The 48,788-nt window shown below is 65.0% G+C and carries 40 protein-coding genes and 2 pseudogenes; 17 read left to right on the forward strand and 25 right to left on the reverse strand.

Annotation, left to right across the window (positions count from 1 at the left end; genetic code table 11):
- From ggt to A6723_RS24830, 6 genes are all read right to left on the reverse strand, one after another.
- Nucleotides 1–1,420 (reverse strand): gamma-glutamyltransferase (ggt, locus tag A6723_RS31490; RefSeq protein ID WP_139093054.1); only part of this gene is annotated, 1,420 nt, incomplete at its 3' end.
- Nucleotides 1,421–1,503: 83 nt separating this feature from the next.
- Nucleotides 1,504–2,238 (reverse strand): amino acid ABC transporter ATP-binding protein, encoded by a 735-nt coding sequence (locus A6723_RS24810; protein WP_054908369.1) that lies wholly within the window; start codon nucleotides 2,236–2,238, stop codon nucleotides 1,504–1,506.
- Nucleotides 2,235–2,903, reverse strand: a complete 669-nt coding sequence (locus A6723_RS24815) for an amino acid ABC transporter permease (RefSeq protein WP_139093055.1) — start codon at nucleotides 2,901–2,903, stop codon at nucleotides 2,235–2,237. Before A6723_RS24815 ends, A6723_RS24810 begins: the two co-directional genes overlap by 4 nt.
- A complete protein-coding gene (locus A6723_RS24820) occupies nucleotides 2,900–3,646 on the reverse strand; it encodes an amino acid ABC transporter permease (RefSeq protein WP_054908370.1) in 747 nt (248 codons plus the stop codon). Before A6723_RS24820 ends, A6723_RS24815 begins: the two co-directional genes overlap by 4 nt.
- A 194-nt stretch (nucleotides 3,647–3,840) precedes the next feature.
- Nucleotides 3,841–4,749: a glutamate/aspartate ABC transporter substrate-binding protein gene (locus A6723_RS24825; protein WP_054908371.1), complete on the reverse strand. Its 909-nt coding sequence runs from the start codon at nucleotides 4,747–4,749 to the stop codon at nucleotides 3,841–3,843.
- A gap of 238 nt (nucleotides 4,750–4,987) precedes the next feature.
- Nucleotides 4,988–5,602 carry a phosphatase PAP2 family protein gene (locus A6723_RS24830; RefSeq protein WP_054908372.1) on the reverse strand — a complete coding sequence of 205 codons (615 nt, stop codon included), beginning with the start codon at nucleotides 5,600–5,602 and terminating at the stop codon, nucleotides 4,988–4,990.
- Between the two features lie 159 nt (nucleotides 5,603–5,761).
- Here A6723_RS24830 and A6723_RS24835 point away from each other — a divergent pair, with 159 nt between their 5' ends.
- A complete protein-coding gene (locus A6723_RS24835; RefSeq protein ID WP_175405585.1) occupies nucleotides 5,762–6,355 on the forward strand; it encodes a hypothetical protein in 594 nt (197 codons plus the stop codon).
- Here the strand turns inward: A6723_RS24835 and ada are convergent.
- Nucleotides 6,299–7,387 (reverse strand): bifunctional DNA-binding transcriptional regulator/O6-methylguanine-DNA methyltransferase Ada, encoded by a 1,089-nt coding sequence (gene ada / locus A6723_RS24840; RefSeq protein WP_054908373.1) that lies wholly within the window; start codon nucleotides 7,385–7,387, stop codon nucleotides 6,299–6,301. The two genes, A6723_RS24835 and ada, sit on opposite strands and share 57 nt — an antisense overlap.
- A 131-nt stretch (nucleotides 7,388–7,518) precedes the next feature.
- On the opposite strand from ada, the gene A6723_RS24845 reads away from it, so the two are divergent.
- From A6723_RS24845 to A6723_RS24865, 5 genes and pseudogenes are all read left to right on the forward strand, one after another.
- Complete coding sequence (locus tag A6723_RS24845; RefSeq protein ID WP_064979879.1) at nucleotides 7,519–9,870, forward strand: ATP-binding protein; 2,352 nt, start codon at nucleotides 7,519–7,521, stop codon at nucleotides 9,868–9,870.
- 98 nt (nucleotides 9,871–9,968) lie between these two features.
- Nucleotides 9,969–11,150 (forward strand): two-component system response regulator, encoded by a 1,182-nt coding sequence (locus A6723_RS24850; protein WP_054908378.1) that lies wholly within the window; start codon nucleotides 9,969–9,971, stop codon nucleotides 11,148–11,150.
- Nucleotides 11,151–11,222: 72 nt separating this feature from the next.
- Complete coding sequence (locus A6723_RS24855) at nucleotides 11,223–12,119, forward strand: PA4780 family RIO1-like protein kinase (protein WP_054908379.1); 897 nt, start codon at nucleotides 11,223–11,225, stop codon at nucleotides 12,117–12,119.
- Nucleotides 12,119–12,676, forward strand: a complete 558-nt coding sequence (locus A6723_RS24860) for a nucleotidyltransferase family protein (protein ID WP_054908380.1) — start codon at nucleotides 12,119–12,121, stop codon at nucleotides 12,674–12,676. Before A6723_RS24855 ends, A6723_RS24860 begins: the two co-directional genes overlap by 1 nt.
- 170 nt (nucleotides 12,677–12,846) lie before the next feature.
- Nucleotides 12,847–13,738 (forward strand): annotated as a pseudogene (locus tag A6723_RS24865) (EamA family transporter); the annotation flags it as partial.
- Here A6723_RS24865 and A6723_RS24870 read toward each other — a convergent pair.
- The 5 genes from A6723_RS24870 to A6723_RS24890 all read right to left on the reverse strand — a co-directional run bounded on the left by A6723_RS24870 (nucleotide 13,739) and on the right by A6723_RS24890 (nucleotide 17,846).
- A complete protein-coding gene (locus A6723_RS24870; protein ID WP_054908382.1) occupies nucleotides 13,739–14,065 on the reverse strand; it encodes a type II toxin-antitoxin system HicB family antitoxin in 327 nt (108 codons plus the stop codon).
- Nucleotides 14,062–14,316 carry a type II toxin-antitoxin system HicA family toxin gene (locus A6723_RS24875; RefSeq protein ID WP_054908383.1) on the reverse strand — a complete coding sequence of 85 codons (255 nt, stop codon included), beginning with the start codon at nucleotides 14,314–14,316 and terminating at the stop codon, nucleotides 14,062–14,064. The genes A6723_RS24870 and A6723_RS24875 overlap by 4 nt, the downstream gene beginning before the upstream one ends.
- A gap of 92 nt (nucleotides 14,317–14,408) precedes the next feature.
- A complete protein-coding gene (cueR, locus tag A6723_RS24880; protein WP_054908384.1) occupies nucleotides 14,409–14,810 on the reverse strand; it encodes a Cu(I)-responsive transcriptional regulator in 402 nt (133 codons plus the stop codon).
- A 51-nt stretch (nucleotides 14,811–14,861) separates the two neighbouring features.
- Nucleotides 14,862–17,267: a heavy metal translocating P-type ATPase gene (locus tag A6723_RS24885; RefSeq protein ID WP_054908385.1), complete on the reverse strand. Its 2,406-nt coding sequence runs from the start codon at nucleotides 17,265–17,267 to the stop codon at nucleotides 14,862–14,864.
- Between the two features lie 120 nt (nucleotides 17,268–17,387).
- A complete protein-coding gene (locus tag A6723_RS24890) occupies nucleotides 17,388–17,846 on the reverse strand; it encodes a hypothetical protein (RefSeq protein ID WP_054908386.1) in 459 nt (152 codons plus the stop codon).
- Between the two features lie 154 nt (nucleotides 17,847–18,000).
- Between A6723_RS24890 and A6723_RS24895 the strand changes: the two genes are divergently transcribed.
- Nucleotides 18,001–18,198 (forward strand): heavy-metal-associated domain-containing protein, encoded by a 198-nt coding sequence (locus tag A6723_RS24895; protein WP_054908387.1) that lies wholly within the window; start codon nucleotides 18,001–18,003, stop codon nucleotides 18,196–18,198.
- 36 nt (nucleotides 18,199–18,234) lie between these two features.
- Here A6723_RS24895 and A6723_RS24900 read toward each other — a convergent pair whose 3' ends face one another.
- Nucleotides 18,235–18,867 (reverse strand): TetR family transcriptional regulator, encoded by a 633-nt coding sequence (locus tag A6723_RS24900; RefSeq protein ID WP_054908388.1) that lies wholly within the window; start codon nucleotides 18,865–18,867, stop codon nucleotides 18,235–18,237.
- A gap of 155 nt (nucleotides 18,868–19,022) precedes the next feature.
- On the opposite strand from A6723_RS24900, the gene A6723_RS24905 reads away from it, so the two are divergent.
- From A6723_RS24905 to A6723_RS24915, 3 genes are all read left to right on the forward strand, one after another.
- The gene (locus A6723_RS24905) at nucleotides 19,023–20,207 is read left to right on the forward strand and encodes an efflux RND transporter periplasmic adaptor subunit (protein ID WP_054908389.1); all 1,185 of its coding nucleotides are present in this window, start codon (nucleotides 19,023–19,025) and stop codon (nucleotides 20,205–20,207) included.
- 12 nt (nucleotides 20,208–20,219) lie between these two features.
- Entirely contained in the window at nucleotides 20,220–23,372 is a 3,153-nt protein-coding gene (locus A6723_RS24910) for an efflux RND transporter permease subunit (RefSeq protein WP_054908390.1), read from the forward strand.
- A gap of 199 nt (nucleotides 23,373–23,571) precedes the next feature.
- Complete coding sequence (locus A6723_RS24915; RefSeq protein WP_054908391.1) at nucleotides 23,572–24,747, forward strand: multidrug effflux MFS transporter; 1,176 nt, start codon at nucleotides 23,572–23,574, stop codon at nucleotides 24,745–24,747.
- Here A6723_RS24915 and A6723_RS32215 read toward each other — a convergent pair whose 3' ends face one another.
- Nucleotides 24,748–24,924, reverse strand: coding sequence for a hypothetical protein (locus A6723_RS32215; protein ID WP_089285816.1), 177 nt, complete (start codon nucleotides 24,922–24,924; stop codon nucleotides 24,748–24,750).
- 302 nt (nucleotides 24,925–25,226) lie between these two features.
- Between A6723_RS32215 and A6723_RS24920 the strand changes: the two genes are divergently transcribed.
- Together A6723_RS24920 and A6723_RS24925 are read left to right on the forward strand one after the other, a co-directional pair.
- Nucleotides 25,227–27,122, forward strand: a complete 1,896-nt coding sequence (locus A6723_RS24920; protein ID WP_054908392.1) for a propionyl-CoA synthetase — start codon at nucleotides 25,227–25,229, stop codon at nucleotides 27,120–27,122.
- 170 nt (nucleotides 27,123–27,292) lie between these two features.
- Nucleotides 27,293–27,733: a response regulator gene (locus tag A6723_RS24925; RefSeq protein WP_054908393.1), complete on the forward strand. Its 441-nt coding sequence runs from the start codon at nucleotides 27,293–27,295 to the stop codon at nucleotides 27,731–27,733.
- Between the two features lie 62 nt (nucleotides 27,734–27,795).
- Here A6723_RS24925 and A6723_RS24930 read toward each other — a convergent pair whose 3' ends face one another.
- From A6723_RS24930 to A6723_RS24950, 5 genes are all read right to left on the reverse strand, one after another.
- A complete protein-coding gene (locus tag A6723_RS24930) occupies nucleotides 27,796–28,698 on the reverse strand; it encodes a neutral zinc metallopeptidase (RefSeq protein ID WP_054908394.1) in 903 nt (300 codons plus the stop codon).
- 189 nt (nucleotides 28,699–28,887) lie between these two features.
- Nucleotides 28,888–30,111: a cation:proton antiporter gene (locus A6723_RS24935; protein ID WP_054908395.1), complete on the reverse strand. Its 1,224-nt coding sequence runs from the start codon at nucleotides 30,109–30,111 to the stop codon at nucleotides 28,888–28,890.
- 128 nt (nucleotides 30,112–30,239) lie between these two features.
- On the reverse strand, nucleotides 30,240–31,757 hold the full coding sequence (locus A6723_RS24940) for a tryptophan halogenase family protein (RefSeq protein ID WP_064979881.1): 1,518 nt from the start codon (nucleotides 31,755–31,757) through the stop codon (nucleotides 30,240–30,242).
- A gap of 628 nt (nucleotides 31,758–32,385) precedes the next feature.
- Entirely contained in the window at nucleotides 32,386–33,912 is a 1,527-nt protein-coding gene (locus A6723_RS24945) for a tryptophan halogenase family protein (protein WP_054908397.1), read from the reverse strand.
- A gap of 174 nt (nucleotides 33,913–34,086) precedes the next feature.
- On the reverse strand, nucleotides 34,087–34,947 hold the full coding sequence (locus tag A6723_RS24950; protein WP_054908398.1) for a PhzF family phenazine biosynthesis protein: 861 nt from the start codon (nucleotides 34,945–34,947) through the stop codon (nucleotides 34,087–34,089).
- Between the two features lie 172 nt (nucleotides 34,948–35,119).
- Between A6723_RS24950 and alaC the strand changes: the two genes are divergently transcribed.
- Entirely contained in the window at nucleotides 35,120–36,337 is a 1,218-nt protein-coding gene (gene alaC / locus A6723_RS24955; RefSeq protein WP_054908399.1) for an alanine transaminase, read from the forward strand.
- A gap of 169 nt (nucleotides 36,338–36,506) precedes the next feature.
- Here the strand turns inward: alaC and A6723_RS24960 are convergent.
- Nucleotides 36,507–36,958 (reverse strand): annotated as a pseudogene (locus tag A6723_RS24960) (DUF411 domain-containing protein).
- Between the two features lie 183 nt (nucleotides 36,959–37,141).
- Here A6723_RS24960 and A6723_RS24965 point away from each other — a divergent pair.
- A complete protein-coding gene (locus tag A6723_RS24965) occupies nucleotides 37,142–37,600 on the forward strand; it encodes a DUF4345 family protein (protein WP_054908401.1) in 459 nt (152 codons plus the stop codon).
- Nucleotides 37,601–37,698: 98 nt separating this feature from the next.
- Entirely contained in the window at nucleotides 37,699–38,001 is a 303-nt protein-coding gene (locus tag A6723_RS24970) for a DUF1883 domain-containing protein (RefSeq protein ID WP_024763056.1), read from the forward strand.
- Nucleotides 38,002–38,004: 3 nt separating this feature from the next.
- On the opposite strand, the gene A6723_RS24975 is transcribed toward A6723_RS24970, so the two are convergent.
- The 3 genes from A6723_RS24975 to A6723_RS24985 all read right to left on the reverse strand — a co-directional run bounded on the left by A6723_RS24975 (nucleotide 38,005) and on the right by A6723_RS24985 (nucleotide 41,101).
- A complete protein-coding gene (locus tag A6723_RS24975; protein WP_054908402.1) occupies nucleotides 38,005–38,502 on the reverse strand; it encodes a DUF4136 domain-containing protein in 498 nt (165 codons plus the stop codon).
- Between the two features lie 95 nt (nucleotides 38,503–38,597).
- Nucleotides 38,598–39,683, reverse strand: a complete 1,086-nt coding sequence (trmA, locus tag A6723_RS24980; RefSeq protein WP_054908403.1) for a tRNA (uridine(54)-C5)-methyltransferase TrmA — start codon at nucleotides 39,681–39,683, stop codon at nucleotides 38,598–38,600.
- Between the two features lie 122 nt (nucleotides 39,684–39,805).
- On the reverse strand, nucleotides 39,806–41,101 hold the full coding sequence (locus A6723_RS24985) for an NCS2 family permease (protein WP_054908404.1): 1,296 nt from the start codon (nucleotides 41,099–41,101) through the stop codon (nucleotides 39,806–39,808).
- Nucleotides 41,102–41,379: 278 nt separating this feature from the next.
- Between A6723_RS24985 and A6723_RS24990 the strand changes: the two genes are divergently transcribed.
- Nucleotides 41,380–41,871, forward strand: a complete 492-nt coding sequence (locus A6723_RS24990) for a hypothetical protein (protein WP_054908405.1) — start codon at nucleotides 41,380–41,382, stop codon at nucleotides 41,869–41,871.
- A gap of 288 nt (nucleotides 41,872–42,159) precedes the next feature.
- Here A6723_RS24990 and glyA read toward each other — a convergent pair whose 3' ends face one another.
- Both glyA and A6723_RS25000 read right to left on the reverse strand, forming a co-directional pair.
- Nucleotides 42,160–43,413, reverse strand: coding sequence for a serine hydroxymethyltransferase (gene glyA, locus A6723_RS24995; protein WP_024763060.1), 1,254 nt, complete (start codon nucleotides 43,411–43,413; stop codon nucleotides 42,160–42,162).
- Nucleotides 43,414–43,706: 293 nt separating this feature from the next.
- The gene (locus A6723_RS25000; protein ID WP_175405586.1) at nucleotides 43,707–47,870 is read right to left on the reverse strand and encodes a GGDEF and EAL domain-containing protein; all 4,164 of its coding nucleotides are present in this window, start codon (nucleotides 47,868–47,870) and stop codon (nucleotides 43,707–43,709) included.
- Nucleotides 47,871–48,290: 420 nt separating this feature from the next.
- On the opposite strand from A6723_RS25000, the gene A6723_RS25005 reads away from it, so the two are divergent.
- On the forward strand, nucleotides 48,291–48,788 hold a 498-nt coding region (locus A6723_RS25005), incomplete at its 3' end, for an ATP-binding cassette domain-containing protein (RefSeq protein WP_139093057.1).

Here is a 48,788-nt window from a genome sequence, read left to right on the forward strand (position 1 = left end):
CKTCGTAGACGTTGTTCAGCACCTGGAAGATCGAGGTGAAGATCCGCGAACCGCCGGGCGTGCCCAGCACCAGGCTGACGTGGCCGTCGCGGGTGACGATGCTCGGGCTCATGGAGGAGAGCATGCGCTTGCCCGGCTCGATGGCGTTGGCGTCGCTGCCTACTACGCCGAAGGCGTTGGCCACGCCCGGCTTGGAGCTGAAGTCATCCATCTCGTCGTTGAGCAGGAAGCCGGCGCCCTTGACCACCACGCCGCTGCCGAAGTCCCAGTTGAGGGTGTAGGTGTTGCTGACGGCGTTGCCGTCCTTGTCGACGATGGAGAAGTGCGTGGTCTGGTGCGGCTCCAGGCCCGGGCGGACTTTCTCGGTTGCCGAGATGGCGTCCGGGTTTACTTCCCCGGCGCGCTTGGCGATGTATTTCGGGTCGGTCAGCTGGGCTACCGGCACCTTGGAGAACTGCGGGTCACCGAGGTAGTCGGCGCGGTCGGCGAATACGCGCTTCTCGATCTCCGAGAGCAGATGGATGTACTTCGCAGAGTTCAGTTCCACGCCCTTGAAGTCAGCGGCGCGCTGTTCCTTGATGCCGATCAGCTGGGCCAGGGCGATGCCGCCGGAACTGGGCAGCGGCGCGGTGTAGAGGGTGTTGCCCTGCCAGTCGATGCGCATCGGCTCGCGCCACTTGGCCTTGTAGTCGACCAGGTCGTCGGAAGTGATCAGGCCGCCATCCTGCTTCATCTGCGCGATGAGCAGCTTGGCTGTCTCGCCCTTGTAGAAATCGTCCGGGCCCTTGTCGGCGATGCGCTCCAGGGTCTTGGCCAATTCCGGCTGCTTGAACACTTCGCCCGGTTTCATGGTACCGAAGTAGTCGCCGAAGTTGGTCTTGCCGTTGAACAGCGCGATAGCGTCCTGGCGGTACTGGTACTGCTGGTCGGCGACCTTGAAGCCCGTCTGCGCGTAGCCGATGGCCGGGGTCAGCAGCTCGCTCCACTTCAGCTTGCCGAAGCGCTTGTGCGCTTCCCACAGGCCCATCACGGTACCCGGCACGCCGGCGGCCTTGGCGCCGACCAGGCTGAGGTTCTCGATCACCTCGCCTTTCTCGTTCAGGTACATGGTCTTGGTCGCGGCCTTCGGCGCGATCTCGCGGTAGTCGAGGAAGTACGGCTTGCCCTCGACGTACAGGGTCATGAAGCCACCGCCGCCGATGTTGCCGGCTTCGGGGTAGGTGACTGCGAGGGTGAAGGCGGTGGCGACCGCGGCGTCGACGGCGTTGCCGCCCTTCTTGAGGATCTCGGCGGCGACTTTCGCGCCGTACTGATCGGGCGCTGCAACCGCGCCGCCGTCGAGGGTGACGGCGAAGACCGACGAACTCGCCGCGAGGATCGCGACGCCCAGGGTCAGCTTGCTGAAGTGGAACACGCGCATGGGACTTCCTTATTTATTCTTGTGCTTGCGGTGAGGTTGAGTGCCCCGGCGAACCGGGGCACTCGGGTAGAACAACAGCGGGATCAGTGCGGCAGGATCTTGGCGAGGAACTGCTGGGTGCGCTCGGCGCGGTTCTGCAGGTCACCGAAGAATTCCTCCTTGGGGCAGTCCTCGACGATCTGTCCGCGGTCCATGAAGATCACCCGGTCGGCGACCTTGCGGGCGAAACCCATTTCGTGGGTCACGCACATCATGGTCATGCCTTCGTGGGCGAGCTGGACCATCACGTCGAGCACCTCGTTGACCATCTCCGGGTCGAGTGCCGAGGTCGGTTCGTCGAACAGCATGACGATCGGGTCCATGGCCAGTGCGCGGGCGATCGCCACGCGCTGCTGCTGGCCGCCGGAGAGCTGGCCGGGGTGCTTGTGCGCATGGGCCTTGAGGCCGACGCGGTCGAGCAGCTTCATGCCCTTGTCCATCGCCTCTTCCTTGCTCCGCCCGAGCACCTTGCGCTGGGCGATGGTGAGGTTTTCGGTGATGGTCAGGTGCGGGAACAGCTCGAAGTGCTGGAACACCATGCCGACCCGCGAGCGCAGCTTGGGCAGGTCGGTCTTGGGGTTGGCGATGGAGGTGCCGTCGACGGTGACATCGCCCTTCTGGAAGGGCTCCAGCGCGTTGACGCACTTGATCAGGGTCGACTTGCCCGAGCCGGACGGCCCGCAGACCACCACCACTTCACCCTTGGCGACCTTGGTGGTGCAGTCGGTGAGAACCTGGAAGTCGCCGTACCACTTGCTGACGTTATCGATGGAGATCATACGGTTAACCTTTTCTGCAGGCGCTTCACGCAGAGGGACGCGGCGAAGCTGATGACGAAGTAGACGAGACCGGCGAAGATCAGGAATTCATGGGGCTGGCCGATGATGTCGCCACGCGAGCGGGCGGCGTTGAGGAAGTCCATCAGGCCGACCGAGTACACCAGCGAGGTGTCCTGGAACAGGATGATGCTCTGCTGCAGCAGCAGCGGGGTCATCTTGCGGAACGCCTGCGGGAGGATGATCAGGCGCATGGACTGGCCGTAGGTCATGCCCAGCGCATACGACGCGCCGATCTGCCCTTTCGGGATGGCCTGGATGCCGGCGCGGACGATCTCGCAGTAGTACGCCGCCTCGAACATCATGAAGGCCACAAGGCACGAGGTGAACGCGCCCACGGGGGTGTCCTGGCCGGTGATCCAGCGCAGGATGAACGGCACCGCGAAGTAGAACCAGGTGATCACCAGCAGCAGCGGGATCGAGCGGAAGTAGTTCACGTAGAAGCCGGCGATATTCGACAGCAGCTTGCTGCTGGACAGGCGCATCAGCGCGAGGATGGTGCCCAGCACCACGCCGCCCAGCACACCCAGCGCCATCAGCTGCAGGGTGGTGATCATGCCTTCCCAGAGGCCGGGGAGGGCGGGGACGATCTGGCTGAAGTCCATCATTTACCTCCCACGGAGATCAGGCCCGGCACGGCGACTTTCTTCTCGACCATGCGCATGATCAGCATCAGGCTCATGTTCAGGGTGAAGTAGATCGCGGTGGCGAGGGTGAAGGCCTCGAACAGGTTGGCGCTGAATTCGGCGGTCTGCTTGGTCTGCGCCAGCAGCTCCATGAGGCCGATCAGGGAGGCCACCGAGGAGTTCTTGAAGACGTTGAGGAATTCCGAGGTCAGCGGCGGAATGATGATCCGGAAGGCTTGTGGCAGCAGCACGTGGCGATAGACCGCCGGCAGGCGGAAACCCACGGCGCTGGCGGCGGCGAGCTGGCCCTTGGGTAGCGCCTGGATGCCGGTGCGCACCTGCTCGCAGACCCGCGCGGCGGTAAACAGGCCCAGGCACACGACGACGCTGATGAAGGCCGAGGTTTCCGGGGCGATGCCCAGTTTGAACCAGTCCTGGATCGGCTGCGGCAGGTAGTCCGGCACCAGGAAGTACCAGATGAACAGCTGCACCAGCAGCGGCACGTTGCGGAACAGCTCCACGTAGGCGGTGGCGATGCCCGACAGCCAGCGGTTGGGCAGGGTGCGCATCACGCCCAGCAGCGAGCCGAGCGCCAGGGCGACGACCCAGGCCGCGAGCGACACGGCGATGGTCCAGCCCAGGCCGGTGATGTACCAGTCCAGGTAGCGTTCGTCGCCGATCCCGGTGGACTTGAAGAACACGCCCCAGTCCCAGTTGTAATCCATGACGGGTTTCCCCTCGATTGCTTTGCACGGTGGCTTTGTACGGTACGGGGCCGGATGCGGGCGCAAGGCCGCCCGCCACCCGCGGGTAGCGGGTGTTCCGGCATCGTCAGATTGGAAGTTGGGCCGGGAGCGCATGGCTTGCGCTCCCGATCCCCCGCGTGGCTACGCCTTGTGGGCGCAGCCGCGCGCGACCGTTACATCTGCTCGGCAGACTTGTCGGTCGGATTGGCGATCAGCTTCTTGAGCTCATCACTCATCGGGAAATTGAGGTTCAGGTTCTTCGGCGGGATTGGCTGCATGAACCACTTGTCGTAGATCTTGTTGACCTCACCCGAGGCGAAGGTGTCGGAGATGGCCTTGTCGACCACCTTCTTGAACGGCGCGTCGCCCTTGCGAACCATGCACGCGTAGATCTCGTAGGACTGCGGCTTGCCGACCACATGCCAGTCGTCCGGCTTCTTGGCCTTGGCCATTTCGCCGTAGAGCAGCGCGTCGTCCATCATGAACGCCACGGCGCGGCCGGACTCGAGCATCAGGAAGGATTCGCCGTGGTCCTTGGCCGAGATGATGTTCATGCCCATCTTCTGATCGGCGTTCATCTGCTTGAGCAGGCGCTCGGAGGTGGTGCCGGCGGTGGTCACCACGTTCTTGCCCTTCAGGTCCGGGAAGTCGTTGATGCCCGAGCTGGTCTTGGTCAGCAGGCGGGTGCCGACCTCGAAGATGCCGACGGAGAAGTCGACCTGCTTCTGGCGCTCGAGGTTGTTGGTGGTGGAGCCGCACTCGATGTCCACGGTGCCGTTCTGCACCAGCGGGATACGGGTCTGGGAAGTGACCAGGTTGTAGCGGACTTTCAGCTCGGGGAGGTTCAGCTCTTTCTTCAGGGCTTCGACGACCTTGATCTGCAGGTCGTGGGAATAACCTTCCGGCTGGCGCGGGTCGCTGCCGAGGTAGGAGAAGGGGATGGAGGCGTCACGGTGGCCGAGGACGATGGTGCCGGAGTCCTTGATCTTCTTCAGGGTACCGGTCAGTTCTTCGGCGACGACGGGAGTGGCGAGCAGGGCCGCGACAATGGCGACGCCCAACGCACGGGGTGCGAAACGCATGGAGACTACCTCGACTGGTTGTGTTTGTTATTCAGTCCTGCGCCGACGAGGCTCACTCCAGGCCGGTCGCATGTTCGAGGTGGAGCAGAGCAGGCTCCGTGCCAAGGCTGTCTTTTTTATTCAACCATTTGAATTTAAACGATTATTTATCTTGCTATGGTGATCGATAAGCCATCTGTCATTCGGATATCCGGATTTTTCAGGATTCCTCGTTCGGAAAACCGAACGACAAACAGGGTCAGACGTCCGGCTGGCCGCCCCATTGGCCGCGCTGGAACGGCTGGTCGCGATCGGCCAGGTGCGCGGCGATGCGCTCGAGCAATTGGTGCGTCGGAGCGCGCACGCCAGTGACGGTCTGCCCGAGAGCCAGCGCGAGGATCAGCAGCAGGGCGGCGGGATGGAAGGCCGGTAACTGCGCACGGGTGGCGGCGAGGAAGGCCGCGCTGGTGCCCAGGCCCAATGTCAGGCCGGCGTAGACCTCGGAGGGCGAGTGAACGTTGATCGCCAGACGCGAGAGACCGACCAGTACGGCGATCACTGCCGCCAGCGCGGCGGCGGCCAGGCCGGCGCGGCGCGTGGTGAAGAGCTGCGCGGCCAGCGTCGGCAGCACGGCACCGGCCAGCATGCTGTGCCCGGAGAAGCCGGTGAAGTTCAGGTTCGGAATTCCGATTCCCCAGCCCATGAACGCCAGCTTCGAACCGACCACCAGCGCGGTCGAGAATCCGAACAGCAGCAGCCACAGCCCGGCCTTCGCGGTCTCGCGGCGATACAGCAGCCAGCAGAAGACGAGCACGGCGGCCGGCGCCAGCAGGGAGCTGTCGCCGAGGCGGGTAATCATTGGCCAGAAGGACATGGGCATGGGACGGCGGGGCTGAGGCGGGCAACGTTAGCACAGCCCGGTGCCGTCCCCGAGAGCCGTGCGACGGGATGCGACCCTGTGCGCATGCGCCAGCTTGGCCCCGGCGCCAGCGCTGGCCCACAATGGCGTCTTCAGTACAAAGGAATGTTCGCCATGGAAATGGAAAATCCCTACCGCGCCCCCGAAGCCCCATTGGTCGAGGCGCATGCTGGCGCCGAACAGGCCAGCCGGTTCTTCGTCATCTCCATCACCAAGATGGTCGTGCTGTATGTGGCGACGCTGGGGCTGTTCAACCTCTACTGGATGTACAAGCACTGGTCGATCCAGAAGCCGTACATGCCGCGCAAGATCAACCCGCCACTGCGCAGCCTGTTCATGATCTTCTATATCCACTCCCTCGCCCGACGCGTGCACGAAGCGCTGCCGGAGGAACGACGCAGGGCCTGGCGCTATGGCAGCGACGCCACCTGGGCGGTGGTGCTGCTGATCCTCTCCAATGTCGCCGACAAGCTCACCAGCCGAATTCCCGAACTCAGCCACTACAGCCTGCCGTTCCTCATCCTCGGTCTGGTGCCACTCATTCCGCTGACGAACATCCAGCGCCGCGCCAACGAGGCCAGCGGCGATCCGCTGGGCCGGGGCAACGCCTCGCTGACTCGCTATAACGTGCCGTTCCTGATCCTCGGCGGCCTACTCTGGGTGCTGATCCTGATCGGCTCGGTGGCGGAGTTCGCCGGCGTCGCTTGAGCCACCCTCGCGCCGCAGCAGTTCGCGCTTGCGCGGCAGGCCCCAGCGATAGCCACCTTCGCCGGTACCGCCGACCACGCGGTGACACGGCACCAGCAGGCCGACGTTGTTGCTGGCGCAGGCGCGGGCAATGGCGCGCGGGTGGGTGCCCAGTTGCTCCGCCAGTTCGCCGTAGCGTCGCGTCTCGCCGCTGGGAATGCGCGTGAGGGCGCGCCAGACGCGCAACTGGAAGGCGCTGCCGTGCAGGTCCAGCGGCAGGTGGGCGGCCTGTTCGGGCTCTTCCAGCTGGATGATCACCTCGCGCAGCCAGTCGCCCAGCCCCGTGTCGTCGCGGGTTCGCTCGGCGGCGGCGAAGCGTTCGGCCAACTGGCGTTCCAGCTCGCTGGCGTTGTCGGCGAAGAGCAGGGCGCAGACGCCCTTGTCGGTGGCCGCCAGCAGCACCAGCCCGAGCGGGCAGGGCGCGATGGCATAGCGCAGTCGTTCACCCGCGCCTTTCTGCCGGCGTTGTGCCGGGCTCAGCGGCGTGGCGCTTTCGTACAGGGCTCGGGTGCCGGAGTAGCCGGCCTCCAGCGCGGCGTCGAGTACCGAGCGCGATTGCGGCAGCGCGGCGGCCAGGCGCTGCTCGCGGCGGGATTCCGCCCAGGCTCGGGGCGTGAGGCCGGTACGGGCCTTGAAGGCACGGGCCAGGTGCGAGGCGGAGAGACCGATGCGGCTGGCCAGTTCGTCCAGGGTCAGGGGCTTCTCGGCCTTGTCGAGCAGCTCGCAGGCCGCAGCAACCAGCGCATCGAGTTGCTCGCGCGGGCTCGGGCCACGCGGCGAGCAGCGCTTGCAGGGGCGGAAACCGGCAGCTTCGGCCGCCTCGGCGGCGCTATAGAAGGCCACGTTCTCCCGTGATGGCCGGCGTGCCGGGCAGTTCGGCCGGCAGTAGACGCCGGTGGAGCGCACGCTGAAGACGAAACGTCCCTCGTAACGCGCATCGCGCTCGCAGACCGCCTGCCAGCAGCGCTCGGGGTCAAGTCGGGTGGTCGTCATGGCTGTCTCCGGGGCAATGGCCGTTGGGGAGATTCTCCGTCGGGCCTGGCGGAGCAGCAATCCGCATCGCGTTTTCAAACTCGTTGTCGCCGGCCGGGCTACGCTTGCAGGGTATCCCCAGAGAGACCTCCATGCCCTTGCGCCGATTCTGCCTGTGCTGCCTTCTGCTGCTCGTTGCGCTGTGCGCCCAGGCTCGAGCAGCAAGCCTGGCGCTGTCCGATGAGGAGCGTGCCTTCGTCACGGCCCACGAGCCGATCCGTGTCGGCCTGTTCCGCGCCGGCTGGCCGCCGTTCGAGGTGATCGACGAGTTCGACCAGTTCCATGGCATCAGCGCCGATTACCTGCAGCTGATCTCCGAGCGCCTGGGCATGAAGGTCCAGCCGGTGCTCTACAACACCTGGGAAGAGGTGCTGGCCGCGGTGAAGGCAGGCGAGGTGGACCTGCTGCCGTCCATGGCGGCCACCGACGAGCGCCAGCGCTTCCTGAGCTTTACCCAGCCCTACGTCACCACCAGCAGCCTGATCTTCGCCCGGCGCGACAGCACTATCCGCACGCTGGACGACCTGTCCGGCCGCCGGGTCGCGGTGGAGCAGGGCTATGCCGTCCATGAGCTGCTGGCCAAGGCGGTGCCGGGGATCGACTTCGTGCTGGCGGAAGACTCGCCCAGCGCGCTCAAGGCCGTCTCCATCGGGCGTGCCGATGCCTATGTGGGCAACCTCATCACCTCGACCTTCCTGATCGAGCAGCTCGGCCTGTCCAACATGGAAGTGCGCGGCGATAGCGGGCTGGGCAACAGCCAGGTGCGCTTCGCCACGCGCAAGGAGCTGGAGCCGCTGGTGCCGCTGCTGGACCGCGCACTGAACAACATCACCCGCAATGAGCAGGAGGCGATCCAAGCACGCTGGTTGCCGTCGCTGGACGTCTTCGACTGGATGCACCTGCTGCAGATCGCCTGGCCCTGGGTTGTGGGCGTGCTGGCCCTGCTGACCTTCGTGCTGGTGTGGAACCGCCGGCTGTCGATCCAGGTGGCCGAGCGCGCCCGCGCCGAAGCAGAGGAGCGGCGCCAGCGCAGCACTCTGCTGGCGTTGATCAACTCGATTCCCGATCCGATCTGGTTCAAGGACACCCAGGGCCGCTACCTCGGCGTCAACCAGGCCTTTGCCGACTGCCTGGGGCGGCCGCCGGAGGACATCGTCGGGCGCAGCGACCAGCAGATGTTCAGCCGCGTGGCCGGGGCCGGCCGGCAGGAGCGCGACCGCCAGGCGCTCAACGAGAGTGAGCCCTATGCCAGCGAAGGCTGGGTGGTCTATCCCGATGGTCGGCGGGTGCTCTTCGATACCCTGCGCAGCGCCTTCCACGACGACCACGGCCGGCTGCTCGGCTTGGTCGGCGTCAGCCGCGACGTCACTGCGCGCAAGTCCACCGAGCTGGCGCTGGCCGAGGCCCGAGACCTGGCGGAAGAGGCGGCGCAGCTCAAGAGCGACTTCCTGGCCAACATGAGCCATGAGATCCGCACGCCGCTGAACATCATCATCGGCCTGGCGCACCTGCTCCAGGAGACCACCCTGGACCCGCAACAGGTGGATTACCTGGGCAAGATCCAGGGCTCGGGCCAGTACCTGCTGGAGCTGATCAGCGACATCCTCGACCTGTCGCGCGTGGAGGCGGGCAAGCTGGAGTTCGAACACATCCCCTTCGACCTGGAGCGTCTGCTCGGCGAGCTGTTCGACCTGTTCAACATCCGCGCCGCCAGCAAGGGCCTGGCGGTGCACTGCGAGATCGACCCGCGGGTGCCCGCCCAGGTGGTGGGGGATTCGCTGCGCCTGCGGCAGATCCTGATGAACTACGGCAACAACGCACTGAAGTTCACCGAGCAGGGCGAGGTGGTGCTGATCGTCCGCCTGGAGGACGAGGACGAAGACAGCCTGCAGCTCTACTTTGCCTTCCGCGATACCGGCATCGGCATCTCCGAGCCGCAGCAGGAGCGCCTGTTCGAATCCTTCCAGCAGGCGGACAGCTCCATCACCCGCCGTTATGGCGGCTCCGGCCTGGGCCTGGCGATCTGCAGGAAATTGGCGGAGGCGATGGGCGGTAGCGTCGGCGTGGAGAGCGAGCCGAACCGTGGCAGCCTGTTCTGGTGCCGGCTGCCCATGGGGCGGGTCGACGACTCGGTCAGCCTGAGCCTGCAGAACATCAGCCACGAACCGCTGCCGGTGCCCATGCTGCCGGCCGCGGCGGCGGCGCCTGCGCTGCTGGAGAGCGGCAACGACGCCGAGGTCGAACAGGTCTGCCGGCGCCTGGCGCACCTGCTGGCCGCCGACGACCCGCGCGCAGGGAGGTTGCTCGGCGAACGTGCAAGCCTGCTGCGCAGCGTCTTCAATGAGGGCTATGAGGGCATCGCCACGAGCGTGCGGCGCTTCGAGTTCGAGCGGGCCCTGGAGAGTCTGGTGAATCTCGCGAGGGAGCGCGATATCCGTATATGAAGTGGCAGATATGGAAATGCGGGACAGGAACACGCGGACAGGGCGGTGGTCCGATCCCCCATGGCATGTCACGAATCTGACCGATGCGAGGAGTTGCGATGGATAGCATGCTGGACCGGCCGGAGCAGGAGATGATCCTGGTGGTGGATGATCAGCCGGACAATCTGATGCTCATGAGCGAACTGCTGATGGACCGCTACCAGGTGCGCGTTGCCGCCAGCGGGCCGAAGGCGCTGCGCCTGATGCAGAGCGATCCGCGCCCGGACCTGGTGTTGCTCGACATCATGATGCCGGAGATGGACGGCTACGAAGTCTGCCGCCAGCTCAAGGCCGACCCGCTGACCCGCGACATCCCGGTGATCTTCCTGACCGGCATGGTCAGCCCCGCCGACGAGCAGAAGGGCCTGGACCTGGGCGCGGTGGACTACCTGACCAAGCCGATCAGCCCGCCGGTGACTCTGGCGCGCATTCGCGCGCACCTGAACCTGAAAGCCAATTCCGATTTCCTGCGCGACAAGAGCGAGTACCTGGAACTTGAGGTGCGTCGCCGCGCCCGCGAACTGCAGGCGATCCAGGACGCCACCCTGGAGGCGATGGCGACCCTCTGCGACCTGCGCGACAACCCGCACAGCAACCACCTGGTACGCATCGAGCACTACATGCGCCTGCTGGGCAGCGCGTTGTCCCTGCACAGCGAATTCGCCGCCGAGCTGTCGGTGGAGAACATCGAGTTGCTGGTGCGCTCGGCGCAGCTGCACGACATCGGCAAGGTCGCCGTGCCTGATCGTATTCTGCACAGCCCCGGCCAGTTGGAAGAGGCCGACCGGTTGATTCTCGAAAGCCACACGACCGTTGGTCGAGATGCCCTGGCGGCGGCCGAGCGCAAGCTGGGCTCCCCGGCGGATTTCCTGCGTTTCGCCAAGGAAATCGCCTACAGCCACCATGAGCACTGGGATGGCAGCGGCTTTCCGGCGGGCCTGGCTGGCGAGCAGATTCCCTTGGGCGCGCGGATGCTTTCGCTGATCGATTGCTATGACGAATTCACTTGCCGCCATGCCTATCACGCCTCGCTGACCCCGGACGAAGCGGCCGAGCGCATCAAGGCCGGCGCCGGCAGGCAGTTCGACCCGCGCGTGGCGGAGGCTTTCGGCGAAGTCGCCGAAGGCTTCGCCAACATCGCCCAGCGCTACGCCGACAGTGACAAAGCGCGGGGGCTGGAACTGCAGCGCCTGGAAGATGCCGTGACCGAAAGTATCGAGCTGACGCCGCCTGAACCCTGATCGCACTGGGCGGTTGTCGATGATTGCCGTATAAGGAGCGCAGCGCCCCAGAGAGGTACGCCAGGAAGCCCGATGAAGACCCCGAAACGCCTAGAGCCGTTGATCGAAGACGGCCTGATCGACGAAGTATTGCGGCCGCTGATGAGCGGCAAGGAAGCAGCGGTCTATGTAGTGCGCTGCGGTGAAGAGCTGCGCTGCGCCAAGGTCTACAAGGAAGCCAACAAGCGCAGCTTCCGTCAGGCCGCCGAGTACCAGGAAGGCCGCAAGGTGCGCAACAGCCGCCAGGCACGCGCCATGGCCAAGGGCACCAAGTACGGCCGCAAGGAGCAGGAAGACGCTTGGCAGAACGCCGAGGTGGCTGCGCTGTTCCGCCTGGCCAACGCCGGAGTACGGGTGCCCAAGCCCTACGACTTCCTTGACGGCGTACTGCTGATGGAGATGGTTGCCGACGAAGACGGTGACGCCGCGCCGCGCCTGAACGACGTGGTGATGGAGCCGGAGCTGGCCCGCGACTTCCACGAATTCCTCATCCGCCAGATCGTCATGATGCTCTGCGCGGGCCTGGTGCACGGCGACCTGTCGGAATTCAACGTACTGGTCGGTCCGGATGGCCCGGTGATCATCGACCTGCCGCAAGCCGTCGACGCCGCCGGCAACAACCATGCCTTCCGCATGCTGGAGCGCGACGTCGGCAACATGGCTGCCTACTTCGGCCGCTTCGCCCCGGAGCTCAGGTACACGCACTACGCCAAGGAAATGTGGGCGCTCTACGAGGACGGCAAGTTGCTGCCGGATACCGAGTTGACCGGGCATTTCGACGACCCGGAAGACGAGGCGGATGTGGACTCCGTACTGCGGGAGATCGCCGACGCCATGCGCGAGCAGGAACGTCGCGAAGCTGGCCGCGCTGCCCAGGATTCCCCGCAGAAGAACGACGAGCCCCCGCCCCCGCCTTGGGAGCAGGCCTGATGCAACCGCCCGGCGAGAGGGAGCTTCTCGCGCTGATCGCCGGGCAACCTGAACGCATGCACCTGCTGCGCGTCGTGCGGGATCACGGCCCCGCGGGCGCCTGGATTGCGGCGGGCTTCGTGCGCAACGCGGTGTGGGACGCCTTGCATGGCTATGGCGAACCCACGCCGTTGAGCGATATCGATGTGCTGTATTTCTCTGCCGACTGCCTGGAGCCCGAAGCGGATTACGCCTGGGAGCGTCGTCTGCTGGGCGCCTGCCCGGATGTTCCCTGGTCTGTGCGTAACCAGGCGCGGATGCATCTGCGCAACGGCGACTCGCCCTACCTCGATTGCGGCGATGCCATGTGCCATTGGGTGGAAGTCAGCGCGGCGGTAGCGATGCGGCTGCGCGGTGAGTCCCTGGAGTTGCTGGCGCCGCTGGGCATCGACGACATCTGGGAACTGCGCGTCAGGCCCACCGAGCAATTCCGTGGCAAGCCGGACATCTACCGCGCACGCCTCGCCGCCAAGAACTGGCCGGTGCGCTGGCCGAAACTACGTATCGAGCCCTTGTAGGAGCGAGTTTGCTCGCGAACCCGCCCATCGCCGATTTGCCCGGTGAATCTGTTCGCGAGCAAGCTCGCGCCTACACAAGGCGTGTCGGAAAACTGTAAGGCCGCAACTGTATCCATACATTTCGGGCGTGGGCTGGTAATTTTCCTTTATCCCACCCCGAGCGCTCTGCCATGCCCCTTCGCCACGTCCTCCTCGCCTTGCTGGTCACCTTGATCTGGGGCGTCAACTTCGTCGTGATCAAGGTCGGCCTGCATGACTTCCCGCCTCTGCTGTTCTGCGCCCTGCGCTTCGCCTTGGCGGCGCTGCCGCTGATCTTCCTGCGCGGTCCGCTGCCGGCACCGTTCTGGCGCATCGTGCAGATCGGTGTGCTGCTGGGCGTGGTCAAGTTCGGCCTGCTGTTCGTCGGCATGCATATCGGCATGCCGGCGGGCCTGTCGTCGCTGGTGCTGCAGAGCCAGGTGTTCTTCACCGTGCTGATCGCCGCTGCCTTCCTCGGCGAGCGTCCCAGTGCGCGCGCTCTGATCGGCCTGGCGCTGGCCGCCGGCGGCCTGCTGCTGATTGGCCTGGAGCGTCCCATGGGCGACAGCCTGGTGGCCTTCCTGCTGGTGATTGCCGCCGCACTTGCCTGGGCCTTCTCCAACATCGCCACCAAGCGCTCCGGCGCCAGCGACATGCTGCGCCTGATCAGTTGGGTGAGCCTGATCCCGCCGCTGCCACTGCTGGTGCTGTCGTGGATCTTCGAAGGCCCCGAGGCCATCGAGCACGCCGTCGTGAACATCAACTGGACCGGCGCTGGTGCGCTGCTCTACATCGCCTTTCTCGCCACTACCGTCGGCTTCGGCCTGTGGAGCTTCCTGCTGCGCCGCTACCCGGCCAGCCAGGTCACGCCCTTCGCGCTGGCCGTGCCGGTGTCCGGCCTGTTGTCGGGTTGGCTGTTCCTGGGGGAAGACCTCACCACCCAGGACTGGATGGCCTGCGTGCTGGTCTTCATCGGCCTCGCCGTGACGGTGCTGCCGGCGTCGATCTGGCGCCGTCGGGCGGTGGCCAGCGCGTAGCAGGGCGTCAGACCGCCTCGCCGAGGCGGTCCACCACCCACTGATTGATGCTCTGGTTGCTCAATTCAGCCTTGATCGCTACCTGCGCGTGCAGTTGTGGGTCCAGGCGCAGGCTGAGCTTGCCGGAGAACGGCCGCTGTGGTTCGCGGCCGAGTTTTTCGCAGGTCGCCAGATAGTCATCTATCGCTTCTTCGAACGCTACGCGCAACTCGCTGACCGATTCACCATGGAATCCGATCACGTCGCGGATCCCGGCTACATGGCCAATGAACAGCCCGTCATCGTCGCTGTATTCGATGCGGGCCGCGTAGCCTTGATACTTCATGGGAGTCATGGGTGAATTCCTGCCTGTTCGAGCAAGGTGCGTGTATCACGGACCTGATAGGGCTTGGCTTCCTTGGCCGGATGCGGGCGATGGAACGTGGCGACTATGCCGTTCAGTTCGAAACGCACCCGTGAGCCATTGCCCTCGATCATCTGGGCGCCGAGTGCAATCAGCAGAGACTCGATGCTCAGCCATTCCAGTGATGCCGGGACGGGGAGGGAGTAGATCAGCTCCAGTGTCCTGCGTTGCCGGGCATTCATCCCGTGCTCCGTCAATTGGTATCAGATTATGCTACCAATGGGTGTCGTGAGCTAGATGTAGGACAGATCGCCAAGCGTCGCCTGAATAGTCCTCAGTGGCAGCAATTCCCCGACTCCAGGTCCTTGAGGATCGGGCAGTCCGGGCGATGGTCGCCCTGGCAGTGGTCGCTCAGCTCCTGCAACGTATCGCGCAGGCTGCTCAGCTCGGCGATCTTGCGGTTCAGCGCATCGATGTGCCGGGCGGCCAGGGCCTTCACGTCAGCGCTGGCGCGCTGGCGGTCCTGCCAGAGGGCGAGCAGTTGGCCGACCTCCTCCAGGGAGAAGCCAAAGTCCCGCGAGCGGCGGATGAAGGCCAGGGTGTGCAGGTCCTGCTCGCTGTAGTGCCGGTAGCCGCTGGCGCTGCGGCCGGCGGGGGCGAGCAGGCCGGTGGATTCGTAGTAGCGGATCATCTTCGCGGTCAGGCCGCTCTTCTTCGCCGCTTCGCCGATGTTCATGCCGAACTCTCCTGAACGAGAGCCCCCGCTTCTAGCGCGAGGGCGCGTGTCTTATTGGTGATCCTGTGGTTTCCAGCGCTTGAGCAGCAGAGCGTTGCTCACGACGCTGACGCTGGAGGCGGCCATCGCCGCGCCGGCGACCATGGGGTTGAGCAGGCCGAAGGCAGCCAGCGGGATGCCCACCAGGTTGTAGATGAAGGCCCAGAACAGGTTCTGGCGGATCTTCGCGTAGGTGCGCCGGGAGATATCCAGCGCTGCGGGGACCAGGCGCGGGTCGCCGCGCATCAGGGTGATGCCCGCGGCATGCATGGCCACGTCGGTGCCGCCGCCCATGGCGATGCCAACGTCCGCCGCGGCCAGTGCCGGGGCGTCGTTGATGCCGTCGCCGACCATCGCCACGACTTTCCCTTCCTTGCGCAGCGCGCCGACCACGGCAGCCTTGTCGCCGGGCAGTACTTCGGCGTGCACATCGTCCAGGCCCAGGGCATCGGCCACGACCTTGGCGCTGCCGCGGTTGTCGCCGGTGATCAGGTGGCTGTCGATACCGCGTTCGCGCAGGGCGTCGATGGCGGTTTTCGCGCCTTCCTTGAGGCTGTCGCCGAAGGCGAACAGAGCAATCACGCGGGCCTGCGGCTCGCGCTCGATCAGCCAGGACAAGGTGCGGCCCTCTGCCTCCCATTGCGCGGCGGAGTCGGCCAGCGCGCCGGGTGGCAACTGCGCTTCGTCGAGCATCCGCCGGTTGCCCAGGGCGAGCAGGCGGTCTCCCACTCGGCCCTGGATGCCGCGCCCGGTGAGCGCCTGGGTAGCCTCGGCAGCAGCGGGATTGAGTCCACGCTCGGCACACTCAGCCAGCACGGCCTTGGCCAGCGGATGCTCGCTGCCGCGTTGCAGGGCGCCCGCGAGGGCCAGGGCTTCGGCTTCGTCGCCTGGCGCCGCGAGATTGGTGATGCGTGGCTGACCGGAGGTGAGAGTGCCGGTCTTGTCGAAGGCCACGGCAGTCACCGCGTGGGCGACCTCCAGGGCCTCGGCATCCTTGATCAGGATGCCGTGCTTGGCCGCCACGCCGGTGCCGGCCATGATCGCGGTCGGAGTGGCAAGGCCAAGGGCACAGGGGCAGGCGATGACCAGCACGGCCACGGCATTGATCAGTGCGTGTTCCCAGCCGGCGCCGGCGATCAGCCAGCCGACCAGGGTGACCAGCGCAATGCCGATCACCACCGGGACGAAGACGTTGCTGACCTTGTCCACCAGCTTCTGGATCGGCGCCTTGGCGGCCTGCGCGTCTTCCACCAGGCGGATGATCCGCGCCAGCACGGTTTCGCCGCCCAGCGCGGTGGTCTTCACGCGCAGCACGCCTTCGCCGTTGATGGCGCCGCCGGTGACCGGGTCGCCGATGTCCTTGGGCACTGGCAGGCTCTCGCCGGTGATCAAGGCTTCATCCGCATGGCTTTGGCCGGCGAGGACTTCGCCGTCCACCGGGAAACGCTCGCCGGGGCGCACCAGCACTTCGTCGCCCAGGCGCAGTTCGGCGATGGCGACGTCTTCTTCCATGCCGTCTCGCACGCGGGTCGCGCGTTCGGGGCGCAGGGCTTCCAGCGCCCGGATAGCGGCGGCGGTCTGGCGCTTGGCGCGGCTTTCCAGGTACTTGCCGAGCAGGATCAGGGTGATCACCACGGCGCTGGCTTCGAAGTACAGGTGCGGCATCTGCCCCGGGGTGGCGGCGTACCAGAGGTACAGGCTCAGGCCGTAGCCGGCGCTGGTGCCAAGGGCGACCAGCAGGTCCATGTTGCCGCTGCGGGCGCGCACGGCCTTGTAGGCCGAGACATAGAAGCGCGCGCCAATGAGGAACTGCACGGGTGTGGCGAGGAGGAATTGCGCCCAGGCGGGGAGCATCCAGTGCTGGCCGAACCAGTCGCCCACCATCGGCAGCACCAGCGGCAGCGACAGCAGGATGGCCGCGGCCAGCCACCAGCGCTCGCGCGCCAGGCGGGCCACGGCCGGGTCCACAGCGGGCTGGTCGGGTTCGATCGGGCGGGCCTTGTAGCCGGCCTTGTCGACGGCGGTGATCAGCGTGGCGGCATCCACGGCGCCGAGCAGTTCGACGTGGGCGCGTTCGCTGGCCAGGTTGACGCTGGCCGAGCGCACGCCAGGAACCTTGTTCAACGCGCGTTCGACGCGACCGACGCAACTGGCGCAGGTCATGCCTTCGATAGCCAGTTCCAGGCTGTGGGACGGCACCTGATAACCGGCCTGCTCGACCGCGGCGACCAGTGCCGGCAGTGTTGCGTCGCTGGAGGGCGCGGCCAACTGGACGCGGGCCTGTTCGCTGGCGAGATTGACGCTGGCTTCCTGCACGCCGGGCACTTTGCGCAGGGCGCGCTCGACCCGGCCGGCGCAGCTGGCGCAGGTCATCCCGGAGACGGGCAGGTCGAGTTCGATGGGGTTGGCGCTGCTCATGGGGCTTTCTCCCTGAAGTTCCCCGATAGCATCAACCTTGACACGAGGGCAAGGTCAACCCTCGTTCGCTGTCATCTTGCCGCAGGTCAAATCCGAAGCCGCGCTCCAACTGCCCCTTTATCAACTGCCGCTGGAGACCGGCATCAAGTAAAGGCCACTTTCGCTGTTGGCGATGCGGAACTTGCGCACTTCGCCGGCATGCAGCTGGACAGACTGTGCGCGCAGCGGCTGGATGTCGCTGCGGCAGAGGCCGGAGTTGGCTGTCTGCAGGCGCAGGGAGACTTCGCCCGGTGGCAGGTTGAGGGCGATTTCGCCTTCAGGCTGCAGGCGCGAGACCTTTTCGTCCTGCACGTAGAGGTCAATGTCGCAGGCGGTGCCGGTATCCAGCCGTTCACGGCTGACGATCAGCACGGCATAGGCCACCGGCTGGGCGTCGGGTATCGGCCAGGAGCCCGGTATGCTCGGTGGCGGAGCCGAGGGGGCTGCGGGTGTGGTGGGTTCGCCGGGCATGCCATCGGCACAGGCAAGCCAGGGCAGGGCAGCGACGAAAGCGGTTGCGAGCAGAAGGGAACGGCGCATGGGCGTTCTCCGATGTGTCAGCTTTTTCCGCAGCTTGGCTTAGAGCCTGACGTAGGACAAGTGCAAGACGACGTCGACGAGAGAGGCTTGACCTTGCCACCGTGGCAAGGTCGAGACTGCATCCAGTGCTTCAATCCATCAGAGGAGACATTCCATGCATACCTTCACTGTCAAAGGCATGAGCTGTGGTCACTGCGTCAGGGCTATCACCCAGGCGGTGCAGGCGCTGGACGCTGCGGCGGACGTGCAGGTCGACCTGGGCGCCGGCGAGGTCCGCGTGGCCAGCCGCCTGGATGAACCGGCGATCCTCGCGGCGATCCGCGAGGAAGGCTACGAGGCCGAGGTCGCCTGACGTTTCATCCCTTCCGGGCCGGCGCCCTGCCGGCCCTCAGACCTTGGCGGGGTGCCAGTCGCGCACCAGGCCGCGGAACACGGCATCGAACAATTGCCGGGTTTCCTGCACCGGATCGAACAGCTCCGGGTCGCGTAGCCAGTCGCTGAGCAGGCCGAAGATCATCGCGTGCACCGCGCGCGAGGCAATCTTGGGCGTGACGCCCGGCATCAGGCGGTCGCGGCAATCGTTGCGGCTGAACAGCTGGTCGCAGAGCTCGATGAACTGCCGGACGAAATGATTGTGGCGCTCTTCCGCATCGCGCAGTTCGTCGGTGAACTCGCAGCGTTGCAGGAGGATGGTGAGGATGCGCCGACGCTGCTCGTCACGGGCGAGGTTCTCGACGACCTCCACGCTGAGCTGGAACAGCGACTCGATCGGATCGTGGCCATCGCAACCGGACAGCCGCTGGGCGAGCTGCTCCGGTGGCAGGCGAACCTGGTTGAGCATGTCGTTGAACAGGTGCGCCTTGTTCTGGAAATGCCAGTACACCGCCCCGCGGGTGACTCCGGCGGCGCGAGCGATCTCTTCCAGGCTGGTATTGGAGACGCCTTTCTCGAAAAAAAGGCCCTCAGCCGAGTCAAGAATCGTCTGGCGTGTACGTTCCGAATCTTCTTTAGTTCTTCTCATGGCGCTTGTTGGTATACAGGCTAGGATCACTGAGTGACGGGCAGTTTACTGATTTTATAGCGCGAACAGTGCTTTACAGACACTGGCGTAGGTAAACGTCGTGCAATCGTCGATCTTCTGAGTTCCGCCGTCAGTCAATTCCATGGAGAGGTTACATGCCGTTTGCCCGCCGTTTGCCCGTCGCGCTTGTTGTCGTTGGGTTGCCAGTCCTGTTCGCCAGCGGAGTACGGGCGGACGACAAGCCCGCAGCAGCGGCACCACCCCCTCCCGCGGTGACCATCGAAGTGGCGAAGAGCGCGCCGGTACCGCTGACGTTCGAGTATGCGGCGCGAACTGCCGGCTTCCGTGAAGTGGAAGTCCGTGCCCAGGTGAGCGGTATCCTCCAGCAGCGCACCTATGAAGAAGGCCGTCCGGTGAAGCAGGGCCAGGTGCTGTTCCGTATCGACCCGCGCCCCTACCAGGCCGCGCTTGGCCAGGCCAAGGGTTCGCTGGCGCAGACCCAGGCGCGCTATCGCCAGACCGAGCGTGATCTCAAGCGGATTCGTGAACTCCAGGCCAAAGGCTTCGCCAGCGAAAGTGAACTGGATCGCTACACCTCCGATTTCGAACAGGCCAAGGCCGATGTGGAGGCCGCCCGGGCCAACGTCCAGGCCAAGCAGATCGACCTCAACTACACCACGGTGACCGCGCCAATCTCCGGTATGGCGAGCAAGGAGGTACGTTCCGAGGGCAGCCTGGTGGCGGCCAACGATCCGAACTCCAGCCTGCTGACCAAGCTCACGCAACTCGACCCGGTCTACGTCAATTTCGCCTACCCCGATACCCAGGCGACGCTCATGAAGGATGGCGTCAAGAGCGGGAAGTACATCCTGCCCAAGGGCGGAAAGCTCACCGCCGAGCTGCAATTCGGCGATGGCACGAAGTATCCGTTGGACGGGGTCGTCGATTTCACGGACAGCTTCGTCAATACCGGCACCGGTACGGTAAACGCCCGGGCCGTCGTCCCCAATCCGCAGAACCAGCTCATTCCGGGGCAGTTCGTGCGGATCAGCATTACCGGCATTACCCAGAGCAACGCTGTCACTCTGCCGGAGCGTGCCCTCGCCCAGGGACCACGCGGCACCTTCGTCTATGTGGTGGACAAGGATGGCTTCGCCCGTGTGCGCCAGGTGACCACCAGCAAGACCGTGAACGGCCGCTGGATCATCGATGCCGGCGTGGATGACGGCGACCATGTGATCGTCGAGGGCATTCCGAAGGTGCGCCCGGACCAGCCGGTCAAGGCCAGCGAAGCGCCGCCGCAGCAGCCTGCGGCGCAACCCGCCCAGACCCAGTCTTAAGGAGCGCTCATCGTGATCTCGCGCTTCTTCATCGAACGCCCCGTGTTCGCGATGGTGATTTCCATCGTGATCCTGCTGGCGGGCCTGGCGGCCATGCGTGCGCTGCCCATCGCCCAATACCCGGAAATCGTGCCGCCGCAGGTGTCGGTCAGCGCCGCCTATCCCGGCGCCAGCTCGCAGGTGATCGCGGAAACCGTGGCCGCGCCGCTGGAACAGGAAATCAACGGCGTCGAAGGCATGATCTACCAGCTGTCGAACTCCGACAGCAGCGGTGCCATGAGCCTCACTGTGTACTTCGAGGTCGGCACCGATCCGGACCAGGCGACCATCGACGTCAACAACAAGGTCCAGGCCGCGCTGGCCAAGCTGCCCGAGGAAGTGCGCCGGCAGGGCGTGAAGGTGGAGAAGAAATCCTCCGACATCCTCCAGGTGGTGACCCTGTTCTCGCCGGACAATTCCCGCGACCCGATCTTCATCAGCAACTACGCGCTGATCAACGTCATCGACGAACTCAAGCGGATTCCCGGCGTCGGCGATGTCAGCCAGTTCGGCTCGAAGGACTATTCGATGCGCATCTGGCTGCGGCCGGACAAGCTGGCGCAATACAACATGACGCCGACGGACGTGGTGAATGCGATCCGCGAGCAGAACTCGCAATTCGCCGCCGGCAGCTTCGGCCAGCAGCCGATGAAGGAGCCGCAGGACTTCACCTACATGGCCACGGCGCAGGGCCGCTTCACCGATCCCAAGGAGTTCGAGAGCGTCATCCTGCGTAGTGACCAGACCGGCGCCAGCCTGCTGCTCAAGGACGTCGCGAGAGTCGAGCTGGGGGCGCAGGACTACTCCCTGATGACCTCCCTCAACGGCCAGCAGAACGCCGCCTTCGGTATCTACCTGCAGCCGGGGGCCAACGCCCTGGACACTGCCGAGGCGGTGAAGAACACCATGGAGCGGCTGTCCAAGCGCTTCCCTCAGGGCATTACCTACAAGATTCCCTACGACACCACGATCTTCGTGCAGGTCTCCATCGAGGAAGTGATCCACACCTTCATCGAGGCACTGATCCTGGTGATGGTGGTGGTGTACATCTTCCTGCAGAACATCCGCGCGACCCTGATCCCGGTGCTGGCGATCCCGGTCTCGCTGGTCGGCACCTTCGCCGGCATGTACCTGATGGGCTTCTCGATCAACCTGTTGTCGCTGTTCGGCATGGTGCTGGCGATCGGCATCGTGGTGGACGACGCCATCGTCGTGCTGGAGAACGTCGAACGGGTGATGCGCACGGAGAAGCTCAGTCCGAAGGAAGCGGCGATAAAGGCGATGAACGAGGTGACCGGTCCGATCGTCGCTATCGTGCTGGTGCTCTGTGCGGTATTCGTGCCGGTCGGCTTCCTCGGCGGCCTGGCCGGACAGATGTACAAGCAGTTCGCGATCACCATCGCGGTGTCCGTGGTGATTTCCGGGATCGTCGCGCTGACCCTGTCGCCGGCGCTGTGCGCGCTGATCCTGAAGAACGAGCACAAGGAACCGGCCGCGCCATTCCGCTGGTTCAACCGGGTCTTCGAGAGCGCCACCAACGGCTACGGCGCCGGCGTGCAGTTCTTCCTCAAGCGCGCGGTGATCGGGCTGCTGCTGTTCGGCGGGATGATCGCGCTGCTGGTGATCCTGTTCGGCCGGGTGCCGGGTTCCCTGGTACCGGACGAAGACCAGGGCTACGTGATCAACGCCTACTTCCTGCCGCCGGCAGCCTCCCTGACGCGCACCGAGAAGCTCACGGGCGAGGTGACCCAGGAGCTGATGAAGCATCCGGCAGTACAGGACGTCGTGACCTTCGCCGGTTTCGACATCCTCACCTTCGGCACACGCAGCAACGCCGGGGTTTCCTTCGTGCCGCTGAAGGACTGGAAGGAACGCGACAAGCCCGAGCTGGATGCACGCAACCTGACCCGTGAGTTCATGAAGATGGGCGCCGGGCAGGAAGATGGCGTGGTGATGTCCTTCAACCCGCCGCCGATTACCGGCATGAGTACCACCGGCGGCTTCGAGGCCTATATCCAGGACCGCAGCGGCGGTACCTCCGAGCAACTGGAGGAGGTCACCACCAAGTTCCTCGCGGCCGCTTCCAAGCGACCGGAACTTGCCGGGGTGAACTCCACCTTCAACGCCAACGTGCCGCAGTACTACATCGACCTGGACCGCACCAAGGCGCGCTCGCTGGGCGTGGCCATCGATGACGTGTTCACGGCCATGCAGTCCACCTTCGGCAGCTACTACGTCAACGACTTCAGCCTGTACGGCCGCACCTGGCAGGTAACGCTGGAGTCCGAACCGGAGTTCCGCCGCAGGCCCGACGACCTGAGCCAGGTCTTCGTGCGTTCCGCCACCGGCGATCTGGTCCCGCTGACCACGCTGGTCAGCGTGAAGCGGATCCTCGGGCCGGACTCCTACGCGCGCTTCAACGTCTTCCCGGCGGCCAAGCTGCTCGGCGGGCCGGCTCCGGGCTACAGCTCCGGGCAGGCGCTGGCGGCGATGCAGGAGGTGGCCAACGAAACACTGGGCGAGGAATACACCCTGGCGTGGATCGGCTCGGCCTACCAGGAGCTGGCGACCCAGGGCTCTGGCAGTACCGCGTTCATCTTCGGCCTGATCCTGGTGTTCCTCATCCTGGCGGCGCAATACGAGCGCTGGACCCTGCCGCTGGCAGTGGTCACCGCGGTGCCTTTCGCGGTATTCGGGGCGATCCTGGCGATCTGGATCCGTGGTCTGGACAACGACGTGTACTTCCAGGTCGGCCTGGTGACCCTGATCGGCCTGGCGGCGAAGAACGCCATCCTGATCATCGAGTTCGCCGTGCTGTGCCGCGAAGAGCAGGGCATGGGCCCGATGGAAGCGGCACTCGAGGCGGCCAAGCTGCGCTTCCGCCCGATCGTCATGACCTCGCTGGCGTTCATCCTCGGTTGTGTGCCACTGGCCATCAGCACCGGGGCTGGTTCGGCCAGCCGCCACTCCATCGGTACCGGGGTGATCGGCGGAATGTTGGCCGCGACCCTGTTGGCCACCTTCCTCATCCCGATGTTCTACATGCTGGTGGAGTCGGCCGCCGACAAGCTCAGCGGCCGCAAGAACAAGGCCAAGCCCGCCGCAGAGGGGGCGCACGAGGCCTGAGGTGCCGACAGGTCCGGCTGCGCCAGCCGGGCCTGTCCCTCCCTTTGTTTCGGGAGTTGCTTAGGGAGCTTGCTAATTTCCCGGCGCTCGCCACAATGCATGGCTTCGCTGCGCCATCCGTGCGCGCCAACCCGTTTTCCACACCGAACTGCCCGCGCTGTTCAGCGCCATCCGGCGACCCGGTGTGATCAGGTGATCCATGAACCTCCGCATCCTGCTGATCCTCGGCGCCCTGAGCGCCTTCGGGCCCATGGCCATCGACTTCTACCTGCCCAGTTTCCCCACGCTGGCGCAGGCTTTCGGTACCGACGTCGAGCATGTGCAGTTGAGCCTGTCCGCCTACTTCGCCGGCCTCGCCATCGGCCAATTGCTCTACGGCCCGCTGGCCGACCGCGTTGGTCGGCGCATCCCGCTGTTGCTGGGGGTGAGCATCTTTACCCTGGCGTCCGTTGCCTGCGCCGTCGCGCCGAGTCTGGAATGGCTGATCGGCGCGCGCTTCGTCCAGGCACTGGGCGGCTGCGCGGGGATGGTGATCTCGCGGGCGGTGGTGCGTGACCTGTGCGACCCGGTCGCCGCCGCCAAGGCCTTCTCGCAATTGATGCTGGTGATGGGGCTGGCACCGATACTGGCGCCATTGGGAGGTGGATTGCTGCTCAGCCTGTCCGGCTGGCAATCGATCTTCCTGACGCTCACGCTGTTCAGCGCCCTCGCTGGCGGCGCCATCGCGCTGTGGCTGCCGGAGACGATTCCGGCCGGGCCGCGCGCTCCGTTGCGGGGCGCGCTGGGGCAGTACCGGGCCCTGTTCCGCGACCGTTCCTTCATTACCTATGCACTCACCGGCGGGGTGGCCATCGCCGGGATGTTCTCCTACATCGCCGGGTCGCCTTTCATCTTCATCCAACTCTACGGCGTGCCGGCCGAGCACTATGGCTGGATCTTCGGCAGTAATGCCGCCGGCTTCATCCTGATGGCACAGGTCAACGCACGGCTGTTGCGCTATCGCGGGCCGGGATTCTGGCTGCGCCGGGCGGTGTGGGTGTACTTCGGTTGCGGGGCCGCGCTGCTGGTGATCACCCTGTTCCGGCCCGAGCACCTGTGGCCGCTGCTGATTCCGCTCTTCGGCGCCATTGCCAGCCTGGGCTTCCTGATGCCCAACTCCTCGGCCTGCGCGATGGCCAGCCAGGGCCGCCACGCGGGCAGCGCCTCGGCGCTGATGGGCAGCCTGCAGTTCACCGTAGCGGCCGGCGCCTCGGCGCTGGTCGGTGCGCTGCACGACGGCACTGCGCTGCCCATGGCGGTCGTCATCACCACCTGCAGCCTGGTGGCTGCGGTGCTGGGCTGGCTGAGCGGGCAGATCAGCGAGCGCGCCGCCTGATCAACTGGCGCGTTGCACCAACTCGGGCAACTGGTGCGGCGCCTTCAGGCGCGCCTCGAGGGTAGCGACGAAACTTCGCGCCTCGAGCTCGCTGCGGAAGCGTACCGCCTGCTGGTCGAGGCAGACTTCCCACGGCTGGTCTTTGCGGAGGCTGGACGGACGGACGAGGATGTTCATGGTGCTCACCCCTGTGCAGTCAGGTGAAAAGGGACCCTCAGTGTAGTCCTGTCATATGGCGGTAGCAGGTGCGACCTGTGGTCGCCGACATGCGGTGGCGCAGTGCCCGATTCTTCCTTCAGCCCCGTGGTAGACAGCCTCGGCCGCCGACGTGCCACTTTGCTGAAAAATCCTGAAAAGCAATGGCGCCGGATCTGCTATCAGGGCGACGGCGTAACTACGACCAAAGGTTGATGGTGGGGCCGCGATCCCCGTCCATACTCGTTGTTCGACCTCGATAACAACAATAAGAGGCAGTGACGATGAGTTACCGGCAGTCCCATGACCGTTCCATCGCGGACCCCTCCGCCTTCTGGGCCGAGCAGGCCGGCCGCGTGGCCTGGTACCGCGCGCCGCAGGACACCCTGCAAGCCCTGCCCGACGGCAGCCACCGCTGGTTCGCCGATGGCCGCCTGAACACCTGCTACCTTGCCCTCGATCGGCAGATCGAACTGGGCCGCGGCCACCAGGCCGCGCTGATCTACGACTCCCCTGTGACCCAGACCCAGCAGCGCTTCAGCTACCTGGAGCTGCGCGACGAGGTCGCACGCCTGGCCGGCGCCTTGCGCGCGCTCGGCGTGGAGAAAGGCGACGGGGTGATCATCTACATGCCGATGGTGCCCCAGGCGGCCATGGCGATGCTGGCTTGCGCCCGGCTGGGCGCTGTGCATTCGGTGGTATTCGGTGGTTTCGCACCGCACGAACTGGCGCTGCGTATCGATGACGCTAAGCCCAAGCTGGTGCTCACCGCCTCCTGCGGGCTGGAGTTCGAGCGGGTCATCGAATACAAGCCGCTGGTGGACAAGGCCCTGGAGCTGGCCACCCATCAACCAGCGCACGTGCTGGTGCTGCAGCGTCCGCAGGCGATGGCCGAGCTGCACGCCGGCCGAGACCTGGACTGGCGCGAGACCCTGGTCCATGCGCAGCTGGCTGACCCGGTGGAAGTGGCCAGCGGCGACCCGCTGTATATCATGTACACCTCCGGCACCACGGGAAAACCCAAGGGCATCGTGCGTGACAACGGCGGCCACGCCGTGGCGCTGAGCTATGCGCTGCCGACCATCTTCGGCCTGCAGCCGGGGGATGTCTGGTGGGGCGTTTCCGACGTCGGCTGGGTGGTCGGCCACTCGCTGATCGTCTACGGCCCCTTGATGAACGGCTGCACCACGGTGTTCTACGAGGGCAAACCGGTACGCACGCCGGATGCCGGCAGCTACTGGCGGGTGATCGAGGAGCACAAGGTCAACAGCCTGTTCTGCGCGCCCACGGCGATCCGTGCGATCCGCAAGGAAGACCCGCAGGGCGGGCTGCTCAAACGCCATGACCTGAGCTCGCTGCGGCACCTGTTCCTGGCCGGCGAGAAGCTCGACAGCACCACCCAGCACTGGCTCGAGGAGTTGACCGGCAAACCGGTGCACGACCACTGGTGGCAGACCGAGACCGGCTGGCCGGTGACTGCGCCCTGCACTGGCCATGGCGATCACGACCTGCGCGCCGGCTCCACCAACCGTGCGGTGCCCGGCTACGACGTGAAGGTCGTGGACGACGAAGGCCGACTGCTGGGACCGAACGAACAGGGCTCCATCGTCATCGCCCTGCCGTTGCCCCCCGGTTGTGCACAGACGCTTTGGAACGATCATCCGCGCTACCTGCAGGCCTACCTGAAGACCTATCCCGGCTACTACCACACCGGCGACGGTGGCTACGTGGACGAGGAAGGCTTCGTCTACATCATGGGACGCACCGACGACGTGATTAACGTCTCCGGTCACCGCCTGTCCACCGGCGAGATGGAGGAGTTGCTGGCGCTGCACGATGCTGTCGCCGAGTGCGCGGTGATTGCCGTGCAGGACGACCTCAAGGGCCATGTACCGCTAGGGCTGGTGGTGCTCAAGGACGGCGCACAGGTCACCGAGGGCAACCTGCAGCGTGAGCTGGTGGCGCTGGTGCGCGAGCGCCTCGGCGCACTGGCCTGCTTCCAGCGTGCGGTAGTCGTGAAGCGCCTGCCGAAAACCCGTTCGGGCAAGATCCTCCGCGCCGTGCTGCGCAAGATCGCCGACGGTGAAAGCTATGCACCGCCCTCGACCATCGATGATCCTGCCATCCTCGGCGAGATCGCCGAGCGCCTGGGCCGGGCCGGTATGGCCAAGGCCGGCTGAAATCCCACGACGTCGGCGCTGCCGGCGTATTTCCGGGGCCGCACATGTTGCGGCCCTTTTTTTGCCCGGCCGGCGTACCCATACATCGCCCCAACCTTGGTCCGGCAGGAATAAAGGCGAGTTGCCATCTAAGATCATGGCATCGTGCCTCTACTGGTCGTATTGCGCCCATGATCAACCGCCATTCACTCGATGATGACGAACTCGAAGCGCTGCGCGATATCACCCCCCTGGTAGCGCACAGGCCGGTGATCCTGGTGGTGGACGACGACCGGGCCGCGCTGGCCCGGCTTCGCCGGTTGGTGGAGGGCGCGGGAATGCGCTGCGTGACGGCCAGCAGCGCGGCGGAGGCGTTGCGCCGCATTCTCCGCGACGAGGCGGTCCTCGATCTGCTGGTCAGCGGCCTGGGCCTGGAGCCCGATGGTCCCGGGCTTGCGTTCATCCGCGAACTGAACAGGACCGGCACCTTTCTGCCCATCATTGTCCTGTCCGCGCCGGTGGATATTCGCGGTGAACCTCAGGAAACACCGCTTAACGTGCTGGACTTCCTGCCTAAGCCCGTGGATCCGATGCTGTTCGTGCGCGCGCTCTGCCGCAGTTTCCAGTCATAGGTGTCGATGAGGCCAGTGGCTCCCACCCAGCGACCTGGCCGTGAGCGGAAGTGTTCGGTGCTTTACAGCGTCTGCGCCTTGAAGGTATCGCACTTGCCTGGCGAGCCGCTTTCGAAGCCGAGCTTGAACCAGCGCACGCGCTGCGCAGAGGAGCCGTGGGTGAAGGAGTCGGGCATCACCGTGCCGCGCGCCTGTCGTTGCAGATGGTCGTCGCCGATGGCGTTGGCGGCATTCAGTGCCTCTTCCACGTCACCTGGCTCCAGCCAGTTCAGGCGCTGCTGGGCATGGTTGGCCCAGACACCGGCAAAGCAGTCGGCCTGCAGCTCCTGGCGCACCGAGAGGCCATTGGCGCCTTCCATGCGCGCACCGCGTTGGCGCGCCGCATTGATCTTGGCGGAGATGCCCAACAGGTTCTGCACGTGGTGCCCGACTTCGTGGGCGATCACGTAGGCCTGGGCGAAGTCGCCAGCGGCAGCGAACTTCTGCTCCATCTCGCGGAAGAAACCAAGGTCGAGGTAAACCCGATGGTCGCCCGGGCAATAGAAGGGGCCGACCGCCGAGGAGGCGAAGCCGCAGGCCGAGTTCACCCCGCCGTTGAACAGGATCAGCTTGGGTTGTTCGTACTGCTGGTTGCTGCGGGCAAAGATCTCGCCCCAGGTGTCTTCGGTATCACCGAGGATCGACTGGACGAATTCCACCTGCGGGTCGGCGCCGGTGGCCGGCTTGCCCTGCACTGGACGGCTCGGTGCCTGTTGCTGGGAAACATCCATCTGACCGAGCAGCGAGCCGAGGATGGTCATCGGGTCCTGTCCGGAGAGCAGGCCGATCACCACGACGATGGCCACACCGCCCAGGCTCAGTCCACGCCCACCGATACGCATGCCTCCGCCACCGCCCATGCCTCCGCCGGTTTCATCGCGGGCATCCACTACGTTGTCGCTGCGTCGTCCTTTGCGCCAGAGCATGGCGGCATCTCCATCGAATAAGTGGGTTGAGTGTTGTCTTGGGAGGCGTTTGCCGCCAGCCCGATCGTCAGGCGAGGCGTTGGACTGAGCTCAGGATGCACTGATATCGCTCAGTCGTGTGGTCGCTGCCAAGTCTGCGCGATTCGCCTGAGCCCGATCTGCCCTGCGGCACTCCAGTCGGCTCCATGTTCAGGGAAGTCGGGAGGGGGCACTGAACAGGCTGAGTAACGGGGCGGTCATGGCAGTGGTCAGAATCGCCATCACCAACAACATGGTGAACATCTCGGGGCCGATCAGGCCTGCGTCGAGCCCAACTTTCATGACGATCAGTTCCATCAGGCCACGGGCGTTCATCAACGAGCCAACTGCAAAGCTGTCCCGCCAGGCGAGTCCGCCAGCGCGAGCTCCCGCAGCGCCACCCAGTACCTTGCCGGCGACTGCAACCAGGATAACCAGTATCAAGGCTCCGATATGAGTCGGGGTGAATGCGTCGGTGGTGGTGCTGAGTCCGGCAATCGCGAAGAACACGGGCATCAACAGGACCAGCGCAGGAAACTCCAGGCGCTCGACCAGCGTTTTCAGCAGGCGATCATCCCGCGGCAGACAGGCCCCGAACAGGAAGGCGCCGAACACAGCGTGGACGCCCAGCCACTGGGTCAAAGCGGCGCAGCCTATCGCACCGCCGGCCAGGACCGAAAGCATCATCAATCCAGGGCAACCGTCCTTCACGTAGGTCCGCAGCAGCCATGCGCACAGTGGCTTGAACAGGATAAAGATGACGGCCACGAGAACGACCAGACCGAGTGTCGTCTTTACGATGGCGGTAGAGCCATCGATTCCGGTCAGTGCGACGACCACGGCGAGCATGATCCAGGCAAGCACGTCAGCGATAGCCGCCGATGCCATCGACAGGCGGCCCATGGGTGTCTGGGTCATGCCGCGCTCTTTCAGGATGCGCGCCATGACAGGGAAGGCGGTAATCGACATGGCTGCCGCCATGAACAGCGCGAAGGGCCAGAAGCCTACTCCGGCCGGGGCCAGGGAGGAATGGAGCAGGGCGGACGCGAAAAAGCCGAGAACCATTGGCACCAGGACGCTGAGGATACCCACCAGGCTTGCTGACTTGAGTTGGGCACGCGCGCCATCAGGCGCGCGCAGTTCGGCGCCCACGACAAACATGAATAGCACCAGCCCCAGTTGTGACAAGGAGGACAGCGCCGAAAGCGAATGGGGCTCGAACAACTCGGCGTGCTGCGCCGGGAACAGCGCACCGAACACGATCGGCCCCAGCACTATTCCGGCGGCCATTTCACCGATCACGGTGGGTTGTTTCAGCATCCCTAACAACAGGCCGCACAAGCGGGAAACGGCCAGTATGACTAGCAGTTGGAGAAGAAATGGCGAATGAGGCATTGCGCTCGATCTCAGGCATTGCTGGGGTGGCGTGAGCGGGCAGGTGATCGCTCAGTACGTTGGACGTCCCTGCGAGACAGGCAACGTCCAACGTTCTGGGGCTGGCGAGAGTGGCGTCCGTCCGGCTTTTAGTTGGAGGCGCCGCTCTCTGCTTTCATGCGGCTTTCCACCTTGGCGAGGAAGCTGCCCAGGCGCTGTCGCTTTTCCTGCGACAGGGAGCGCAGATCCAAGGCCGTCGCTTCGCGGGACAAAATGCCCAGCGGAGCTGCCACCGACATCCAGTTGGGCACGCCGAACATACGGAACGGGCCACCCTGGTATTGCTCCATATCCATCAGCCGGGGCGGGCGATGGGCGAGGGTTCGCTTGAGCTCTTTGTATGTGCTGGGTGCCGCTGCATTGCTCGCCGCACGCCAGAACTCGGTGTCGTTGCGCGGGGTGTCATAGTGCAGGAACAGGAAGTCTCGAATGCCATCCCAGTAGCGTCCGATCTCATGATTGAACTGGTCGATCAGTTGCTGCGGAATGATGCCGTCGCAGGCGACGATCAATTCGCCGAAGCGCGCGAGCTGGTCCAGTGTCTGTCCAATGGAGGTTGCCTCCAGCGGCTCGACGAATCCGGAGGAGAGGCCGACGGCCATGACATTGCCCAGCCACACCTGGTCGTAGTGGCCGGGCTCAAAGGCGAAGTCGTTGGCCGGCTCGATGTCCATCCCCCAGTAGTCCTGGACTTCTTTTATTGCCGCCTCCTTGTCGGTGTACCGGTCGCAGTACACGTAACCCACCCCCAGGCGCTCAAGGGTTGGAATACACCACATCCAGCCATGTTTCATGGCGATAGCGCGGGTGACCAGCGGAGGGTGTTCCGTCTGTGAGGGGATAAAGAAGGGGAGGGCCCGGTTCAACAGCAAATGGTCTGCATAGGACTGCCAGGACGCATTCAGCGTCTTGCCGATGATCAGTCGATGCAGACCAGAGGCATCGATGACGAAATCGACTTCGATCTCGCGATCAGGCAATACCAGTGCGGTGACATGCCTTTGTTCGTCAAGGCGCACACTTTCGACGGTTGCGTTGATGTGTTGTACCCCTCGCTTGATCGCGATATCTCGCAGATAGGAGGCCAGCTTGCGGGCGTCGAAGTGGTAGGCCATGGGCGTCTTGGCCGGGAGACTCTGGAGAAAGGCCTCCGCGGTGGCCTGACTGGCTCCTTCTTGCCACATCTTCCAGGTGGCCGGGTAGTGCTGTAGCTGGTAGCCCTGGTTGATCAGTATCGAGGCCAGGGGGTAGCTGCCGTTGGGCTCGACCCATGACGTCAGGTCGACACCGTCATGGCTGTAGGAAAACTGATGCAGGAAAATGTCATCTGGAGCGCCGCTGCGCCAGCCTTCCAATGCCAGTCCCAACTTGTGCGTGGAGTGGGTTTCGCGCATGAATTCGGTACGGTCGAGCCCGTAATGTTCCAGCGCGCGGTTGAAATTAGGCAGGCTGCCTTCGCCGGCACCAATGATGCCCAGCGATTCTGCCTCGACCAGGACGACTTCCACTTTGTCGAGAAAGAGCTTCCTTAGTTCGAGTGCGGCGAACCACCCGGCGCTTCCTCCGCCCACTACGGCGACTCGGCGGCAGTTGGATAAATTCAACATCATTGGCTTCCTGGAGTGCTACTGGATGGAGTGCGGTGCGGCACTCCGGGTATCCCGCAATCATCCGTATTCGACGCGAAAATGAAGAGAGCAGGGCGCTTACAGTGCGTGTAAGACTTTCCGGAATTTAAGTGATGAAAAGCTCTTGATATTTATAGGAATTAATTCGGGACAATGTGTACGTGTCGTGCTGCCCGAAGTTGCTTGCGAGTGGACGGAAAACTAGTCCGGTTTAGGGAAGTTCGTCGGCGGGGAGTGCGACGCTCCGGTTCGGCGTTCCGAAGCGGTTGCGTGCCGTCTCCAGTCGTTTGGCGAGGTACCGCGTTACCCTCAAGAGCTGCCTGGGAGAGATACATATTGGCCGTGGCATGGGCTCCGATCTGTCAGCCGGATCAAGACGTGCTCCGGTGCGCTTCCGGAGGCAATTTCCCTGTCGATATTGAGTGGCGTGGGATTCTGCGCGCGCGGCTCGGTAGTTCCGGCGTGAATCAGCGTGGGGCGTGGATTTCTGATAAGAGCGCCGCAAGAAGTGCAAAGACAATTCCCGCTGCCACTCTGCGACGGCACAGCAGAGTGGCTCGGCGGCTCCATGCAAGTCCTGGAGGAGCCGGTATCGCGGGGCTGGTCCTTAGGTAGACATGGCAGCTTCCGCGGTCATGCGCGGCTCTACCTTGGCGAGGAACTCACCGATGTTCCATCGTTGCTCCTTCGACAGTGGTACCAGGTCCGCAGCTGTTGCCTTTCGGGTCAGAACGCCTAGTGGCGCAGCCACAGACATCCAGCTGGTGGGTCCGAAAAGGCTGAAGGTACCGCCGCGATAGGGCTCGAGATCCACGTCGCGAGGTGGACGAAGAGCGAACGTCCGCTTGAGCTCTGCGTAGGTGGAAGGGGGCGTCGCACTGCTTGCCGCCTTCCAGAACTCGGTATCCTGGCGTGGCGTGTCGTAATGGAGGAAAAGGAAATCGCGAATGCCGTCCCAGTGGCGGGTGATGTCACGGTTGAATTGATCAATCAGCTGCTGCGGAATGAGGCCATCGCAGGCGCTGACCACTTGGTTGAACCGGGCAAGCTGGACAAGTGTCTGGCCGATGGACGTGGCTTCCAGGGGCTCGACAAAGCCGGAGGATAGTCCGACGGCCATGACGTTGCCGATCCATACCTCCTTGAAGTGGCCCGCTGAGAAGGCGAAGTGGTTGACCGGCTCGATCTCCGTCCCCCAGTACGCCTGGGCTTCGTGCAGGGCGCCTTCCTTGTCGGTGTGCTGGTTGCTGTAGACGTAGCCGACGCCAAGTCGGTCCTGGGTCGGGATGCACCACATCCAGCCATTCTTCATCGCGATTGCGCGGGTGACCAGCGATGGGTGCGCGCCTTGTGCGGGGATGAAGAAAGGCAATGCCTGGTTCAGCAGCAGGTGATCGGAGTAGGACTCCCAGGGCGAGTGCAGGGCCTTGTCGATGATCAAGCGGTGCAGGCCGGAGGCATCGATGACGAAGTCGACCTCGAGCTCCCCATTCTCCAGAATCAGGTGGGTTACATGCCGACGCTCGTTCAAACGCACGGACTCTACCCGCGCGTTAACCCTCTTCACCCCGCGCTTGAGGGCAACCTCACGCAGGTATTCCGCCAGTTTCCGCGCATCGAAATGGAAGGCCATCGGTGGTACGGCATAGAACTTCAGCTGCTCCTGCAGATAGGCTTCGGCCTGCTGCTGGCTGGCCCCATCACGGTAGAGGCGCCACGCATCGGGGAAGTGATGAAGCTGCAGGTCCTGGTTGAGGAGGATGGAGGCCAGTGGATAACTGCCGTTTGGCTCGATCCAGGCATTCAAGTCCACGCCATCGCTGTGGAACGAGAAAGGGTGGAAGAAGATGTCGTCCTTTTTCCCGGTACGCCAGCCTTCCAGCGTCAGTCCCAGCTTGTAGGTCGAACGGGTCTCGCGCATGAACTCGGCACGGTCGATCTCATAGCGATCGAGTGCGCGATTGAAATTGGGCAGGCTGCCCTCGCCTGCGCCAATGATGCCCAGTGCCTCGGACTCGACAAGGACAACCTCGACCTGATCGAGAAAGAGTTTTCTGAGCTCGAGCGCGGCAAACCACCCGGCGCTCCCTCCGCCGACAACGGCGACGCGGCGGTAATTGGATAGATTCAACATGAAGGGCATCCTGAAAATCTGCTGTAAGGGGCGCCGCGGGGCGCTCCGAAATAGTCAGCGTGATTATCCGGACCTGATTGCGCTTTCAGAGGAAGGCGATTCCTCAATATTGATCAGACGCTTCCTGGGATTATGTTTTCTGTTTGCGCTCTGTACTGCCGAGCTATCCAGTGGTCAGGCGAATCGGTGAAGCAGCTCGGCGCGTGCGAGCAGCTGGACATCACCGCCGACGCGGACTTCGTCGTCCTGCCCGACCTGCACGTCGAGCCGGCTGGGGCGGCCGACGAAACGGCCCTGGGACAGGTGGAACAGCTCGCCGCGACGGGCCTTGCCCAGCTCCACCAGGTAGGCGGCGACCGGGCCGGCGGCACTGCCGGTGGCGACGTCCTCGATGATCCCGGCGCCGTCCCAGGTGCGGCCTTCGCGATTATCCACATCCAGTAGGAAGACGAAGGCGGCGTTGAGCTTGGCCAGCTCGGCAGACAGGTCCGTGCGCTGGCGCGCGCGGTCCAGAGCTCCGCTGCGAACCGGCAGCAGCAGATAGGGCAGGCCGGTACTGACCACGGCCGCCGGGTAGTCGGCCAGGTCCGCGGCGTTCAGCGAGAAGGCTTCGGCGAACCAGCGGCGCGCCTCGTCATCCAGCACAGTGCCGAAATCAGCGGCGCCTTGGTTCATCTCTGCGTGGAACCCTGTGCCCCGGCGCCGGGTGGCAACCTTCACGGCTTTCGCCGGCAGCTCCAGCGTCCAGTGTTCTTCCTCACCGCGCTGGTGCAGGTGGTGAAGCAGGGCAGCGGCTCCCAGGACCGGGTGGCCAGCAAACGGCAGTTCCTCGTCGACGGTGAAGATGCGCGCCGAATAGGTGTCCAGCGTGGCCGAGGGGAACAGGAATATCGACTCGAACTGACGCAGTTCCTGGGTCAGCGCCAGCAGGGTCTGGGCGGGTATGCCGCGGGCGTCGGGGAACACCGCCAGGCCGTTGCCGGTGAGCGGTTGGTCGGCGAAGACGTCGAGCTGCCAGTACTGTTGCGCGGACATGGGCCTCCAGATGCCGCCCTTGAGCGGCGCAAAGAAAAACTCGACAGCCAGCCTAGCGAGCTATATGTTCGCCGACAAGAAAGCGCAGGTCACAGCGCCGCGCTTTCCAGGCCACCGCAGTGGCCGGCGTCGCTCGGACGGTTCCGGGCGCCTACGTTCATCAGAGGACACCATGACTGAACCCCGTTCAGCTCGTCGCTTTGCGCGCATCGATCGCCTGCCCCCCTACGTCTTCAATATCACTGCCGAACTGAAGATGGCCGCCCGCCGCCGTGGCGAGGACATCATCGACCTGTCCATGGGCAACCCGGACGGGGCCACGCCGCCGCACATCGTCGAGAAACTCTGCCAGGTCGCCCAGCGCGAAGATACTCACGGCTATTCCACTTCCCGTGGCATTCCGCGCCTGCGCCGTGCCATCTCGCACTGGTACCGCGACCGCTATGAGGTCGAGATCGACCCGGAATCCGAGGCCATCGTCACCATCGGTTCCAAGGAAGGCCTGGCGCACCTGATGCTCGCGACCCTGGACCACGGCGACACCATTCTCGTGCCCAACCCCAGCTACCCGATCCACATCTATGGTGCAGTAATCGCTGGCGCGCAGGTGCGCTCGGTGCCGCTGGTGCCGGGGATCGACTTCTTCAACGAGCTGGAGCGGGCGATCCGCGAATCGATTCCCAAGCCGAAGATGATGATCCTTGGTTTCCCCTCCAACCCCACCGCGCAGTGCGTGGAGCTGGATTTCTTCGAGCGCGTGGTTGACCTCGCCAAGCGCTACGACGTGCTGGTGGTGCATGACCTGGCCTACGCGGATATCACTTTCGATGGCTGGAAGGCGCCGTCGATCATGCAGGTGCCGGGCGCCAAGGACATCGCGGTGGAGTTCTTCACCCTGTCCAAGAGCTACAACATGGCCGGCTGGCGCATCGGCTTCATGGTCGGCAACCCGGAGCTGGTCTCGGCCCTGGCGCGGATCAAGAGCTACCACGACTACGGCACCTTCACGCCGCTCCAGGTGGCGGCCATCGCCGCGCTGGAAGGCGACCAGCAGTGCGTGCGCGACATCGCCGACCAGTACCAGAAGCGCCGCGATGTGCTGGTCAAGGGATTGCACGAGGCTGGCTGGATGGTGGAGAACCCCAAGGCATCGATGTACATCTGGGCGAAGATCCCCGAGCCCTATGCGCACCAGGGCTCGCTGGAGTTCGCCAAGAAGCTGCTCAAGGACGCCAAGGTCTCCGTATCGCCCGGCATCGGCTTCGGTGACTACGGCGATGACCATGTGCGCTTCGCCCTGATCGAGAACCGTGATCGCCTGCGCCAGGCAGTACGGGGTATCAAGGCGATGTTCCGCGCCGACGGGCTTTTGCCGGCCAAAGCCGAATGACGCGTGCGTGAATGAAAAAGGGCGACCCAACGGTCGCCCTTTTTGTTTGGAGTCCCCCACCCCATCCTGCTCGCGGAGCATTGCCGCGCGGGAACCTGGAGAGTGCCCCGCGCGCCGGAAGCCCCATCCCACCTCCGCCAGCGCTCAGGGGTGAGGGATAGCCCTGGCGTCAGTGTGCCGGGTAGTCGGCGATCACTTCGCGCTGACCACTCCTGGTCAGCCCGACCACCTGGTAAGCGTCGTGCCGCTCGCCCATTTCCATGCCCGGCGAGCCCATCGGCATGCCCGGTACGGCGGCGCCGATCAGGTCGGCCCGCTCACGCAGCTTCAGCACATCGGCCGCTGGCACGTGCCCCTCGACGAATTTGCCGTCGATCACGCCGGTATGGCACGAGCCCATGCTGTGCGGGACGCCGAGTTTGGTCTTCACTGCACTCATGTCCGCCTCGACGTGGTCGTTGACGATGAAGCCGTTGCTTTCCAGATGCTTGATCCAGTCCTTGCAGCAGCCGCAATTGGCATCGCGGTGCACGTCGATGCTCAGCGGCTCGGCGGCCTGGGCGGCGCCGGCGACAAGGGCAGTAAGCAGAAGCAGGGTGCGCATGGTTGGAACCTCGAAATTCGAACGCGACCGAGCATACTCCCGCGGGTGCCGCGGCCCCACCCGCCGTTTGTTTCCCCATATGACGCGGCCGCCGAACTTGCCGCGGCACGCGGGGTCTTTAGCTGATCGGTGGTGCGTCCGCGACTCCCGGTCGCAGGTATGGACGCTCGGCAATGGCTGCATGGCCAAGGAGAAATCGGATGCTCTTCGCCCGTCTCGTCCTGCTGGTCCAGGCTCTGGTCTGGGGTGGCCTGGGACTGCTCTACTGGATTCGCCCCTACGAAATGGCCAACCTCAGCGGCATGCTGCTGATGGAGCCGTCTTCTGTGAGTGACGCCCGCGTGTTCTACGGCGGCCACCAGTTCGCTCTCGCGCTGTTCCTCGTCTTCGCCCTGCGTCGTCGCCTGTTGGTGCGCCCGGCGCTGATCCTGGTAATCCTCGTACAGCTCACCCTGACCCTGTCGCGCCTGCTCATCGCCTGGACCGAAGGCGGCATGGAGTGGGACGCGCAGCTGGCCGGCGTGGTTTACCGCAGCGTGATCTCGGCGTTGGCGATCTTCGCCCTCTATTGGCTGGAGCGGCAGTCGCGCAATCGTCAGGTGGTGGTGCGCGAAGAACAGGAGCCCGAGGAGCGCAAGGCCGACTTCGAGGGGTTGTGAGTTCGGATGAGTGGCGTCGCCAGCAAGCAGCGGCGCTGCCGGGCCGACCCCGCTCCGTGCTATCGTATTGATTTTGCGGTAGTAGCAGCGGAGCCAGCATGAAGTTCGTCCATCAACGTGAACACCTCAACGAAGGCGATCTGGTCGTCATCGAGTGTTCCATGACCTGTAACATCCGCCTGATGACTGATGCGAACTTCCGCAGCTTCAAGAACGGTGGCCGCCATTCGTACCACGGCGGCGCCTTCGACCGGTTCCCGGCCAAGATCAAGGTGCCCAGCACCGGCAACTGGAACATCACCATCGACACCGTCACCCGCCGTGCCATCAGCGTCACGCGCAAGGCCGACTTCAAGTACAGCATCAAGTTCGTGCGCAAGTCGCCGTCGAACTTCAGCTGATCCTCAGTTCCCCGTGTGTGCGGGGAAATCCTTCAGCAGGCGGGCGATGCCTTCGTCCACGGCCTGCTGGGTGATCTTCGGGTCGTGCAGCTGGCGCGCCACTTGTGCCTGGTACAGCACCTGCCCGGTAGCCTCGTCGAGAATCCTCAGCGCCAGGCGCGCCTGTTCCTGATCGGTGAACTGGGTCTGGGTCATCACGCCCGCGCCGGTCGCCACCGGTCGCTGGACGATACCGGTCTGGCTGTCCAGGCCGACGGCATAGATCACCCGTAGCTCTCCCGAGCTTTCCTTGAATTCATAGCCCTTGGCTTCCAGCGCGCGGCGTACGGCGAGATCGAAGCGATCCTCCAGATCCTCGCGGTGGCCTTGCGCGCGCACGGCCTGGATGAAGAAGGTGCTTTGCCGGCCATTGGCGGCGGGGGAGACGCTGATATTGGCGGGGTCGCTGCCGGCGCAGGCACTCAGCAGCAGGAACAGCAGGGGAAGGATCAGGCGGGACATGGGCGTGCCTCTTGTCGTTGTTCCGCAAGACTAGCTGCAGAACCCGGAGGCGCCGCCCAACCCTAGGTTGGGCGGCCCGTCGTGGTCGCGGGGGCTCAGCGGCGGGTCAGCAGCACGCCGGCTTCCATGTGGTGCGTGTAGGGGAACTGGTCGAACAGGGCGCAGCGGCTGACCTGGTGGGTGTCGTGCAGCTGGGCGATGTTCTGTGCCAGGGTCTCCGGGTTGCAGGAGATATAGAGGATGTTGTCGAAGCGGCGGGTCAGCTCGCAGGTGTCCGGGTCCATGCCGGCACGCGGCGGGTCGACGAACACGCTGCCGAACGCGTAGGACTTCAGATCGACATCGGCCAGGCGGCGGAACGGGCGCACCTCGTTGAGCGCCTGGGTCAGTTCCTCGGCGGAGAGGCGCACCAGGGTGACGTTATCCACGGCGTTGTCGGCCAGGTTGGCCAGGGCGGCGTTCACCGAGGTTTTGCTGATCTCGGTGGCCAGCACCTTGCGCACGCGAGTGGCCAGCGGCAGGGTGAAGTTGCCGTTGCCACAGTACAGCTCCAGCAGATCGTCCTCGCGCTGGCCCAGGGCTTCGTAAGCCCAGTTGAGCATCTTCTGGCAGACCTCGCCGTTGGGCTGGGTGAAGGCGCCCTCCGGTTGGCGGTAGCGGAAGGTACGGCCGGCAACAGTCAGTTCTTCACTCACATAGTCACGGCCTACCACCAGGCGCTTGCCGCGGGAGCGGCCAACGATGCTCACGCCCAGTTCCGCGGCCAGTTTCTCGGCAGCGGCTTGCCAGGCGGCATCCACCGGGCGGTGGTAGCAGAGGGTGATCAGCGCATCGCCCGCCAGGGTGGTGAGGAACTCCACCTGGAACAGCTTGTGGCCCAGCGTCGGCTCGGCCCAGGCGGCCTTCAGGCGCGGCATCAGCTCGTTGATGCGCTCGCTGGCGATAGGGAAGGCTTCGATCAGGATCGGCGTGTGCTTGTCACCCTGCTCGAACATCGCGTAGTGGCGTGCCTCACCTTCGCGCCACAGGCGGAACTCGGCGCGCAGGCGGTAATGCTCGCGGGGCGAATCGAACACCTCCGGCTCAGGTGCAGCGAAAGGCGCCAGCAGCTCGCGCAGGCGCGCGGCCTTGTCGGCCAGTTGGCTGTCGTAGTGGGAGGGATCGAAACGCGGACTGCTCATGGGACGGGTAACTCGTGTAGTCGGCGGCATTTGATGGGTATCGCTGCGCCGCACATCATCCTACGTTGATGCCATTTGTAGGATGGGTGGAGCGCAGCGATACCCATGCCGCGAAAGTAAAATCAGGCGTTGAACCAGCCCAGCTTGATCACGAACAGCACGGACAGGATCACCAGCGCCGGGTTCAGTTCGCGGAAGCGGCCGGACAGCAGCTTGCAGGCGGTCCAGGTGATGAAGCCGAAGGCAATGCCGTTGGCGATGGAGAAGGTCAGCGGCATGGCCAGGGCGGTCACTACCACGGGGGCGGCGACGGTCAGGTCGTCCCAGTCGATCTCGGCCAGGCCGGAGGCCATCAGTACGGCGACGAAGAACAGCGCGGGCGCGGTGGCGAAGGCCGGCACGTTGCCCGCCAGCGGAGCGAAGAACAGGGCCAGCAGGAACAGCACGGCGACCACGATGGCGGTCAGGCCGGTGCGGCCACCGGCGGAAACGCCCGCCGCCGATTCGATGTAGCTGGTGGTGGTGGAGGTGCCCAGCAGCGAGCCGACCATGGCGGCGGAGCTGTCGGCGATCAGTGCGCGGCCCATCTTCGGCATGTGCCCGTCCTTGCCCATCAGGCCGGCGCGCTTGGCTACGCCGATCAGAGTGCCGGAGTTGTCGAACAGGTCGACGAAGAGGAAGGCGAAGATCACGCTGAACAGGCCGATATCCAGCGCGCCCTTGATGTCCAGTTGCAGGAAGGTCGGTGCCAGGGACGGCGGCATCGATACCACGCCACCGAACTGGGAGACGCCGATGGCGATGGAGATGAAGGTGACGACCAGGATGCCGATCATCACCGCGCCGGTCACGCGGCGGGCTTCCAGGGCGACGATCAGGATGAAGCCGAGGATCGCCAGCAGCGGTGCGGGCTTGGCCAGGTCACCCATGCCCACCAGGGTGGCCTGGTTGGCGACGACGATGCCCGATTCCTTCAGCGCGATCAGCGCGAGGAACAGGCCGATGCCCGCGGCGATGGCCGAGCGCAGGGCCAGCGGGATGCTGTTGATGATCCACTCGCGGATGCGGAAGATCGAAATGATGAAGAACATGCACGCGGAGAGGAACACCGCACCGAGCGCCACTTGCCAGGTGTGGCCCATGTGCAGGACCACGGTGTAGGTGAAGAAGGCGTTCAGGCCCATGCCGGGAGCCAGGGCGATCGGGTAGTTGGCGATCAGGCCCATTACCGCCGAGCCGATGGCGGCGGCGAGGCAGGTGGCGACGAAGATCGCGCCCTTGTCCATGCCCGTCTCGCCGAGGATGCTCGGGTTGACGAAAAGGATGTAGGCCATGGTCAGGAAGGTAGTGATACCCGCCAGGATCTCGGTGCGCACATTGGTGTTGTGCGCCTTGAGTTGGAACAGCTTTTCCAGCATGTTTGGCTCCCCGTGACGCTCTCGCGCCGTTATCGTTCTGGCCGGGAAAAGCAAGGTACATGCCCAAGTGGGCCCTGCGCCTTTTCTTGTGGCCGGCAAAAGGCGCGCATGATACCAGCTTGCCCTGAGCCGGAGAATTTCTGACCGGACCGCCAGCATCCGTTCGTCTGCAAGCTTAGTCGCGGGTGCCGACCAAGGGAGTGCAACTTGTGCGCTGACGGTGGTCTGATCCTTCATAACCCTGGCCCGACCGGGCCGCTCTGTCCGATTCGCAGTCGATGAAACGCTCTATTCCGATCCTCCTCGCCTCATTGTTGGGCGCCTGCGCCGGTGCACCGCCGTCGGCGCCGCAGCACACCTTCGATGTCCACGCCCTGGCCAAGAAGCCCACGGCCACTACCCGTACCCTGGCTGACCCGCAGGGCAAGGCGGTGCTGCTGGAGACCCATCCCGTCCTTACCCAGCGCGACGTGCAGCGGGCCGAACTGGCCAGCGTGGCCGACGGCAAGCCGGCGGTGCGGGTGCGCTTCACCCCCGAAGCCAGCCAGCGCCTGGCCAGGCTGACCGAGGAAGAGCAGGGCAAGGCCCTGGCAGTGGTGATCGACGGGCAACTGCGGCTGCTACCCAAGGTGACGCGGGTGGTGACGGATGGCCAGGTGATGCTCAAGGGGTTTGCCAGCCAGGCGGAGGCGGAAACGCTGGTGCGGCGACTCAACGACTTGCGGGATGTGCCGGTGCAGCCGGAGCAGAAATCGGGCGGGCAGCCCTAGCCCGTCCTTTATGGGGCGTATCCCTGAGTAGGGCGAATAACCTGGAACAGGTTATCCGCCGGCTGCGTGGGGGCGGATAACGCTGGCGCGCTATGCGCCCTACGTACCGGCGCGCAGTGGATTTTTCGTAGGAGCGACCTTGCTCGCGAAGCGCACAACACGGGGGCCAGGCTGGAGCTTGTTCGCGAGCAAGCTCGCTCCTACAGGATCAGCCTGAGCCCTGTGAGCGACAGACATGAAAAAGCCCGGCATCTGCCGGGCTTTTTTATCGCGGTTCGCGGTTTGGGCTTAGGCGCCGTAGACCGGGAACTTGGCGCAGATGGCCTTGACCTTCTCGCGCACGCCGTCCACCACGGACTCGTCGCCCATGTTGGTCAGGATGTCGCAGATCCAGCCGGCCAGCTCGCGGCACTCGGCTTCCTTGAAGCCGCGGGTGGTGACGGCCGGGGTGCCGATACGCAGGCCGGAGGTGACGAACGGGGAACGCGGGTCGTTCGGCACGCTGTTCTTGTTCACGGTGATGAAGGCGCGACCCAGGGCGGCGTCGGCATCCTTACCGGTGATGTCCTGCTTGATCAGGGACAGCAGGAACAGGTGGTTCTGGGTACCGCCGGAAACCACGTCGAAGCCGCGCTCGATGAACACGCTGGCCATGGTCTGGGCGTTCTTCAGGACCTGCTGCTGGTAAGCCTTGAACTCGGGCTGCAGGGCTTCCTTGAAGCACACGGCCTTGGCGGCGATCACGTGCTCCAGCGGGCCACCCTGGGCGCCCGGGAAGACGGCGGAGTTCAGCTTCTTCTCGATCTCTTCGTTCTTGCGAGCGAGGATCAGGCCGCCGCGCGGGCCGCGCAGGGTCTTGTGGGTGGTGGTGGTGACCACGTCGGCGAACGGTACCGGGTTCGGGTAGACGCCAGCGGCGACCAGACCGGCCACGTGGGCCATGTCGACGAACAGGTAGGCACCAACCTTGTCGGCGATGGCGCGGAAGCGGGCGAAGTCCAGCACCTGGGAATAGGCGGAGAAGCCGGCGACGATCATCTTCGGCTTGTGCTCGACGGCCAGGCGCTCGACTTCGTCGTAGTCGATCAGGCCGGCGTCGGTGATGCCGTACTGCACGGCGTTGTACAGCTTGCCGGAGGAGGAAACGCTGGCGCCGTGGGTCAGGTGACCACCGTGGGCCAGGCTCATGCCCAGGATGGTGTCACCAGCCGACAGCAGGGCCAGGTAGACGGCAGCGTTGGCCTGGGAACCGGCGTGCGGCTGGACGTTGGCGTAGTCGGCACCGAACAGCTCCTTGGCGCGGTCGATGGCCAGCTGCTCGACGACGTCGACGTACTCGCAACCACCGTAGTAGCGCTTGCCCGGGTAGCCTTCGGCGTACTTGTTGGTCAGCACCGAACCCTGGGCTTCCATCACCGCCGGGCTGGTGTAGTTCTCGGAGGCGATGAGCTCGATGTGCTCTTCCTGGCGCTGGGCTTCCTGCTCCATCGCGGCAAAGAGTTCGGCATCGTAGCGGGCGAGGGTCAAATCACGGCTGAACATGGCGGTCCTCTTAAGGATCGGGTGCTGGGGAAAGGCGCGCATTCTAACCCAAGGCGCCGGTGCTGGCACATGAAAGGCGGTCATGTGGCTGACAAGCGGGGTTCAAGGCCTGGATCGCGGGAGAGACGAGCGGCCGCGTGGCGTGGATAGCCGCGTGTCGAAGGTGCAGGATGAACAGGACGTAGGATGGCGTGGAGCGTAGCGATACCCATCGATCCGGCATCGCGACAGGATGGGTATCGCTGCGCTCCACCCATCCTGCAAGGGCGCTCGCCTGCTCCGCCGTTGTGCGGTCAGCCCAACAGGAACAACGCATTGCTGGCGAACAGCGCGGCGAACTGGTCGGCCGGCACCGGGCGGCCGAAGAGGAAACCCTGCACCTCGTCGCAACCATGCTCGCGCAGGAAGTCCAACTGTTCGTGGCTCTCCACGCCCTCGGCGATCACCATCAGGTTCAGGCTGTGGGCCATGGCGATGATGGCGCGGGCGATCTGTGCGTCCTGTTCGCCGTGGGGCAGGCCGTCGACGAAGCTGCGGTCGATCTTCAGCACGTCGATGGGGAACTGCTTAAGGTAATTGAGCGAGGAGTAACCGGTGCCGAAATCGTCGACCGCAATCGCCAGGCCCAGACGTTTCAGGCCCTGAAGTATCTGCATCGCCTGGGAAACGTCGCTCATCAGGATGCTTTCGGTCAGTTCCAGCTCCAGGCATGCCGGGGCGATGCCGGTGTCCTCGAGGATGCCGGCGATGCGCTCGCCCAACTGGCCGTCGGCGAACTGCCGGGCCGAGAGGTTCACGGAAATCTTCGGCACCCGCACCTTGTCGCGGTGCCAGGCGCGCAGCTGCAGGCAAGCCTGCTCCAGCAGCCAGTCGCCCACCTGGGCGACCAGGCCGAGTTCTTCCAGCACCGGGATGAACTCCGCCGGCGGGATGAGCCCGCGCTTGGGATGCTGCCAGCGCAGCAGCGCCTCGGCGCCGGTCAGGCGACGGCCGTCGCCGGTGAACTGCGGCTGGTAGTGGAGGACGAACTCTTCCTGCTCGATGGCCCGGCGCAGGTCGCTTTCCAGTTCCAGTCGCTCCAGCGCCCGGGCGTTCATCTCGGCCTGGTAGAACTGGAAGTTGTTCTTGCCCATTTCCTTGGCGTGGTACATCGCCGTGTCAGCGTTCTTCATCAGTTGGCTGAGCTCGGCGCCGTCCTGCGGCGAGAGCGCCACGCCGATGCTGGCGGTGACGAAGAACTCGCGGCCTTCCAGGGTGAAGGGGCGGGCGAGGCTGGACAGAATCTGCTCGGCCACCTGGATCGCCTGCCGGAGCGCCTTCTCGCGGTCCTTCTGGCCGGGCAGCAGCAGGGTGAACTCGTCGCCGCCCATGCGCGCCACGGTGTCGTCGTCGCTGACGCAATGGCTCAGGCGCTCGGCCACTTCCTTGAGCATGCGGTCGCCCGCGGCGTGGCCGAGGGAGTCGTTGATCGGCTTGAAGCGGTCGAGGTCGAGGAACATCAGCACGACCCACTGCTGGTGCCGTTCGGCCTGCAGCAGGGCGGTGTGCAGGCGGTCCTGGAACAGCGTGCGGTTGGGCAGGTGGGTCAGGGCGTCGTAGTAGGCCAGGCGGTGGATGCGCCGCTCGCTGGCCTTGCGTTCGCTGATGTCGCTGAAGAAGCAGACGAAGCTGACCAGGTCACCTTCCTCGTCATGCACCGCGGTGATGCCGACCCAGCTCGGGTACAGCTCGCCGCTCTTGCGCTTCTGCAGGATTTCGCCTTCCCAGCTGCCGCTCTTGCGCAGGCTTTCCAGCACATGCTTGAGCTGGTTGGCTTCCTGGCGGTCGGCGGTGAGCAGGCGCGGCAGCTGATCCAGCACTTCCTCGGCGGAGTAGCCGGTGAGGCGGCTGAAGGAGTCGTTGATCTGCACGATATAGCCGGCCGGGTCGGTGACCATGATCGCCGCCGTGGAGTGCTCGAACACCGTCGCCGCCATGCGCATCTCGCGCTCGGCGCGGCGCTGCTGGCTGACATCGCGGGCGACGCCGAGCAGGCCTTCGAAGCGGCCGTGGTCGTCCCACATCAGGGCGATGCGCAGCTCCACCGGAATCTTGTGGCCGTCGGCGTGCAGGCAGTCGAGGCTGAACAGCTGCGGCTCGGCGTTCTCGCGCAGCTCGGCCAGGCGCTTGGGTTCGCCGATGGCACCTTGCACCCGGTTCAGTAGTTCGTCCAGGCGCTCCAGCTGCGCCGGGTTGGCGGCGACCTGCTGGAAGCCGTTGGCCAGCACCCATTCGGGGCTGTAGCCGAACACCTGCTGGATCGACGGGCTGATGTAGTTGAGCTGGACCTGGGCGTCGGTGGAGAGGATCACGTCGCTGATGCTCTCGGCGAGCATACGGTAGCGGCGGCCGCTCTCGCGCAGGGAGTTGTGCGCCTCGACGGTGTCGGTGATGTCCTTGGCCACGCCGATCAGGCGGGCCACGCGACCGGCGTCGTCGCGAGTCAGGGCCTGCTCGCGGATGTCGAACCAGTGCCAGGAACCGTCGCGGTGGCGCCAGCGCAGCTGGCTGTCCAGCAGCAGGCCATCGCCTACTACCTGCTGCAGGTTGCGCACGCGCCAGTAGTACTCGACGTCATCCGGGTGCAGCACCTTTTCCCAGAAGCGCTCGCCCATGTCGCGAAGTTCGTCGCCGGTGTAGCCCAGCTGGTAGCCGAGATTGTGGTTGGTGAAGATCACCCGGCGCGCGGCGATGTCGTGGATGTAAAGGGTATCGGGCACCGCGCGCACCGCGTCGGACCAGAACTTCTCGCGCTCGATCAGCGACAGTTCGACCTGCTTGCGGCTGGTGATGTCCGACAGGCTCAGGGTGACCGCGTGGAAGTCCTGGATCATCTCCGGCACGCGCAATTGCAGCCACAGGTGGCGCTGCTCGCCCTGCCGGGTGTTGATGCAGGCTTCCAGTTCGACCATGCCCTGGCCATGCAGCACGGCTTCGAGCACCTTGCTGCGCACGCCGTCCGGGCGCATGCCGGCACTGCCGATCAGTACCTGCCAGGCCTGCTCGGTGTTGCTTACGCGCATCAGGCGCTTGGCGACGTTGTTGATCTCGGTGATCTTCGCCTGGCGCAACAGCCAGGGCAGGCGTTCGGGTTGCGAGGCGATCCAGTCGCGCAGGTCGCTCTGCCGGCGCAGGTTGAGGTCCACCAGGCTCTGGCGCAGGGCCGAAAGGTCAAGCACGCAGAGCGCTACGCCGACGCCGTCGAAGATGTCCTGATAGCGCCGGCGAGTCTCCTCGAGGATGTGCAGCGCCTGCTGCTCCTCGGTGACGTCGCGCAGCACCCAGACCTGCCCGCCCTGGGGCAGGTTGCCGCGCAGGACCCAGGTCTGCTCCGCGGCCAGCGGGCTGTCGTCCAGCGAGTGATGGCTGACGGCGAACAGGCGTGCCTGGCCGGTATCGTTGACGCGGACCAGTTCGGAGCCGTTGTCGGACGAGGCATCGGCGCCATTCAGCAGGCCGCCCAGGCCAGGCAGCAGCTCCAGCAGGTGATGCTCGCCGGCCTTGTCGGCGGCGATGCCGAACAGCTGCTCGGCCTGTGGGTTGAGGTAGGCGAGGCGGCCGTCGGCGCGGGTCACCAGGACGCGTTCGTCGATGGCGCCCAGGGCTTGGGCGGCCTGGCGCAGGCTCTGTTGCGATTCCACGGTCAGCGCCCGCAGGTTCTGCTGTTCCCGTTGCAGGCGTAGCAGGGCGGCGCCGGCGATGCCGGCCAGCACCAGTAGCAGGGCCAGCTCGCCGCCCAGGCGCGGCAGCAGGGTGGCGCGGATCTGCCGGTCGTCGAATTGCGGGCGCAGCTGCCAGTCGGTGTTCTGGATCTCCAGGCCGTCCAGGCTCTGCGCCTGCTCCAGCGGCGAGGCAGCGGACAGTGGGCCGGGACGGAAACCGCTGGAGCGGCCGAGGACCTTCTGCTGGACGTCGTCGACCAGGATCCAGTCCGGCGACTCGGGGCGTATCTGCGCCGCCCAGCCGCGCCGGGCAATCTTCTCGTCGAGGCGGATGACGCTGTCGCCTTCGCCAGGTTCGGTGGCCTTCAGCCAGACATAGAAGTGGCCACCATTTTCCTCGCTGAAGGCGTAGTGATAGCTCTGCTGCCGGCTGCGCTGGCGCAGGGCCTCGATGAACGCCGCGTCCTTGAAGTTGCTGGCGGAGTCGCGCAGCGGCGCGCCGTTGGCGTCGAGCCGGACCAGGCTGTGGAAAGAGGGGTAGATGTGGGTCAGGCCGGCGATCAGCGGCGGGTGGATGTCCCCGTTGTCGCGGCCCTGCTCCTGCTGCAGCAGGGCCTGAGCCGCCACTGCCTTGAGCTCCAGGGTCAGGGAGATTCGCTGGGCCATCTGTTCGCCGTGCAGCACTACCCGCTCGCGCTCGAAGCGTTCCTGGTTGCGGAACTCCTGGTGCAGCTGCCAGCCCAGCAGGCCGAGCATGAACAGCACCAGCAGCACCAGGGCGGTCCGGGTCGCCACGCGGCCAGGCCTGGCCAGGGCGTCCGTAGGGGGACGGGGGAAAATAGACAAGGACTTAGGGACCTGGGGCGATACGGCTGAATTCGGCGCAGGCTAGGATGCCCGGAAAGGCGGCGAAGTGCCAGCATGGCCGACGAGCGTCGTTTGCCCTTCCCGACTCATTCCGGTAGCTTTGCCGCACGCGCGCGTGATGTACGGCCAAAGTTCGGGGCATAAAGTACATCCCCGCAGAGTCTCGCGCGAAGGGCCGTCCATCGGCCGTTCGCGCCCTTCGGTGGCCCGCAGTGCCGCCGTTCCGGCCCCAAGTGCCGGCGTCCCGGAACCTGCCGTCGTCCGTTCCGGCCATCCCGATCATCAATTCATCCCAGAAGTCAGGTATCCATGGCTCAATACGTCTACACCATGCACCGGGTCGGCAAGGTCGTGCCGCCCAAGCGTGAAATCCTCAAGGACATCTCCCTGTCGTTCTTCCCCGGCGCCAAGATCGGCGTTCTCGGCCTGAACGGCGCGGGTAAATCCACCCTGCTGCGCATCATGGCCGGCGTCGACACCGAGATCGAAGGCGAAGCCCGCCCGATGCCGGGCATCAATGTCGGCTACCTGCCGCAGGAGCCCAAGCTCGACCCGCAGGCCACCGTACGCGACATCGTCGAAGAAGCCGTTGGCCAGATCAAGCAGGCCCAGGCCCGCCTGGATGAAGTCTACGCCGCCTATGCCGAGCCGGACGCCGACTTCGACGCCCTGGCCGCCGAGCAGGCCAAGCTGGAAGCCATCCTCCAGGCATCCGACGGCCACAACCTGGAGCGCCAGCTGGAAGTCGCCGCCGACGCGCTGCGCCTGCCGCCGTGGGACGCGAAGATCGACCCKCTGCTTAATGCA

The sequence above is a fragment of the Pseudomonas sp. AU11447 genome, assembly GCF_001672555.2.
In the GTDB taxonomy this organism is placed as follows: domain Bacteria; phylum Pseudomonadota; class Gammaproteobacteria; order Pseudomonadales; family Pseudomonadaceae; genus Pseudomonas; species Pseudomonas nitroreducens.

What these genes read in the sequence shown, in the direction of transcription:
- A6723_RS24810 (WP_054908369.1), bottom strand. Translation starts at nt 2,238, where the DNA reads ATGATCTCCATCGATAACGTCAGCAAGTGGTACGGCGACTTCCAGGTT.
- A6723_RS24815 (WP_139093055.1), bottom strand. Translation starts at nt 2,903, where the DNA reads ATGATGGACTTCAGCCAGATCGTCCCCGCCCTCCCCGGCCTCTGGGAA.
- A6723_RS24820 (WP_054908370.1), bottom strand. Translation starts at nt 3,646, where the DNA reads ATGGATTACAACTGGGACTGGGGCGTGTTCTTCAAGTCCACCGGGATC.
- A6723_RS24825 (WP_054908371.1), bottom strand. Translation starts at nt 4,749, where the DNA reads ATGCGTTTCGCACCCCGTGCGTTGGGCGTCGCCATTGTCGCGGCCCTG.
- A6723_RS24830 (WP_054908372.1), bottom strand. Translation starts at nt 5,602, where the DNA reads ATGTCCTTCTGGCCAATGATTACCCGCCTCGGCGACAGCTCCCTGCTG.
- A6723_RS24835 (WP_175405585.1), top strand. Translation starts at nt 5,762, where the DNA reads ATGGAAATGGAAAATCCCTACCGCGCCCCCGAAGCCCCATTGGTCGAG.
- ada (WP_054908373.1), bottom strand. Translation starts at nt 7,387, where the DNA reads ATGACGACCACCCGACTTGACCCCGAGCGCTGCTGGCAGGCGGTCTGC.
- A6723_RS24845 (WP_064979879.1), top strand. Translation starts at nt 7,519, where the DNA reads ATGCCCTTGCGCCGATTCTGCCTGTGCTGCCTTCTGCTGCTCGTTGCG.
- A6723_RS24850 (WP_054908378.1), top strand. Translation starts at nt 9,969, where the DNA reads ATGGATAGCATGCTGGACCGGCCGGAGCAGGAGATGATCCTGGTGGTG.
- A6723_RS24855 (WP_054908379.1), top strand. Translation starts at nt 11,223, where the DNA reads ATGAAGACCCCGAAACGCCTAGAGCCGTTGATCGAAGACGGCCTGATC.
- A6723_RS24860 (WP_054908380.1), top strand. Translation starts at nt 12,119, where the DNA reads ATGCAACCGCCCGGCGAGAGGGAGCTTCTCGCGCTGATCGCCGGGCAA.
- A6723_RS24870 (WP_054908382.1), bottom strand. Translation starts at nt 14,065, where the DNA reads ATGACTCCCATGAAGTATCAAGGCTACGCGGCCCGCATCGAATACAGC.
- A6723_RS24875 (WP_054908383.1), bottom strand. Translation starts at nt 14,316, where the DNA reads ATGAATGCCCGGCAACGCAGGACACTGGAGCTGATCTACTCCCTCCCC.
- cueR (WP_054908384.1), bottom strand. Translation starts at nt 14,810, where the DNA reads ATGAACATCGGCGAAGCGGCGAAGAAGAGCGGCCTGACCGCGAAGATG.
- A6723_RS24885 (WP_054908385.1), bottom strand. Translation starts at nt 17,267, where the DNA reads ATGAGCAGCGCCAACCCCATCGAACTCGACCTGCCCGTCTCCGGGATG.
- A6723_RS24890 (WP_054908386.1), bottom strand. Translation starts at nt 17,846, where the DNA reads ATGCGCCGTTCCCTTCTGCTCGCAACCGCTTTCGTCGCTGCCCTGCCC.
- A6723_RS24895 (WP_054908387.1), top strand. Translation starts at nt 18,001, where the DNA reads ATGCATACCTTCACTGTCAAAGGCATGAGCTGTGGTCACTGCGTCAGG.
- A6723_RS24900 (WP_054908388.1), bottom strand. Translation starts at nt 18,867, where the DNA reads ATGAGAAGAACTAAAGAAGATTCGGAACGTACACGCCAGACGATTCTT.
- A6723_RS24905 (WP_054908389.1), top strand. Translation starts at nt 19,023, where the DNA reads ATGCCGTTTGCCCGCCGTTTGCCCGTCGCGCTTGTTGTCGTTGGGTTG.
- A6723_RS24915 (WP_054908391.1), top strand. Translation starts at nt 23,572, where the DNA reads ATGAACCTCCGCATCCTGCTGATCCTCGGCGCCCTGAGCGCCTTCGGG.
- A6723_RS32215 (WP_089285816.1), bottom strand. Translation starts at nt 24,924, where the DNA reads ATGAACATCCTCGTCCGTCCGTCCAGCCTCCGCAAAGACCAGCCGTGG.
- A6723_RS24920 (WP_054908392.1), top strand. Translation starts at nt 25,227, where the DNA reads ATGAGTTACCGGCAGTCCCATGACCGTTCCATCGCGGACCCCTCCGCC.
- A6723_RS24925 (WP_054908393.1), top strand. Translation starts at nt 27,293, where the DNA reads ATGATCAACCGCCATTCACTCGATGATGACGAACTCGAAGCGCTGCGC.
- A6723_RS24930 (WP_054908394.1), bottom strand. Translation starts at nt 28,698, where the DNA reads ATGCTCTGGCGCAAAGGACGACGCAGCGACAACGTAGTGGATGCCCGC.
- A6723_RS24935 (WP_054908395.1), bottom strand. Translation starts at nt 30,111, where the DNA reads ATGCCTCATTCGCCATTTCTTCTCCAACTGCTAGTCATACTGGCCGTT.
- A6723_RS24940 (WP_064979881.1), bottom strand. Translation starts at nt 31,757, where the DNA reads ATGTTGAATTTATCCAACTGCCGCCGAGTCGCCGTAGTGGGCGGAGGA.
- A6723_RS24945 (WP_054908397.1), bottom strand. Translation starts at nt 33,912, where the DNA reads ATGTTGAATCTATCCAATTACCGCCGCGTCGCCGTTGTCGGCGGAGGG.
- A6723_RS24950 (WP_054908398.1), bottom strand. Translation starts at nt 34,947, where the DNA reads ATGTCCGCGCAACAGTACTGGCAGCTCGACGTCTTCGCCGACCAACCG.
- alaC (WP_054908399.1), top strand. Translation starts at nt 35,120, where the DNA reads ATGACTGAACCCCGTTCAGCTCGTCGCTTTGCGCGCATCGATCGCCTG.
- A6723_RS24965 (WP_054908401.1), top strand. Translation starts at nt 37,142, where the DNA reads ATGCTCTTCGCCCGTCTCGTCCTGCTGGTCCAGGCTCTGGTCTGGGGT.
- A6723_RS24970 (WP_024763056.1), top strand. Translation starts at nt 37,699, where the DNA reads ATGAAGTTCGTCCATCAACGTGAACACCTCAACGAAGGCGATCTGGTC.
- A6723_RS24975 (WP_054908402.1), bottom strand. Translation starts at nt 38,502, where the DNA reads ATGTCCCGCCTGATCCTTCCCCTGCTGTTCCTGCTGCTGAGTGCCTGC.
- trmA (WP_054908403.1), bottom strand. Translation starts at nt 39,683, where the DNA reads ATGAGCAGTCCGCGTTTCGATCCCTCCCACTACGACAGCCAACTGGCC.
- A6723_RS24985 (WP_054908404.1), bottom strand. Translation starts at nt 41,101, where the DNA reads ATGCTGGAAAAGCTGTTCCAACTCAAGGCGCACAACACCAATGTGCGC.
- A6723_RS24990 (WP_054908405.1), top strand. Translation starts at nt 41,380, where the DNA reads ATGAAACGCTCTATTCCGATCCTCCTCGCCTCATTGTTGGGCGCCTGC.
- glyA (WP_024763060.1), bottom strand. Translation starts at nt 43,413, where the DNA reads ATGTTCAGCCGTGATTTGACCCTCGCCCGCTACGATGCCGAACTCTTT.
- A6723_RS25000 (WP_175405586.1), bottom strand. Translation starts at nt 47,870, where the DNA reads ATGCTCGGCCTGCTGGGCTGGCAGCTGCACCAGGAGTTCCGCAACCAG.